This is a genomic window from Microbacterium sp. NPDC003461 (assembly GCF_053588335.1).
Genome location: NZ_JBSFPT010000004.1, coordinates 1 through 54,385, shown reverse-complemented (window position 1 = coordinate 54,385; position 54,385 = coordinate 1). Strand labels below are relative to the sequence as shown.

The window sequence follows — 54,385 nt, the reverse complement described above, 5'->3', positions numbered from 1 at the left end:
GCGCGAGGAGCGCCACGACCCGTCCGCGCACGCCGAGGTCGTCGCGCTGCGGCAGGCGGCCGAGCACGTCGGATCGTGGAACCTCGAGGGCCGCACGCTCGTCGTCACCCTCGAGCCGTGCCTCATGTGCGCCGGCGCGGTGCTGCAGGCGCGGATCGGCCGACTCGTGTTCGGCGCGTGGGACGACAAGGCGGGCGCGGCCGGATCGATGTACGACGTCGTGCGCGACCGCCGCCTGCCCTACCGCGCCGAGGTCGTCGGCGGCGTGCGCGAGGAGGAGTCGCAGAAGCTGCTGCGCGCCTTCTTCGAGGCCCGCCGCTGATCCGATCAGACCCGCTTCGCGCGGACGCTGGACCACTCGTCGTCGAGGGCGATGTTGCCGTTGAGCGTCCATCCGAACTCGCGCACGCGCGCCCAGATGCTGTCGCGGTTGATGTCGGTGCGATTGCCCTTCGGGTAGCCGATCCACACCGCCCGCGCCGACGCGAGCACCGGCATCACGTCGGCGAGCAGCCGGTCGAGCTCCGCGCGATCCGCCGCGAACAGGACGGCGACGCCGTCGGTGTCGCGCTCGATCCCGTCGACCACGGTGACGCCCTCGGGCAGGGGATCGAGCAGCGCGCGCTGCGCCGCGGTGGCGGGGCCGAACAGCAGCTCGGTGCCCGGCTTGATCTGCAGCTTCTCCGCGACGGTCCTCGACATGACGGGCCTCAGCGCGGCAGCAGCTCCTCGCCCAGGTAGGCGAGGTGGTCGAGGTCGGTCATGTCGATCATCTGGAGGTAGATGCGCTCGGCGCCCAGCTCCTGCAGGCGGCCGACGCGGTCGGCGATCTCGGCCGCCGAGCCGCACAGGTTGAAGCCGGCGCGGAACCGCTCGAGGTCCACGCCCGTGTTCGCCGCGCGCCGCGCGACGTCCGCCTCGGTGGCGCCGGCGAGGACCGTCAGCCCCACCGTGCGCTTGAGCGTGGCGGGGTCGCGGTCGATCCGCTCGCACGCCGCGGCGACCCGCGCGAACCGATCGGCGATCACGTCCTCCGGCTGGAACACGATGTTGAACTCCGTCGCGTACCGGGCGGCCAGCGCGGGCGTGCGCGTGGGGCCCGCGCCGCCCACGATGAGCGGCATCGGGCTCTGCACGGGCTTGGGCAGCGCGGGCGAGTCCTCGAGGCGGTAGTGCGCGCCCTCGAACGAGAAGGTCTCGCCGACCGGCGTCGCCCACAGGCCCGTGAGGATCTGCAGCTGCTCCTCGAGCAGGTCGAACCGCTTGGCGGGGAAGGGGATGCCGTACGCGCGGTGCTCGTCCTCGTACCAGCCCGTGCCCAGGCCCAGCTCGAAGCGGCCGCCCGACATCGCGTCGAGCTGAGCGGCCTGGATCGCCAGCAGGCCCGGGTGGCGGTACGTGACGGACGAGACGAGCGTGCCGAGGCGGATCCGCGACGTCTCGCGCGCGAGTCCCGCGATGGTCGTGAGGGCGTCGGTCGGGCCGGGCAGGCCGTCGAAGAAGTCGCCCATCTTCAGGAAGTGGTCCGAGCGGAAGAAGCCGTCGAAGCCGAGGCGCTCGGCCGCCTGCGCGAACGCGAGCTGGGTGTCGTAGTCGGCGCCCTGCTGGGGCTCGGTGAAGACGCAGTACTCCATGCGGCCAGTCTGCCGCACCCGCCACGGGTCGGGCTCGCGGCGTCAGACGCGGTCGGCGAGGATCGCGAGCCGGCGGCCGCCGACCCGGGTGAGGAGGAGCGTGGCCGACTCGTCGCCGCGCAGCGCCAGCTTGCGGCGCAGCGCGGCGGGATCCACGTCGACGCCGCGCTTCTTGATCTCCAGCGTGCCGATCCCGCGCGCCCGCAGCGCCTTGCCGAGGCCCTTCACGTCGGCCGGCAGCGTCTCGCGCACGCGGAAGCTCGACACGAACGGGCTCGTCACGGCCGCGTCGCCGGTGAGGTACGCGACCCCCGGGGCGATCGGCCCCGCGTCGAGCGCGCGGGCGACGTCGCCGACGAGGCGGGCGCGGATGACCGCGCCCTCCGGCTCGTGCACGAAGGCGCCGAGGGGCCGATCCGGCTCGTCCTCGGTGTCGCCGGGGGCGGTGAGCTCGTGCGCGGCGCCGTCGCGCAGCACGAGGGCCGCGCGCCGCACGCCGTCGCGCGCGAGCGCGCCCGACCACAGCACGAGCTCCACCGTGGAGCCGTCGGCGCTGACCCACTGCGCCTCGGCGTCGTCGGGCAGCGCGTCGCGGTCGTGCGCGGGGCCGAGCTTGATGCCCGTCGGCACGCGGTCGCCGAGCCCGAAGGCCCAGTCCAGCGGCGGCGAGTAGTCGGACGCCGCCACGCGCCTGGTCTCGGCGTGGCCCGCCGTGCGCCGCGCGGGATCGAGCCACGCGGCATCGACCGACGACAGGTCGGCGTCCTCGGCGCGCCCGTGCGTGACGGTGGTGCCCGGCCGGAAGGCCGCGAGGTTGTACGCGGCCAGCGCCGCCGTGACCTCGTCGGCGTCGACCGCGGCCACGTCGATCCCCAGCCCGGCGAACGCGAGCGCGTCGCCGCCGATCCCGCATCCGAGGTCCGCCACGCGGCCGATGCCCGCCCGGCGCATCCGCTCGGCGTGGTGGGTCGCGACCGTCAGGCGCGTGGCCTGCTCGAGCCCCGCGCGGGTGAAGAGCATGCGCTCGGCGAGCGCGCCGAACTTCACCGCGCCGCGCTGCCGCAGCCGCACCTGGCCCACCACGGCCGAGACGAGGTCGGGGGAGCGCCCCGCGGCGCGCAGGCGCGACACGGCGCGCGCCACGTCGGCGGCCGTCTCGACGGGATCGAGCGAGTCGAGCAGCGCGAGCCCCTCGCGCGTGAGCAGGGCGTCGAGCTCGGACCGATCCATCCCCTCAGGGTACGGCGACGGGGGTTGGCACTCGCGTTGCGAGAGTGCCAACGGGTCCCTACACTTGGCGTTAGCACTCTCCGCGCGAGAGTGCGAATTCAAGTCTTCTGACAGCACAGGGAAAGAAGAGGTACACCGTGTCGGTTTCCATCAAGCCGCTCGAGGACCGCATCGTCATCAAGCAGGTCGAGGCCGAGCAGACCACTGCCAGCGGTCTGGTCATCCCCGACACCGCCAAGGAGAAGCCCCAGGAGGGCGAGGTCGTGGCCGTGGGCCCCGGCCGCATCGACGACAACGGCAACCGCGTCCCGCTCGACGTCGCCGTCGGCGACCGCGTCCTGTACAGCAAGTACGGCGGCACCGAGGTGAAGTTCGGTGCCGACGAGTACCTCGTGCTCTCGGCCCGCGACGTCCTCGCGGTCGTCGTCCGCTGACACGCAGCTCGCGCGAAGGCCCGGCTCCCGCAAGGGGGTCGGGCCTTCGTCGTTCCCGATCCACGCGCGTCCCCGGATCGGACGTCGTCCCCGGATCGGTCGTGCCGGATCGGCGGGAATCGCGCGGCATCTGGCAGGCGTGCGCGCCGGGTGGCCGCCGCGGCGCGAGTAGCCTGATCCGGTGACCGTGCCCGTGCCGCCTCCCGCCCGCATCGTCGATCCGGATCGGGAGCGGGTGCTCGGCACCGGGTACGCCTTCGGGGCCTACCTGCTGTGGGGCTTCCTGCCCCTGTACTTCGTCGCGCTCGCGCCGACCGGCCCGTGGGAGGTCGTCGGCTGGCGGGTGCTGCTCTCGCTCGTCTTCTGCGCCGTGGTGCTGACGATCGCGGGCGGCTGGACGCGCATGCTCGCGGTGCTGCGCAATCGCCGCCTGGCGCTGTGGACCGCGGTGGCCGGCGTGCTCATCTACGTCAACTGGCAGGCGTTCCTCCTGGCCACCCAGACCGGCCATGTCGTCGAGGCCAGCCTGGGCTACTTCATCAACCCGATCGCCACGGTCCTGCTCGCCGTGCTCGTGCTGCACGAGCGGCTGCGCCCGCTGCAGTGGGCTGCCATCGGCATCGCGGTGGTCGCCGTGCTCGTCATCGTGGTGGCGTACGGATCGGTGCCGTGGATCGCCCTGACGCTGACGGCCAGCTTCGGACTGTACGGCCTCGTCAAGAACCGGATCGGCGGCGCCGTGGACGCCGTCAGCGGCCTGGCGCTCGAGACGTTCTGGCTCACGCCGATCGCCATCGTGCAGCTCGTGATCGTGGCGCTCACGACGGGCCTCACCTTCGGCACCGCGGGGCCGGTGCACGCCGTCCTGCTCGCGCTCGCGGGGGTGGCCACCGCCATCCCCCTGCTGCTTTTCGCCTCGGGCGCGCGCCGCGTCACCCTGACGACCGTCGGCCTGCTGCAGTTCATCGCGCCCATCCTGCAGTTCGTCACCGGCGCCTTCCTGCTCGGCGAGCCGATGCCGCCCGAGCGCTGGGCCGGGTTCGCGATCGTGTGGCTCGCGTGCGCGGTGCTCGTGGTCGACATGGTGCGGCAGGGCCGTCGCATCCGCAGGGCACGCGGAAGATAACGATCCGGTGTCGCTGGGCATACTGCTCAGTTATTAAACGTCGCGAAAACATACCGGAAACATCCTCCGGGGTAACGTGCGTGCAACCGTGGGCGATGTGTTCAACCCGAACCCGCGGAAGCCACTTCGAAAGGACATACCCCGATGGTTCGATCCAGGAAGGCGCTGCTCGGCTTCGCCGCGCTCGCGGGCGCGGCGTCGCTCGTGCTCGCAGGCTGCGCGGGCGGCACCGAGGCCGCGCCCGACGACAGCGCCGAGCCCGTGACCCCCGGCGAGGAGCTGACGCTCACGATCGGCACGGCCCTGCCCCAGACCGGCTCGCTCGCGTTCCTCGGCCCGCCCGAGATCGCCGGCGTCGACTACGCCGAGTCGCTCATCAACGAGTACGCCGAGACGACCGGCCTGTCGGTCGAGATCGTGCACGGCGACTCGGGCGACCTCGACAACAAGGCGTACGAGGCCGAGATCCCCCGCCTTCTGAGCGAGGACCCCGCCGCGATCATCGGCGCCGCCTCGTCGGGCGTCTCGCTGCAGTTCATCGACCAGGTCACGGGCGCCGGCGTCATCCAGTTCTCGCCGGCCAACACCTCCGACGCCTTCACGACGTACGACGACAACGGCCTCTACTTCCGCACGGCGCCGTCCGACGTGCTGCAGGGCGAGGTGCACGGCAACTTCGTCGCCGAGCTCGGGCACCAGACGCTCGGCCTCATCGTGCTGAACGACTCGTACGGCACGGGCCTGGCGAAGTACATCACGGAGGCGTTCGAGACCGCGGGCGGCGAGGTCGTCGCGGCCCCGACGTTCAACCCGGGCGACACGTCGTTCGACTCGCAGATCTCCGAGGTGCTGGCGGCCGACCCCGACGCCATCACGGTGATCTCGTTCGACGAGGCGAAGACGATCCTGCCGAGCCTCATCGAGCAGGGCTTCGCCGCGGAGGACGTCTTCCTCGTCGACGGCAACATGGCGTCGTACGAGGCGGACTTCCCCGCCGGCCTGCTCGAGGGCGCGAAGGGCACCTACCCCGGGCCGACCCCGGACCAGGTGCAGGACTTCATCGACGGCCTGGACGGCTTCCTGGAGGAGTCGGGCGGCGAGGCGCTGACCGACTACACGTACGCTCCGGAGTCGTACGACGCGACGATCCTGCTGGCGCTCGCGTCGCTCGCGGCGCAGTCGACCGACTCGGCGGCGATCGCCGAGAAGCTCATCGAGGTCTCGGGCGGATCGGGCGACGGCGAGAAGTGCGACTCGTTCGCGGCCTGCGCCGACATCATCCTCGGCGGCGGCGTGGCGGACTACGACGGCCCGTCGAGCCCGATCACGTTCGACGAGGTCGGAGACCCGACCGAGGGCTTCATCAACATCTACCAGTACGGCCCCGACAACACGTACACCCCGTACGAGGGCTGACGCCCGCACGCGACGAGCCCCGCTCCTCCTCCGGGAGGGGCGGGGCTGCGTCGTGCGGCGCCGTGCGCCGGCGGGATCGCGCGATCCCGACCCGCGTCAGCGGCCGGACTTGTAGTTGGGGGCCTCGACGACGATCTGCACGTCGTGCGGGTGCGACTCCTTCAGGCCCGCGGGGGTGATGCGCACGAACCTGCCGCGCGCCTTGAGCTCGTCGATCGTGCGCGCGCCGACGTAGAACATCGACTGCCGCAGGCCGCCCACGAGCTGGTAGGCGACGGCCGAGACGGGGCCGCGGTAGGGCACCTGGCCCTCGATGCCCTCGGGGATGAGCTTGTCGTCGCTGGGCACGTCGGCCTGGAAGTAGCGGTCCTTCGAGTACGACGTCTTCTTGCCGCGCGTCTGCATCGCGCCGAGCGATCCCATGCCGCGGTACTGCTTGAACTGCTTGCCGTTCTGGAACACGAGCTCGCCGGGCGACTCGTCGGTGCCGGCCAGCAGCGAGCCGAGCATCACGGTGTCGGCGCCGGCGACGAGGGCCTTGGCGATGTCGCCCGAGTACTGCAGACCGCCGTCCGCGATCACGGGCACGCCGGCGGGGCGCGCGGCGAGCGACGCCTCGTACACGGCGGTGATCTGCGGCACGCCCACGCCCGCGACGACGCGCGTCGTGCAGATCGAGCCGGGGCCCACGCCCACCTTGACGGCGTCCACGCCCGCATCCACGAGCGCCTGGGCGCCCTCGCGCGTGGCGACGTTGCCGCCGATCACGTCGATGTGCGCGAAGCTCGGGTCGGCCTTCAGGCGTGTGACGATGTCGATCACGCCCTGCGACTGGCCGTTGGCGGTGTCGACGACGATGACGTCGACACCCGCGTCGCGCAGCGCCTCGGCGCGCTCCCACGCGTCGCCGAAGAAGCCGATGCCCGCGCCCACGCGCAGGCGGCCCTGGTCGTCCTTGGTGGCCAGCGGGTACTTCTCGCTCTTGTCGAAGTCCTTGATGGTGATCAGGCCCGCGAGCGTGCCGTCCTCGGCGACGAGCGGCAGCTTCTCGACGCGGTGCTTGGCGAACAGCGCCACGACCTCCTCGGAGCTGATGCCGACGTGGCCGGTGACGAGGCCCTCGCTCGTCATGACGTCCTTCACGAGCGTGGTGGGGCGCTCGAAGTCCGAGACGAAGCGCATGTCGCGGTTGGTGACGATGCCGACGAGCTTGCCGGCCTCGTCCACGACGGGCAGGCCCGAGACGCGGTACTTCGCGCAGAGGGCGTTCACGTGCTCGATCGTCGCGTCGGGCGTGGTGGTGATCGGGTCGGTGATCATGCCCGACTCGCTGCGCTTGACGCGGTCGACGGCGGCCGCCTGGTCCTCGATCGACATGTTGCGGTGCAGGATGCCCATGCCGCCCTGGCGCGCGAGCGCGATGGCCATGCGCGACTCGGTGACCGTGTCCATGGCCGCCGACAGCAGCGGCAGATTCACCCGGATGCGCTTGGTGAGCTGCGACGAGGTGTCGGCCTCGCTCGGGATGACGTCGGTGTGCCCCGGCAGGAGCAGCACGTCGTCGTACGTCAGTCCGACGAAGCCGAAGGGGTCGTGGTCGGTCATGCGAAGCCTCTCCTGCGCGATGCGGGATCGGGGCCATCCCGCTGTAGAGAGTCTAAGGCGCGCGATGCTGCGGATATTCCGTCACCGTTCGTCATCGTGCCTGCGCTGGAAACACCGCCGTCATATTAGGGTTCTACCGTCGGACAGCGGCGTCCGGCAGACATCCCGAGCGGGCGCTGGTGCCGGACCCGGAGGATCCATGATTTCCACGACCGTCCCCGCGCGGGGCAGGCGCTTCGGTGCCCTCGTCGCGCTGGCCACGATGCTGGCCGCCTTCCTGGCGCTGCTGCTGGCTCCCGAGCCGGCGCACGCCGCCGAGGGCGACCCCTACACCGTGAGCGGCAACGTGCAGCTCGACGGCGAGCCGCTGGAGGGCGTCGCGCTGGTCGTCGACGGCCCCGGCGGCGAGCAGGAGGTCGAGACCGACGCGGACGGGCGCTGGTCGGTGAAGGTGCCGGAGCGCGGCGCCGAGTACACCGTGACCCTCGACGAGTCGACGCTCCCCGAGGGGATCGCGGTGCTCGAGGACGCGGACGGCGACGGCGAGAACAACGTCACGACCTCCGAGATGGGTCAGGGCGGCCGCCTCACGGTGAACTTCTTCATCGGAGAGGGCGAGCGCAACACGACGAGCTTCGTCGACCAGCTCGTGCAGCGGCTCTTCATCGGCCTCAACTTCGGTCTCATGCTGGGGCTCGCGGCGGTCGGGCTCTCGCTCGTGTTCGGCACGACGGGCATCTCGAACTTCGCGCACGCCGAGATGGTCACGTTCGGCGCGGTCGCCGCCCTCGCCCTCGTCGGGCCGGCCTCGCTCGCGCTGCCGGTCTGGGTGGGCATCCCCCTCGCGATCGTCCTCAGCGCGCTGCTCGGCCTCGTGCTGGACTGGGCTATCTGGCGCCCGCTGCGGCGCAGGGGCACGGGCGTCGTGCAGCTGATGATCCTTTCGATCGGCCTCTCGCTGGCGCTGCGCTACGTGTTCCAGTACTTCATCGGCGGCGGCACGCAGCAGCTGCCGCCCATGGTGCCGGCGGTGTCGATCCCGCTGTTCGGGGCGATCACGACGACGCTGAACGACCTCGTCTCGATGGCGATCTCGATCGTCGTGATCGTCGCGTTCGCGCTGTGGCTCACCCGCAGCCGGCTGGGCAAGGCGACGCGGGCGATCAGCGACAACCCGTCGCTCGCGGCCGCCTCGGGCATCGACGTCGACCACGTCGTGCGCGTGGTCTGGATCATCGCCGGTGCGCTGGCCGGCCTCGCCGGCATCCTGTACGCCTACTACCGGCCCGGCATCCGCTGGGACATGGGCGCGCAGGTGCTGCTGCTCGTGTTCGCGGCCGTCACCCTCGGCGGTCTCGGCACGGCCTTCGGCGCGCTCGTCGGCGCTCTCATCATCGGCATGCTCGTCGAGGTCTCGAGCCTGTTCATCCCGGCCGACCTGCGGTACGCGGGCGCGCTGGTGGTCCTCATCATCATCCTTCTGGTCCGGCCGCAGGGCATCCTCGGCCGCCGCGAGCGAATCGGATAGGCGCGGCTCATGAACTGGTTGCAGATCTTCGACAACACGCTCTCCTCGATCCTGAGCCCCGCGACGATGGGCTACGCCCTCGCCGCGCTGGGCCTGGCGATGCACTTCGGATACGGCGGGCTCCTCAACATGGGCGTGGCGGGCTTCATGGCCCTCGGCGCCTACGGGTACGCGATCTCGATCCTCACCTTCGGCTTCCCCTGGTGGCTCGCCGCGCTCGTGGGGCTCGCGGCGGCGGCCGTGTTCGCGCTCATCCTGGGCATCCCGACGCTGCGCCTGCGCGGCGACTACCTGGCCATCGCCACGATCGCGGCGGCCGAGGTGCTGCGCCTGCTGTTCCTCACCACGCAGTTCGAGGACGTCACGGGATCGGCCGACGGCCTGGCCGGCTACCACGGCAGCTTCCGCGAGTCGAACCCCATCCCCGAGGGCACGTACGGCTTCGGGCCGTGGACCTACAACGAGACCGGCTGGTGGGTGCGCATCATGGGCCTGCTCACGCTGGCGTTCGCGGTGCTCGTCGTGTGGATGCTCACCCGCAGTCCCTGGGGCCGGGTCATGAAGGGCATCCGCGAGGACGAGGAGGCGATCCGTTCCCTCGGCAAGAACGTGTTCTCGTACAAGATGCAGTCGCTCGTGCTCGGCGGCGTGATCATGGCGGCCGGCGGCGTCGTCTACGCGCTGCCGGCGGCGGTCGCCCCCGGCGTGTACGTGACGTCGCTGACGTTCTTCGTGTGGACCGCGCTGCTGCTCGGCGGCGCCGCCACCGTGTTCGGCCCCGTGCTTGGCTCGCTCATCTTCTGGGTCATCCAGACGTTCCTCGCCAACTTCCTGCCCGCCCTCGTCGACGCCGGCGTGCTGCCGTTCATGTCGTCCACCCAGGCGGGCACGCTGCGGTTCATCCTCGTGGGGGTGGCGCTCATGCTGCTGGTGATCTTCATGCCGCAGGGCATCCTCGGCGACAAGAAGGAGCTGACCTTTGTCCGTTGACAGCACGCCGGGCGAGAACAGCCCGCAGGAGCCGCGGCCGGCGACGGCCCCCGTGCAGCGGCCGAAGACGACGAACCTGCACATCGGCGAGGTCGCGCCCGGCGTGAGGAAGACCGATCCGATCATCGTCGCCGACGGCGTGACGCGCACCTTCGGCGGCCTCACCGCCGTCGACGTGGAGCACCTCGAGATCCCGCGCGGCGTCATCACGGCGCTGATCGGGCCCAACGGCGCCGGCAAGACGACGCTGTTCAACCTGCTCACGGGCTTCGACCGGCCGAACTCGGGCACGTGGTCGTTCGACGGGCGCAACCTCGCCAGGGTGCCGGCGCACAAGGTGGCGCGCATGGGCCTGGTGCGCACGTTCCAGCTCACGAAGGCACTCGGCCGCCTGAGCGTGATGGACAACATGAAGCTCGGCGCCACGGGTCAGGCGGGCGAGCGCTTCTGGCACAGCCTGATCCCGGCGCTGTGGCGCTCGCAGGACGCGGCGATCGAGCGGCGGGCCGAGGAGCTCCTCGTCAAGTTCAAGCTCGACGCGAAGCGCGACGACCTGGCCGCCGGCCTGTCGGGCGGGCAGAAGAAGCTGCTCGAGATGGCGCGCGCCCTCATGACCGACCCCACGCTCGTCATGCTCGACGAGCCCATGGCGGGCGTGAACCCGGCCCTCACCCAGTCGCTGCTCGACCACATCCTCGACCTCAAGGAGGAGGGGATGACGGTGCTGTTCGTCGAGCACGACATGCACATGGTCCGCCACATCGCCGACTGGGTGATCGTGATGGCCGAGGGCAAGGTCGTGGCCGAGGGCGCTCCCGACGAGGTCATGAAGAACCCCGCCGTGGTCGACGCCTACCTCGGCGCCCACCAGGAGCTGGACCTGGGGGTCGTCACCGGGCGCATCCCCGTCGTGGAGGCCGATCCGACGACGGATGCGGAGGCCTCCGCGCACGTCACGGTCGCGGAGATCGAGGCCGAGGCCGAGAAGGAGGACGAGAAGTGACCGCGGAGCAGACCCCCGTCGTGCTGGTCGACGACGTGCACGCGGGCTACCTGCCCGGCGTGAACATCCTCAACGGCGCGACGCTCACGGCCCACCAGGGCGAGCTGATCGGGATCATCGGACCGAACGGCGCCGGCAAGTCCACGTTGTTGAAGGCGATCTTCGGCCAGGTGAAGATCCGCGGCGGCCGCGTCATGCTCGCGGGAGAGGACATCACGGGGCTGAAGGCCGACAAGCTCGTCGCGAAGGGCGTGGGCTTCATCCCGCAGACGAACAACGTCTTCCCGTCGCTCAGCATCGCCGAGAACCTGCAGATGGGCGCCTACCAGAAGCCGAAGATGTTCGACGAGCGCGTCGACTTCGTCATGAGCATCTTCCCCGACCTCGCGAAGGGCGCCGGGCTGAAGAAGCGGGCCTCGGGCCTGTCCGGCGGCGAGCGGCAGATGGTGGCCATGGGCCGCGCGCTCATGATGGATCCGAAGGTGCTGCTGCTCGACGAGCCCTCCGCCGGCCTCTCGCCGGTCCGGCAGGACGAGGCGTTCATCCGCGTCTCGGAGATCAACAAGGCCGGCGTGACGTGCATCATGGTGGAGCAGAACGCGCGTCGCTGCCTGCAGATCTGCGACCGCGGCTACGTGCTCGACCAGGGCCGTGACGCCTACACCGGCACTGGCCGCGACCTGCTCAGCGACCCGAAGGTGACCGAGCTGTACCTCGGCACCCTCGGCGCCTGAGCCCGCGCTTCCGGGCGGGCGCGGAACGGCGGCGGGTAGGCTGAGCGGGTGAGCATGGAGATCGAGCTGGGCCGCGCCAAGCGCGCTCGTCGGGCGTACTCGTTCGACGACATCGCCGTGGTGCCGTCGCGGCGCACGCGCAACCCCGAGGACGTGTCGACCGCGTGGGCGATCGACGCCTTCCAGTTCGACATCCCGGTGCTCGGCGCCCCGATGGACTCCGTCGTGAGCCCGCGCACCGCGATCATGCTCGGCCAGCTCGGCGCGCTCGGCGTGCTCGACCTCGAGGGGCTGTGGACCCGGTACGAGGATCCGCAGCCGCTGCTCGACGAGATCGCCTCGCTGCCGGATCAGGTGGCCACCAGCCGCATGCAGCAGATGTACGCCGAGCCGATCAAGCCCGAGCTCGTGCGCGCCCGCCTCGAGGAGATCCGCGCGGCCGGCGTGACGGTGGCCGGCTCGCTCACGCCGCAGCGCACGCAGGAGCTGTACGAGACCGTCGTCGCCGCCGGCGTGGACCTCTTCGTCATCCGCGGCACGACCGTCTCGGCCGAGCACGTCTCGAGCGTGGCCGAGCCGCTGAACCTCAAGAAGTTCATCTACGACCTCGACGTGCCGGTCATCGTCGGCGGGGCGAGCACGTACACGGCGGCGCTGCACCTCATGCGCACGGGCGCGGCGGGCGTGCTCGTCGGCTTCGGCGGGGGAGCGGCGTCGACGACCCGCGCGACCCTCGGCATCCACGCGCCCATGGCGACGGCCGTCGCCGACGTCGCCGGCGCGCGCCGCGACTACCTCGACGAGTCGGGCGGGCGCTACGTGCACGTCATCGCCGACGGCGGCGTCGGCACCTCCGGCGACATCGTCAAGGCGCTCGCGATGGGCGCCGACGCGGTCATGCTCGGCGTGGCGCTGGCCCGCGCCACCGATGCGCCCGGCCAGGGCTACCACTGGGGCCCCGAGGCGCACCACCCGAAGCTGCCGCGCGGCCGCCGGGTGCGCGTGGAGCGCATCGCGGCCCTCGAGGAGATCCTGTACGGCCCCGCGCCCGTGGCCGACGGCACCACCAACCTGATCGGCGCGCTGCGCAAGTCCATGGCGACGACGGGGTACTCCGACCTCAAGGAGTTCCAGCGCGTCGACGTGGTCGTCGCGCCGTATTGATGCGGATGACAGACCCGTCGCTGGAGCCGTCGCCGGAGTCGCCGGAGGCTCTGGACTTCCCGCCGACGCTGCGTGAGGTCATGCTGGGGCCCCGCTGGCTCGCGATGCTCGCGCTGTGCCTGGTGGTCGCGGGCGTGTTCGCGTGGCTCGGCCAGTGGCAGCTCTCGAGCGCGATCGACACCGATCCGCCCGAGCCCGGCGCCACGGAGGAGGTCCTGCCGATCGACGAGGTCGTCCAGCCGGGCGCCTACCTCGAGGAGCCGCTCGTCGGTCAGCGCGTGGCGGTCGCCGGCACCTGGGATCCGGACGACTTCCTCCTCGTGTCGTCGCGCTTCAACGACGACGTCGAGGGGTACTGGGTCACCGGTCGCCTGCAGCTCGAGGACGAATCGTCGCTCGCGGTCGCGATCGGCTGGACCGCCTCGCGCGAGCGTGCCGAGGATGCGGCCGTCGAGCTGGCCGCCCTGGCCGACGCCGGCGAGACGGTCGAGCTCACGGGCCGCATCATCTCCGACGAGGGCCCCGCGGTCGCCACGGGCGACGATCCCTACGAGATGACGCGCATGTCGCCGGCCGCGCTGCTGGGGCAGTGGGGCGAGGTGACGGGCGATGTGTACCGCCCGTACCTGACCTCGGCGGATCCGACCGGTGGCATCGGCGACGCGGGGCTCGAGGCGATCTCGTCGCCGGCGCCGGAGCTGGGCAGCCCGATCAACTGGCTCAACATCTTCTACGCGATCGAGTGGGCCGTGTTCGCGGGCTTCGCGTTCTACCTCTGGTACCGCCTCGCGCGCGACGCGTGGGAGCGCGAGCTCGAGCAGATCGAGGGCGTCGACCCCGACGCGCTCGACGACGAGGACGATCTCTAGCGGCGCCGCTTGCGCCGCCGCTCCGGCGCCGATCGGCGCGCGGCGGAGGCCCAGGCTCGCCCGCCTAGAATGGGTGCATGGCGCAACCCCGGCTCGCTTCGTTCCCCAAAATCCGAGGCGCGCTGCGGTTCTATCAGATCTGCTCGGTGATCACCGGCGTCGGGCTGCTGCTGCTCGTCGCCGAGATGATCCTGAAGTACACGCCCCTGCACGTGGAGCTCTTCCTGGGCGGATCGGGCGGCTTCCTCTGGTTCGCCGAGGTGCTGCCGAGCGCCGACTGCCTGTGGTACTCGCAGTTCGCGATGGGCGCCGGCGGCTGCGACATCGTCTCCACGGGCGACGGCATCAATCTGTCGCTCGGGATCCTGATCGTGCACGGCTGGTTCTACGTCGTGTACCTGTTCGCCTGCTTCCGCCTGTGGAGCCTGATGCGCTGGGGCTTCGGCCGCTTCCTCATGCTCGCCGGCGGCGGCGTGGTGCCGTTCCTGTCGTTCGTGATGGAGGGCATCGTCGCCCGTGACGTGAAGCGCTACCTCGCCGAGCGCGAGCAGCGTGCTGCCGAGAAGCGCGCGGCCAAGGCCGCCGCGACCGAGGGCGCCGCGGCGTCCGCAACCCCCGAGGAGGCCGGCCGATGAGCGCCGACACCGCCCAGCGACCGGTCCTGGTCGTCGACTTCGGCGCGCAGTACGCGCAGCTGATCGCACGCCGCGTGCGCGAGGCCGGCGTGTTCAGCGAGCTCGTGCCGCACACGATCACGCGCGCCGAGGTGGAGGCGCGGGAGCCCGTCGCCCTGATCCTCTCCGGCGGGCCGTCGTCGGTCTACGCCGAGGGGGCGCCGACGTTCGACGCCTCGATCTTCGACCTCGGCATCCCCACCCTGGGCATCTGCTACGGCTTCCAGGTGATGGCGCAGGCGCTCGGCGGCGAGGTCGCCAACACCGGGCTGCGCGAGTACGGGGCCACCGATGCCACGCTCGTCGGCGACGGCGGCGTGCTGCTCGCCGGGCAGCCGGCCGCGCAGAACGTGTGGATGAGCCACGGCGACCAGGTGCGCCAGGCGCCGGAGGGCTTCGAGGTGCTCGCCTCCACTGCCGCGACCCCCGTCGCCGCCTTCGGCAACGCCGAGGCCTGCCTCTACGGCGTGCAGTGGCACCCCGAGGTGAAGCACTCGGACTTCGGGCAGAAGGTCATCGAGAACTTCCTGCACAAGGCCGCGGGCCTGGCCGCCGACTGGAACAGCGGCAACGTCATCGAGGAGCAGGTGGCGCGCATCCGCGAGCAGGTCGGATCGGCCCGCGTCATCTCCGCGCTCTCGGGCGGCGTGGACTCCGCGGTCTCGACCGCGCTCGTCCACCGCGCCGTCGGCGACCAGCTCACCGCCGTCTTCGTGGACCACGGCCTGCTGCGCAAGGGCGAGCGCGAGCAGGTGGAGAAGGACTACGTCGAGTCCACGGGCGTGCGGCTCATCACCGTCGACGCCGCCGACACGTTCCTCGGCCACCTGGCCGGTGTGACGGATCCCGAGGAGAAGCGCAAGATCATCGGGCGCGAGTTCATCCGCGCGTTCGAGCAGGTGCAGCGCGACCTCGTGGCCGAGGCGAAGGCCGAGGGCGAGCCGATCCGGTTCCTCGTGCAGGGCACGCTCTACCCGGACGTCGTCGAGTCGGGCGGCGGTGCCGGCACCGCCAACATCAAGAGCCACCACAACGTGGGCGGGCTGCCCGAGGACCTCGACTTCGAGCTCATCGAGCCGCTGCGCACGCTGTTCAAGGACGAGGTCCGCGCGATCGGGCGCGAGCTGGGCATCTCCGAGGCGATCGTCGGCCGCCAGCCGTTCCCCGGCCCGGGCCTGGGCATCCGGATCATCGGCGAGGTCACGCGCGAGCGCCTCGAGATCCTGCGCGAGGCCGACGCCATCGCCCGCGAGGAGCTGACGAAGGCGGGCCTCGACGGCGAGATCTGGCAGTGCCCGGTCGTGCTGCTCGCCGACGTGCGCAGCGTGGGCGTGCAGGGCGACGGCCGCACCTACGGCCACCCGATCGTGCTGCGTCCGGTGTCGAGCGAGGACGCCATGACGGCGGACTGGACGCGCCTGCCGTACGACGTGCTCTCGAAGATCTCCAACCGCATCACGAACGAGGTGAGCGAGGTCAACCGCGTCGTGCTCGACGTGACCTCCAAGCCCCCGGGGACCATCGAGTGGGAGTGACCCTCCCGCGTCGCTGACTCGGCGAGACGGCAACTGCGCGCCGAGACAGCGGCGTGACGACGCTGTCTCGGCGCGGGAAAGCTGTCTCGCGGGAGAGGATGGGGGCGTGAACGATCTCGTGCCGCCGGCCGTGTACCTGCTCGTGGCCGGGCGGGTGGATCCGCGGCTCGACGCCGGGTTCGCCGTCGCCGTGATGCGGCGCGCGCGCGACCTGCGGCGGGCCGGCGGGGAGTCGCTCGTGCTCACCGTCAACGTCGCGACGCGGGACGAGAACGACCGGATCCGGGACGAGTGGGCGCGGCGGGGCCTCATCGACGACGGCCGCGCGTTCCGCAATGTGTACGACGACCTGCGCGCCGACCGCTCCTGGCTGCTCGAGGCCGCGCGGCCGCTGCCGGCACCGGCATCCGGTTTCGCCGAGAATCTCGTGCGCGACGACGCGGGCGCGCCGCTGGTGGGGCTGCCGGTCGTGACGGGCGACCCCGCCTGGATGCACAGCGACGCGGCCGTCACCGTGTACGACGATGCGGGGGAGCCCGCCGGCTGGCTGCCGGGCTTCGGCGCGCTGTACCGGGTGTGGCTCAACCGGATGGCGCGCGAGGCGGCGACCGCGACCGGCCTCGTGCCCGTGGTCGTGTGCGAGGCGCGACAGATCGGCGAGGTGCTCGTCGCCGACGCCGCCCCGGCGCTCGACGCCGACCTGCGGATCGTGCACGAGACGCACGCCAACCACACCCTGCCCCCGCACACCTGGGATGCGCCGATGGCCGACGCCTGGGCGAGCTGGCTCGGCACCGCCCACCGATACGACGCCGTCACGTGGCTGACGCCCAGCCAGCGCGCCGACGTGGAGCGGCGCTTCGGGCCGGACGTCGCCCGCTCGTTCGTGGCGCCGCATCCCGCCCCGCCGGTCACGCGCTCGGACGAGCCGCGCGAGCCCGGCCGCGTGGCGATGCTCAACTCGCTGTCGCCGCGCAAGCGCGTCGACCACGCGCTGCGCGCGCTCGCCCTCGTCCGCGCGGACGTGCCGCACGCGCACCTGCACGTGCACGGCGACGGGCCCGAGCGCGAGATGCTGGAGGCGCTCGCGGCGGAGCTCGGCATCGCCGACGCCGTGACGTGGTACGGCTACGACCCCGACCCGCTGCCGGCGCTCGGCCGCGCGCAGGCGCTGCTGCTCACGAGCACGAACGAGGCGCAGGGGCTCGTGGTCGTCGAGGCGCTCGCGCACGGCGTGCCGGTGGTCGCCTACGACATCCCGTACGGCCCGCGCGACATGCTCGCCCACGGCGGCGGCACGGTCGTGCCGGACGGCGACATCCCCGCGCTCGCCGGTGCCCTCCGCGCGATCCTCACGGCTCCGGACCGCCCCGCACTCGAGGAGGAGGCCTACGCGTCGGCCGCGGCGCAGGGGTTCGCGCCGTCGCTGCGCGCCTTCGGCGACGCCGTTCGTGCCGCACTGTCGGGCCCGCCGCGGCGCTGAGCGGGATCCGCCGTTCTGCCGTGAGCGGAACGGGCTGTGCGGGCCGCGCGGCCCGCCTATCGTGTGGACATCGCCGAGCCGATCCCGTTCCCCGCTCCCGACGCCCGCCGCGCCCCGCGGATCGATCCGCTGTGGCGCCATCTGGTGGGGGAGCAGCTGCGCCGCCGACGCCATGAGCGCGGCGAGACGCTCGCCGATGTCGCCGCGCGGGCGGGCGTCTCGGTGCAGTACCTGTCGGAGGTCGAGCGCGGGCTCAAGGAGCCCTCGAGGTGCAGCAGCTGCGCGATGAGCGCGTTGGCCACGCCGGCGTCGATGCCCGTGCCGAGGTAGACGATCCGCTCGCTCAGCAGGTGCGAGTAGACGTCCATGATCCGCTCGCCGCGGGCGTCGCGCGTGATCACGTTGGGGATCGTGTAGCCGCTCATCGGGCGCCCTCCTCGTCGTTGGCGCCGAGATCCGCCCCGAGCCCGAGGGGCCGCCGCCGGCGCGGCATGATGTCGTCGAAGTCGCTCACGATCGCGTCGATGAAGCCGTACTCGAGCGCCTCCTGCGCCGAGTACCAGTGGTCGTGCAGCGAGTCCTCGAACACGCGCTCCACCGGCTGCCCCGTGTCCTCCGCGATCAGGCCCAGCACGGTGTCGCGCATCTGGCGCAGGTCCTCGGCCTGCACCTCCACGTCCACGGCCGTGCCGCCGATGCCCGCCGAGCCCTGGTGCAGCAGCACCTTGGCGTGCGGCAGCGCGCGCCGCTTGCCCCTCCCGCCCGCCGAGAGCAGGAACTGCCCCGCGCTGTAGGCCATGCCCAGGTCGAGCGTCGCCACGTCGCACGGCACGAGCCGCATGACGTCGCGGATCGCGAGCATCGACGGCACGGAGCCGCCGGGGGAGCGGATCCACAGGGCGATGTCGCCGGCCGGATCCTCGGCCGCCAGCGCCACCAGCTGCGTGGTGAGCAGGGTGCCGTTGTCGTCGTCGAGCGGACCGTCGAGCACGAGCACGCGGTGGTGATAGAGCTCGCGCCGGGCGTCTGCGGTGAACCGGGGGACGGTGCTGTCTTCTGCCATGTGCCCAGCGGGCGCCGCCCGCGCCGGCCGCGTGCGGGAATCCGCCCCGGGCGGATCAGCCCTCGGCGGATCCCGGAGACGACGCCCGGAGACGACGAAGGCCGCCCCCGAGGGGACGGCCTTCGCGGAGAGCGGCGACTCAGTCGTTGCCGCGCAGGATCGCGATGATGCGCAGGATCTCGATGTACAGCCACACGACGGTGACCATGATGCCGAAGGCGCCCATCCAGCCGTACTTGCGGGGGGCGCCGTTGCGCACGCCCTGCTGGATCATGTCGAAGTCCAGCACGAGCGAGTACGCCGCCATGAAGACGACGAGGATGCCGATGATGAGGCCGAGCGGGATGCCCATGAACTCAGCCGAGCGCAGGCCCCACGGGTCGGTGTTCACGCCGGTCCACATCAGGACGACGTTGAGCAGCGAGAAGACCAGGTAGCCGATCATCGCGATCATGAAGATCTTCGTCGCCTTCGCCGAGGCGCGGACCTTGCCGCTCGCGAAGAGAGCGAGCGTGACGCCGACGACGGAGACGGTCGCGAGCGTCGCCTGGAAGACGATGCCCGGCCAGATGGCCTCGAAGAACGCCGAGATGCCGCCGACGAAGAGGCCCTCGAACGCGGCGTACGCGAAGATGAGCGGGACGCTGGGCTGCTTCTTGAACGAGTTGACGAGTCCGAGCACGAAGCCGCCGAGCGCGCCCACGATCCACGGCACGAAGCTCACGGCGCCGACGGCCTGCGGGTTGAGGCTGCCGCCGAGCGTCCACACCCAGCCGATGGCGGCGAACACGAGCATCGCGCCGAAGAGCACGACCGTCTTGATGACGGTGTCCTCGACGGTCATGCGTCCGGTCTCGAGCGAGCCGGCGGTGGGGGAGGCGTACGCGCCCTCCATACGGGCCTGGGCGGCGGCGTCCACGCCCATGTGCGAGAACTGCCCGGCCTGCACGGCGCCGGCGTTCGGCTGCTGCTGCGCCACGGGCGGCTGCAGGGGCGTTCCGTAACCGCCCTGCCGCGACTGCGGCGCCTGGAAGACGGGGTTGTTGAATCCGGGGCTGGCCATGATCGGTCACACTCCAAGGTCTCGTTCGGCGCCGGCCGCGGCGCCTTCCTTCCACAGTAATGGCGATCCCTATGGCGCGCCTGGGGCTTCGGGGATTTCGCCCACGGCGCAACGGGCTTCGGGGGTTTTCCCCACCGCGCGCTTCTCCGCGGCGCCCGCGCGCGGAAGCGCCCGGATTAGCCTGGGGACCATGTCGCCTCGTCCGCCGCTCGTCGTCGCGCACCGCGGCGCGTCCGGCTACCGGCCCGAGCACTCGCCGTCGGCGTACGAGCTGGCGTTCGAGATGGGCTGCGACGCCGTCGAGCCCGACGTCGTCGCTACGCGCGACGGCGTGCTCGTGGTGCGGCACGAGAACGAGATCTCGGGCACCACCGACGTGGCGGACCGCCCCGAGTTCGCGGATCGCCGCACCACGAAGACGGTGGACGGCGCGCGGCTGACGGGCTGGTTCACCGAGGACTTCACGTGGGAGGAGCTGGCGGCGCTGCGGTGCCGGGAGCGCATCCCGCAGCTGCGCCCCGCGAGCGCGAGCTTCGACGACACGCAGCCGATGCTGCGCCTCACCGACCTGCTCGAGCTGACCGCCCGCGCCTCGCTCGCGCACGGCCGGGAGATCGCGGTCGTGCTCGAGGTGAAGCACGCCACGTACTTCACCTCCGTCGGGCTCGACCTCGTGCCGCTCATCCTCCGCGACCTGCGCGCCGCGGGCTGGGACGACGGGCGCCGGCCGCTCGTGGTGGAGTCGTTCGAATCCACGGTGCTCACGCGCCTGCGCGAGGCCGGGCTCACGGCGTCGTTCGTCTACCTGCTCGAGGCGAAGGGCAGCCCGGCCGACCTCGTCGCGGCGCACGGCGCGGACGCGCCGACGTACGCGGCGACGGCACGCCCGGAGGGACTGGACCGCCTGGTGGGGCGGGTGGACGGCATCAGCGTGGACAAGAGGATGATCCTCGCGCCGGACCGGCGCGGGCGCGCCACGGGGCCCTCGTCCGTCGTCGCCGACGCGCACGCGCGCGGTCTGCGCGTGTACACGTGGACCTGCCGACCGGAGAACGCGTTCCTCGTGGGCGAGTTCCGCTCCGGCGGGGGGAAGGCGGCGTTCGGCGACTACGAGGCCGAGTGGCGGATCATCCGCGACAGCAGTGTCGACGGCGTCTTCGTCGACCACACGGATCTCGGCGTCGCGTTCTTCCGCTGATCCGAGCGCTCAGCCGGCGGGCGTGGGAGCGTCGTCCAGGCGGAAGACGCTCCGGATGATCCCCTCCGAGCCGGACGCGTCGCGCCGCTCGAGCGCGTCCGCCAGACGGTCGAACGCCTCGGCGATCGCCGAGGGCGCCTGGATGAGGCGCGGCCTGCCGCGCTGGGCGCGCCGCAGGACGATCCACGCGTCGCGGTAGGCGCGCATGAACACGGGATTGCCGCAGCAGTCGGCCAGGCGGGAGTACAGGGCGCCGGCCGCGTCGTAGATCGCGAACACGGATTCGAGCGGCGGTTCGATGGAGTCGGCGGACGGCGTGGACCGGCACAGGGACGCGGTCTCGCGAGCGAGGTCGACCGTCTGCCGCAGCTCCTCATCGGGCATGCGCGCCGCCATCCGCACCGCGATGCCCACCTGATAGCCGAGGTACTCCATCGCCGCGTCGACGTCCTCTCCGGAGATCTCGGTGACGCGCGTGAACCGGCTGGCGGACATCTCCACGAGGCCGAGTCGCTCCAGCCGCTGCAGCGCCTCGCGCACCGGCATGCGCGAGACGCCGAGCTCCGCGGCGATGTCGACATCGCGGATCCGCTCGCCCGGCTGCAGACGCCCCTCGACGATCGCGTCGCCGATCCGCTCGAACACGGCGTCGCCCAGACGCTGGGTTTCGGGCTCCAGCGGACCCATCGCCGGCGGCATGCGCGTGCTCATCCCTCGACGGTATCGCCCCGCGATATGCCGCAACCCGTGAATCGGGTGGTATCCCGGCCGCGCGCGGCTTCCCCGGGGTCGCGAGGTGCCGGCCGTGCGCCGGATCCGGCGCCGCGGGCGGCGGCGTCGGTGCCCGAACCTAGACTTGAGGGGACATGTCAGACGCCTCCTCGCCCCTCATCGTGCACGGATCCGGCCCGGCCGGCGATCCGCTGCCGGACGGCCTCAACCCGCAGCAGCGCGAGGCGGTGGAGTACCGCGGGCCCGCGCTGCTCATCGTCGCGGGTGCGGGATCGGGCAAGACGCGGGTGCTCACGCACCGGATCGCGTCGCTGCTGCGCTCGCGCGAGGCGTGGCCGTCGCAGATCCTCGCCATCACGTTCACGAACAAGGCCGCGCAGGAGATGCGCGAGCGCGTCGAGCAGCTGGTGGGCGACAGCGCCCGCGGCATGTGGATCTCGACGTTCCACTCGGCGTGCGTGCGCATCCTGCGCCGCGAGGCCGAGCAGTTCGGCTTCACGAAGGCGTTCACGATCTACGACTCGGGCGACTCGCGCGCCCTCATCAAGCGGCTCGTCAAGGAGCACGAGGCCGACGCGCTCGGCCTGACGCCGGCGGCCGTGCAGTCGAAGATCTCGAAGCTCAAGAACGAGCTGTCCGACGCCGACGCGTACGCCCGCACGGTGAGCCACGACGATCCCGCCGAGCGCGTGTTCATCGACGTCTTCCGCGACTACGAGCGGCAGCTGCGCCGGGCCAACGCGTTCGACTTCGACGACCTCATCGCGCAGACGGTGTACCTGTTCCGCGCCTTCCCACAGGTGGCCGACGTCTACCGCAAGCGGTTCCGGCACATCCTCGTCGACGAGTACCAGGACACGAACCACGCGCAGTACGCGCTCATCCATGAGCTCACGCGCCCGATCCAGTCGTCGCAGGACGTGGGCGGCGGGATGCTGGCCCTCATGGACGAGGGAGAGGCGGCGTCGCTCACGGTGGTGGGCGACTCGGATCAGTCGATCTACGCGTTCCGCGGCGCCGACATCCGCAACATCAGCGAGTTCGAGCGCGACTTCCCCGGCGCCAAGGTGGTGCTGCTCGAGCAGAACTACCGCTCGACCCAGAACATCCTCGATGCGGCCAATGCGGTGATCGCGAACAACTTCGACCGCAAGGCGAAGAGCCTGTGGACCGACGCCGGCACGGGCGAGAAGGTCGTCGGCTTCACGGGGTACTCGCAGCACGACGAGGCGCAGTTCGTCGCCGACGAGATCGAGGCGCTGCACCGAGCCGGCGCCGCCTACGGCGACATCGCGGTGTTCTACCGCACCAACTCGCAGTCCCGCGCGCTCGAGGAGATCTTCATCCGCGCCGCCGTGCCCTACAAGATCATGGGCGGCACCAAGTTCTACGAGCGCGCCGAGATCAAGGACGCGCTGGCGTACCTCGTCGCCGTGGCGAACCCCGCCGACGAGATGGCCGTGCGGCGCATCCTGAACAAGCCCAAGCGCGGCATCGGCGCGGTCACCGAGACGGGGATCGCGCAGTTCGCCGCCGACCACGACATCACGTTCCGCGACGCCCTCTCGAACGCGGCGGAGCTGGGCGTGGGGCCCAAGCTGCAGGCCGCGATCGCCCACCTCGACGCCGTGCTGCGCGAGGCGACCGAGATCATGCTGCCCGCCTCGGGCGAGGCGGCACCGCCCACGGCGGTGACCGAGGGACTGCAGCTGCTGCTGAACAGATCGGGCTACTACGACGCGCTGCGCGCCTCGCGCGACCCGCAGGACGAGGCCCGCGTCGAGAACCTCGACGAGCTCGTGGCCGTCACGCGCGAGTTCGCGCGCAACAACCCCGAGGGCACGCTGCTCGACTTCCTCACCGAGGTCGCGCTCGTGGCCGACAGCGACGACCTCGACGACGAGTCCGGATCGGTGTCGCTCATGACGCTGCACACGGCCAAGGGCCTCGAGTTCGACCACGTCTTCCTCACGGGCGTGGAGGAGGACCTCATCCCGCACCGGATCTCGGCCGGCGAGCCGGGCGGGCCGCAGGAGGAGCGGCGCCTGTTCTACGTCGGCATCACGCGCGCCCGCAAGCGGCTGTACCTCTCGCTGGCGATGACGCGCGCGCAGTTCGGCGAGGTGTCGGTGGCGATGCCCAGCCGGTTCCTGCAGGAGATCCCGGCCCACCTCATCGACTGGCGCCAGTCGCCGGGCGACGTGAACGGGCGCGGCGGCACGCAGTCGCGCGCGCTGAACGCGCGCCGGCCCGCGTCCGGTGCGGACCGGTGGGGCGCGAAGCCGCTGCCGGCCGGCGGCGGGCTGAAGCCGAAGTCCACGGCGATGGATCGGTTCCCCGGGCTCGTCACGAACAAGGTGCGCGACAACGGCGACCTCGAGCTGGCGCCCGGCGACCGCATCCGGCACGACGACTTCGGCGAGGGGCGCGTCGACGCCGTCACGGGCGAGGGCGCCAAGCGCATCGCCCACGTGCGGTTCGACAGGGCCGGGGCGAAGAAGCTGCTCATCAAGGTCGCGCCCATCGCGAAGCTCTGAGGCGCCGGGGAGCGCGCCCCGCGCGTCACCCATGCCACGTACGCTGGGCGCATGGGCCTGTTCTCACGCAAGAAGAAGGACGACCGCGACCCGAGGAGGGACGAGGCGGTCGAGGCGAGCGAGACGGAACGCCCGGAGGGCGACGCCGCGCGGTCGGCCGCCGACGCGTCCCTGGCCCCCGCCGACGCCCCACCGGCCCCCGCGGACACCCCGAACGTGAGCATCTCGATGTCGTCGTTCACGGGACTCGGCGGCACCGGCGCCCCCGTCGAGCCGCCCGCGCCCCGCGACGGCAGCCCGCGCGCCGATCCGTTCGTCGCGCGCGCCGCAGCCGACCCGCGCATGCGCATGCAGGCCACGCCCCGCTCGAACGCGCGCCCCGGGTTGCCGTTCGCGCCCGCGGCGCCGCCGACGGAGCACGAGACCGTGCCCGGCCTGCGCGACAACGCGCTCGTGCGCGACGCGCTCGCGGCGCTGCCCGACAAGCCCTCGGGCGCCCAGGTGCTGGGCGTCGTCCGCCAGGCGATGCAGGGCAACCTCTACCTGCGCGTGCAGGGCGACGCGCGTCAGCAGCTCGCCGACGGTGGGCAGATCACCTTCGGTGTCGCGCACGCCGGCGACAAGGACTACATGCTCGCCTACAGCTCGGGCCGCGCGCTGCGCGAGGCCGTCACGGCCGACGGCGACACGCAGACCTCCGCGATCGGCCAGCCGGTCGCCGCGCTGGTGCGGCACCTGCTCGAGGGCACCTACGCGGGCCTCATCCTCGACAACCAGTCGCCGCGCCGCGCCGTGCTGCCCCGCCAGGTGCTCGAGAAGGCCTTCGCCGAGGCCGATCCGCAGGCGCGCGTCAAGTCGCTGCTCGCCGAGCCGCGGCAGGCCGACACGCCGCACCGTCTCGCCACCCTGCTGGCGGAGCGCCCGCCGCTGTGGGTGGCGGTCGGGCCCTCGCAGAACGACAGCGAGAAGCTCGGGATCGCGGAGGCGCGCCTGGCCGACGGCACCCGGCTGCTGCAGGTGTTCTCGCACCCGCTCGAGATCGCGGCGCTCGGCCGCGACGAGAAGGCGCTGCCCCTGGCCGTCGAGAAGATCGCGCGGGCCCTGCGCGACAACCCGCAGGTGGGCGGCATCATCATCGATCCCGCCGGTCCGCTCATGACCCTCACGCGCGAGGAGCTCGCCCCGGTTCTGGCCCTGGCCGACTGACCCCGGCGTCAAGCCCTTTCGCCGGCGCGGGCCCGACCCCTAGCCTCGGGGCATGGCGTCGGAGCGGATCACCCTGGAGGCCGGCGGGCGGGAGGTCTCGCTGTCGAGCCCCGGCCGCGTGCTGTGGCCCGAGGCGGGCATCACCAAGCGCGAGCTGGCGGAGTACCTCATCGCCGTGGCCGATCCGTTCCTCGCCCACAACGGCGGGCGGCCGGTGTCGCTGGAGCGCTTCCCCGAGTCGATCGAGGGCGAGAGCTTCTTCTCCAAGAACCCGCCCAAGGGCGCGCCCGACTACGTCGAGGCGGTCACCGTCACGTACAACAGCGGCCGCCGTCACCCGCAGCTGGTGCTCACCGAACCGGCCGCCGTCGTGTGGGCGGCGCAGATGAACACCGTCGTGTTCCATCCCTGGGCCTCGCGGACGAGCGACACGGACCGGCCGGTCGAGCTGCGCATCGACCTCGACCCGCAGCCGGGCACCGACTTCGCCGACGCCGTGCGGGCCGCCCACGGCCTGCGCGAGGTGCTGCACGAGGCGGGACTGGAGCCGTGGCTCAAGACGAGCGGCAATCGCGGCCTGCACGTGTTCTGCCCGATCGTGCCGGAGTGGGAGTTCCTCGACGTGCGGCACGCGGTCATCGCCGCGGGCCGCGAGCTCGAGCGCCGGATGCCGGATCGCGTCACGACGAGCTGGTGGAAGGAGGAGCGCGGAGAGCGCATCTTCGTGGACTTCAACCAGGCCAATCGCGACCGCACGATGGCCGGCGCCTACAGCCCGCGCCCCCTGCCGGCGGCCACCGTGTCGACGCCGGTGACGTGGGAGGAGCTGGACGGCCTCGAGCCGCACGAGTTCACGATCCGCACCGTGCCCCGCCGCCTCGAGGAGGTCGGCGATCCGTGGGCCGGGATCGACGAGAGCCCGGCCCGGATCGACACCCTGCTGGAGTGGTGGGAGCGGGACCTCGCCGACGGGCTCGGCGAGCTGCCCTTCCCTCCCGACTTCCCGAAGATGCCGGGCGAGCCGCCGCGGGTACAGCCGAGCCGGGCGAAGAAGGAGTGACGGGCGGGCCCGGGTCACTCGCTGGTGGTGACCACCACGAGCATGTAGTCCAGGCCGGGGAAGCGCGACTCGAGCTCCTTCAGCTCCTCATCGCTCATCTGCTCCTTGGCCGCCTCGAACTCCATGCCGATCGCCATCGTCATGGCCGTCGTCTCGCTCGTGATGAGCGAGGCCATGTCGCCCTCGATCCACATGCCCATGCCGCCGGTGTCCTCGCCACCGAGCGCCGCGAGCGCGCCGAGGTCGGACCATCCGGCCGCCTCGAACGTGTCGGCGACGGACGCGGGGTCGACGGCGCCGTCCGAGCTCAGCGCGATGGTCATCTCGCCCGTCGCGGGCGAGCCCAGCGCGCCTTCGATCTCGCCCGACGCGGTGTACACGCAGGCGTCGCCGAACAGGGACTGGATCTCGTCCGGCGAGAGCGCGGAGGCGTCGGCGAGCTCGGCCGCCGAGACGCCCTCCGCGCCGCCGGATTCGGTGAGCCCGTCGAAGAGGGCCGCGTCGGGGGTGGGGCAGCCGCCCGCGCCGCCCAGCCCGCCGAACAGCACGACGCCGCCCCAGACGGCGGCGCCGGCGACGACCACGGCGCCCGCGACGATGCCCGCGATCGCGCCCTTGCCGAGGCCCTTCTTCCGCCCGGGGGCCGGCGCGGTGCCCGCGAACGTCGGGGCGGCGGTGTCGTACGCCGATGCCTGGCCGTACGGTGCTCCGGCTGCGGCGGGCGCCTGCCCGTACCCGGGCGCGGCCGCGGGCACGTCGCCGGACGGGGCCTGGCCGTACGCGGCGGGCCGGCCGGTGGCGGCGAACTGCTGGGGGGACGGGATGCCGGGAACGCCCGCCTCGGGCGCCTGTGCCGCGGGCTGCTGCCACGCCGCGGGCTGCTGTGCCGCGGGCTGCTGCGGCGCGGCCGGCTGCGGCGGTGCGGGCTGTGCCGGCGCGGCGGGCTGGTAGTGCTCGGTCCACTGCGCGCCGTCCCAGTAGCGCAGCTGACCGGTGCGCTCGCTCGGGTACCAGCCGGCAGGCGTCGAAGGCGTGTTCGTGCTCATGAGAGTCCCCCCTGTGGTGATGTCGCTGCCACGCTATCGAGCGCGGGCCGGCTCACACCGCCTCACGAGGAGAACCGATACCGATCCGATGCGGAGATCGGTTGCGGAACGGCTCCGCGTTCAGAGTGCGTCCTGCTGCGGTTCCGCGTCATCGGTGCTGCGGTTGGCGCGGCGCACGGCCTTGGGCGGCCTGCCGCCCAGGTAGGACTGATGCGCGTCGACGAGGAAGCCCTTGCGCAGCAGCTCGCGCCCGATGAGCATGCGGAAGCCCATGGCGTCGCGGCGGCTGAGGGTCACCTCGGCGCGGATCACCTCATCGAGCAGGCGCACGTCCATGAGCACGACGTAGCGCTTCTGCGAGTGGCCCGACGAGCTGCGCACCCTGCGGCGGTCGTGCACGGGAAGCTCCAGCGTGACGGCGTCGGCCGAGCTGCGCTGCCAGGGGTGCACCTCGAAGCGCACCCACGGCTGGCCGTCGCGCGTGAACTCCTTGAGCCCGAAGGCGTGCAGCGACGAGGTCTGCGCGCCCGTGTCGACCTTGGCCTTGAGCCACTCCACGCCCGTTCCGGGCAGACTCACCCATTCGCGCCAGCCGACGAGGCGCGAGGGTGGATGATGGGAGCGGGGCACGGCAACCATCAAACCGCACCGTCCGTCCGAATCCTGGGAATCACCACGTGAGAATCGCCATCCTCTCCCGCGCGCCGCGCAGCTACAGCACCCAGCGACTGCGCGCCGCCGCGCTCGATCGCGGCCACGAGGTGAAGGTGCTCAACACCCTGCGCTTCGCGATCGACCTGTCGGGAGACGACCCCGATCTGCAGTACCGCGGCAAGCGGCTGCGCGACTACGACGCGATCGTGCCGCGCATCGGCAACTCCATCACGTACTACGGCACGGCCGTCGTGCGGCAGTTCGAGCAGATGGACGTGTACACGCCCAACACCGCCGGCGGCATCTCGAACTCGCGCGACAAGCTGCGCGCCAACCAGATCCTCTCCCGCCACGGCATCGCGATGCCCGCCACCGCGTTCGTGCGCGACCGCGCCGACGTGATCCCGGCGATCGAGCGCGTCGGCGGCGCCCCCGTCGTCATCAAGCTCATCGAGGGCACGCAGGGGATCGGCGTCATCCTGGCCCCCGACAACAAGGTGGCCGAGGCGATCATCGAGACGCTGCAGTCCGCGCGCCAGAACGTGCTCATCCAGCGCTTCGTGACGGAGTCGAGGGGCCGCGACATCCGCGCGCTCGTCGTGGGCGACCGGGTCGTTGCGGCGATGCGGCGCTCCGCGAGCGGCGACGAGTTCCGCTCCAACGTGCACCGCGGCGGCTCGGTCGAGCGCGTCGAGCTGGATGAGGAGTACGAGCGCACGGCCGTGCGGGCGGCGCAGATCATGGGGCTCAAGGTGGCGGGCGTCGACATGCTCGAGGGGGCGGAGGGCCCCCTCGTCATGGAGGTGAACTCCTCGCCGGGCCTGCAGGGCATCGAGACGGCCACGCGGCTCGACGTGGCGGGCGCGATCATCGACTACATCGCGGGCCAGGTGGCGTTCCCGCACATCGACGTGCGCGAGCGGCTCGCCGTCTCGACCGGCTACGGCGTGGCCGAGATCGTCGTGCACGGCGATGCGGAGTTCGTCGGCAAGACGCTGCGCGAGTCGGGGCTGTGGCAGCGCGACATCTCGGTGCTCACGCTGCACCGCGGCTCGTCGGTCATCCCGAATCCGCCCGGCCGCCTCGTGCTCGAGGCCGGAGACCGGCTGCTGTGCTGGGGCAAGGTCGACGAGATGCGCGCGCTCATCCCCGAGCGGCCCAAGCGCCGCCCGCGCGTGAAGCGCCTGCCCAAGATCGACCCGGAGTGGATGAGCACGCCCCCGTCCCGCTGATCCGCCCCCTCTCAGCGAGACAGCATCTGTGCGCCGAGACAGCGGCGTCTGCACACTGTGAAGTCTCAGGACTTAGTGGACGGTTGAGTCTCAGGACATAGTGGGCGCTTTGTGCGGGGGTGGGGTGCGGTCGATTTGGGTGGCGTGAACCGCCCTGGGTTCTGTTCCGATCGCTATGTGAGCGCCGGGGCGGCTTCTCGTGATTGATAGTAGGCGGCTTCGACCTCGGCTGGGGTGGCGTAGTCGAGGCCTTCATCGAACGGCGTCGGGGCGCGCGACCCGAGGGCGAGTTCCGACAGGCGACGGAGGCGGAGTGGGGCGACTTCGAGCAGCACTTCCTGCTGCGCAAGGTCGCGCTCGGCGACTGTCACCGGCCGTACGCGACGCCGTGCGTGCACGAAAGCGCGTGCGCGAAATGCCGCTTCCTGGACGTGGACCCGCGACAGAGCCCGCGCCTTGAAGAGATGGCGGTCAACGCCGAGGGACGTCTCGAGGAAGCCAGACGGCACGTCTGGCTCGGCGAGGTAGCCGCCCTCGAGGAGAGCTTGGTGCACATCCGTCGACGCCGAGACGAGGCTCTTGCCAAGCAGCGCGCCAGCGAAGCGGTTCCGGGCAGCTGAGTATCGCGACGAAAGCTGCAGATGCGGCCAGGATGTTTCCATGGACCTGCCACCTGGAGGCCGGCACGGACGACCATCCGTGGGTGCAGCCCGGCGCTGCTGGAACTGCGACGGAAGACCGGATGCCGGGCACTCAAAGCCGGTGGAGCCAGGGCAAAGACCTCTCCTTCGTCCCGCTTCGCCCCGAACTGGTCGTCGAAGTGGCGTACGACCACATGCAGGGAGACCGGTTCCGACACACGGCCAGGTTCCGGCGGTGGCGTCCGGACCGAGACCCGACGACATGCACGTACGAGCAGCTCGAGAAGCCGGTCGATTTTCGCCTCACGGAGGTGCTTAACACCACCTGGCTATGTCAACCGGATACGAGACCGTTGTGTCGGTCTGATTCGAGACCACCTCGGGCGCGGCGTTGACCATCATCCGAGTTCATCGAGGTCCCACCGCGGGAGTCAGGCGGCCGGTCGGGTTGCGTCGGGTAGCGCCGACCATGCGGCGTAGCTGCCCTCTAGTTCGGCGATGTCGTAGCCGGCCCGCCGCAGGGCACTCGCGGTGACGCTGTTGCGGACACCGCTCTGGCAGTAAGTCACGATGGTGCCGGTCTCAGGCAGTCCGTCGGTGTGCCACATGACGCGACCGCCGGACATCTGGTCGGCGCCGGGGATGTGGCCGGCGGCGAACTCCGTCCGGTTGCGCACATCCAGCAGAAGCGCGCGATCGATCTGACCGAGCCGATCCGGCGCGACAGTCTTGGGACGCACCAATGAAAGACCCTCGATGGTCGTGATGAAGCCTTGTACGTTGTCGATGCCGACCCGGATGAGGTGGTCGCGGATCCGCTCTGCGGCGGCCCGGGAGTCGGCCAGCAACACGAGGGGCCGGAACTCGGTTTCGGGGTCGTAGACCCACGATCCGTAGGTGGCCGCTTTGGCTTCGCCCGGCACGTTCAGCGAACGCGCGACCGTTCCTTCGTGCACCTGACTGTGATGACGGGTGTCGACGAAGATCACCCGATCCTCTGCCAGGGCGACGAGCAGCTCGGCTGTCGTGTACTCGCTCAGCGTCGGCAACTCTCCGATCACGGCCGGTCCCACACGATTCTGTGTCTTCATCCGCGCGAAGTAGGCGTGGGCATCGGGCTGGTCGCTCAGCAGCGCCTCGACGAAGCCCTGCTCGTCGTCGTTGGCGAGGTACGAACCCCACCAGGAGAAGCGACGCTCGTACCCGACCGTGGAGGCGGCGATCGCTCCCAGCGCCTTTCCGCAGGCGGATCCGGATCCGTGCGCGGGAAGCACCTGCACGTAGTCGGGAAGTGTGAGGAAGTGATCGCGCAGGCTCGCGAACAGTGCGTGGGCGCCTGCGAAGCGGGTGTCTACGCCTCCGGCTGCCTCGTCGAGCAGGTCGGGCCGGCCGACGTCTCCGACGAAGACGAAGTCGCCCGTGAGCATGTAGCCGGGTTCGTTGGTCTGAGCGCCGTCGGTGATGAGGAAGGACAGGTGCTCGGGAGTGTGTCCGGGGGTGTGAACGGCTTCCAGCGTGACGTTCCCCAGCGTGATCTGGTGACCGTGCTTCATGCGCACGGCGGTGTCGAAGCCTGCCCCATACGTCCAGTCCGGGCCGCCCTCGTCGGATACGTACGCGGTCGCGCCGGTGTGCGCAGCGAGCTCGCGCGTGCCGGACAGGTAGTCGGCATGGATGTGCGTCTCGGTCACTGCGACGATGCGCATGCCGTGCTTGCCGGCGAGATCCAGATAAGCGCCGATATCGCGTCGTGGGTCCACCACGACGGCCTCGCCGCTGCGCTGGCAGCCGATCAGGTAGCTGGCCTGTGCGAGGTCTTCGTCGTAGATGCGCTCAAGCAGCATCGCGATCGCTCCTTTCCTCGTGATCCGTGATCAGTTGCATGAGCAGCGCTCGTTCTCGGGGACTCCTGCGAGGGCCTGCTCGATGTGCTGGCCGCAGCCGTCCCACGTGGGCTTGCCGCACGCAGGGCAGATGATTCGTGCGCACATGGTGTTCCTTTCGGGGCTCTTAGTCTGTGTGAGTTGGTTAGGCGGTGCGCTGCGCGAGCTGCCGGTGAACCTCGTCCATGTCGAGTTCACGCGCCTTCTGGATCAGCAGCTCGAGTTGCGGTGTCGGGAGCGCGCCGGGCTGGGAGTACACGAGCACTCCGTCGCGGAACACCATGAGCGTCGGGATCGAGGTGATGCGGTTAGCCGCCGAGAGTTCAGGCTCAGCCTCGGTGTCGACCTTTGCGAACACCACGTCGCGGTGGCGGTTCGAGGCGGACTCGAACACGGGCGCGAAGGCGCGGCACGGGCCGCACCAGGCAGCCCAGAAGTCCACGAGCACGATGCCGGTGGCGGTGACGGTGCTCTCGAACGTCTCAGCAGTCAGGTTCTTTGTAGGCATGCGCGTCCTCCGACCTCAGCGTCCGAACAGGCGTGACCAGAACCCGCCGCGGTTCGCCTGTGCCGCCTCCAGCTCCGCGGCGGTGTGCTGACCACCGCACCAGTCGGAGCTCGCGACGCTGCTCTTCACCGCCGCGACATGCTGGCCGCAGCCGGCCCATGTCGTCTTGCCGCACGTGCGGCACATCACTGCTCGGCACATCTGCGCATCCCTTCGCTATACCCGGGGGAGTATTCGCCGCCGGTAGCCCGACTATACCCCCGGGGGTATGCTGGTTGTCAACTCGGGCTCACGAAAGGACCTCTCATGGCAAGCACACCCACACTCGCGGACGCGGCACCGGAGCACGACCAGGAGGCAAAGCGCAAGGTCGTCAACCGGCTCCGCCGAGCACACGGGCAGCTGGCAGCGGTCATCACCGCCGTCGAACAGGACGCCCACTGCCGCGACGTCGTGCAGCAGCTCGCCGCCGTCTCGAAGGCGCTCGACAGGGCCGGCTTCCTCGTCATCTCAAGCGCCCTCCGCGAGTGCCTCGCCGACCCAGACGCAGAAGATGCCACACGCCCCGAAGAACTCGAGAAACTCTTCCTCTCCCTCGCATAGCCCTAGCGGAAGGAAGGCGTGCTAACGCGCCTCGCGCGTCGCCCTGGTCAGTGGCTGGTTCGCCCCCTGGTGGAGACCAAGTGCGGTCGGATCATCCGGTCTGCGACGATTCCCGTGATGACGGCGAAGACAACCTTGTGAAGCACGTCGACCACCAGCTCGCGTCGGGGCCAGGTGTGCGGTGGGGCGCCGACGCCGGTCGCGTTCTCAATCGTTGAGCCGCTCGAGGATGTCCTTCATCTGGTCGATCTCCTCCTGCTGGGACTGAACGATCTGCTCACACAGCGTGACGATCTCGGAGTCGGTGATGTTGGACTGCTCGCAGACGAGGATCGCGCGGGAGTGATGCGGGATCATCGACCGCAGGAACTGGTCATCCCCGACGAATGCTTCTGCTCGGCCCATGAGGAACGCCACCACGAACAGCGCGGCGAAGCCGACGAGCAGTCCGATGTTGAGTGGCTTGTTGGGGAACATCTTCCACATCACGGCGATCATGATGATCCCCATCGGGAACACCATCATCAGCGCCATGTAGAGGTTGCTGATGTTGGGCAGGAAGTCGGCGAAGACGTTGATCATCGCGAAGGTGAGCAGGTACATCACGATGAAGCTGAGTGCGAGGGAGATGGCGAGCTTGCCGTAGCTCGCCATCCCCCCGTGCTGCATCCCGCCCTGCTTCGAGTGCGGCACGCCCTCGTGCTCGGAGTGGTGCCCGGCCTGGCTCACAGTGCCCCCAACAGCTCCGCGCACGCCTGCTCGCAGCGGCGGCAGGCCTCGGCGCACACCCGGCAGTGCTCGTGCATCTGGGCGTGCGTCTCGCACTCGGCCGCGCACGACGCACAGGCCGCGCGGCATGCCTCGAGCTGGGCGCGCAGGACGTCGGTGTTCGAGCCGGTCTGGCGCGACAGGACCGCGGCGGTCGTCGCGCAGACGTCGGCGCAGTCGAGGTTCTTGCGGATGCACGCGGTCAGGTCAGCCACCATCTCTTCGCTCAGGCAGGCATCTGCGCACGCGGTGCACGCCTGGGCGCACTCCACGCACGCCTCGATACAGCGCACCAAGGCCGCGGTGTCGGCGCCGGCGCCCGCCCGGGGGTGAGTGGTCAGCATCTGCTCTGCAACAGTCATATCGTCCTCCTTCTCCTCGATCGGGGCGCTTCCCCGACCCTCGGCACGGTAGGGCCTCGGCACAGATTCCCCCACCGGGTTGCATACCCCGTGGGGGTATGTATCATTGGCGCGTGCACGGGTACGCGGACAACAAGGAAGCGCTGCTGAAGAGGCTGCGCCGCGCGGAGGGACAGGTCGCGGGGATCGCGCGGATGGTCGAGAACGACGACTACTGCATCGACATCCTCACGCAGGTCTCCGCAGCGACGAAGGCCCTCGAAGCGGTGGCACTGTCGCTGCTCGGCGACCACCTCAGCCACTGCGTGGCCGAGGCGACCGCGCAGGGCGGGCCGGTCGCGGAGGAGAAGATCCGCGAAGCCAACGCCGCCATCGCGCGCCTGGTGCGCTCGTGAACCACGTCACCGGAAGGACATCATCATGACGATCGAACGAGTCGAGCTGGGTCTCAAGGACGCCGGCGTCGGATGCGCCTGCTGCGCCGCCCCGAGCGCCTCGACGACGCAACAGCTGCCCGTGGAAGCGGGACTGTCGGCCACGCTGCTGGTGGAGGGGATGACGTGCGCGCACTGCATTGCCAGCGTCACCGAAGAGCTGTCCGCGGTTCCCGGCGTGGACGACGTGTCGGTCGCGCTCACCGCGGGCGGCACCTCGACCGTCACGGTCCGAAGCTCCGCTCCCGTCGACGCCGATGCGCTGCGCGTCGCCGTCGCTGAGGCCGGCTACACCGTCAGCGACGCCTGACACGGCCGAGCATCCACCCACTCCTGCCCTCCCGCCCGTCCAGCGGCGGCAACTCGCAGAGGAGGCTCCGATGAGCCAGCACGATCACACCATGCACGGGCACGCCGGCCACAACCGCGCCGGACACGACAGCACCACGGAGCACACGGATCCCGAGGCAACCGCCGAGGGTATGCGCGAAGCCGTCGCGACCGAACCGGCAGCGCACGGCAGCCAGGACCACAGCGGTCACGATCAAGCGGAGCACAATCACGGCGCGCATCCCGGTCAAGCCGCGCACGCTGGTCATGGCGGGCACGTCGGCCATGGCGGGCATGCCGGTCACGGTGATCACGTGGGGCAGTTCCGCCGCCTGTTCTGGATCATGCTCGCCCTCGCCGTGCCGGTGGTGGCGTTCTCGAGCATGTTCGCCATGCTGCTGGGATACGCGCTGCCCGACGCCGCATGGGTGAGCTGGATCTCACCCGTGCTCGGCACGGTGATGTACGTGTGGGGCGGTGCGCCCTTCCTCACCGGCGCGGTCAGCGAGCTGCGCACCCGCAAGCCCGGGATGATGCTGCTGATCGGTCTGGCCATCACGGTCGCGTTCCTGGCTTCGTGGGGCGCGAGCCTGGGCGTCCTGCACCATGAGCTCGACTTCTGGTGGGAGCTCGCGCTGCTGATCGTCATCATGCTGCTCGGTCACTGGATCGAGATGCGCTCCCTTGCCCAGACGACGTCCGCGCTGGACTCCCTCGCCGCGCTGCTGCCGGACGAGGCCGAGCGCATCGAGGGCGACACCACCGTCACCGTCGCCCCCGCCGACCTGCGTGTCGGGGACGTCGTGGTGGTCCGCCCGGGCGGCCGCGTGCCCGCAGACGGGCGGGTCGTGCAGGGCTCCGCGAGCATGGACGAGGCCATGATCACCGGCGAATCCCGCCCGGTCCGCCGCTCCGAGGGCGACCAGGTCGTCGCCGGCACTGTCGCGACCGATTCGGGCCTGCGCGTGGAGATCACCGCGATCGGAGAGAACACCACCCTCGCCGGCATCCAGCGGCTGGTTGCCGAAGCGCAGAGCTCCTCGTCCCGCGCGCAGCGAATCGCTGACCGCGCCGCGGCGCTGCTGTTCTGGTTCGCCCTGATCGCAGGCGTCATCACCGCGCTGGTATGGACGCTGCTGGGCCTCCCAGATCAGGCCGTGGTCCGCACCATCACCGTCCTCGTGATCGCCTGTCCCCACGCTCTGGGCCTGGCGATCCCGCTGGTGGTGTCCATCGCCACCGAGCGGGCCGCGCGCGGCGGAGTGCTCATCAAGGACCGGTTGGCGCTGGAGAGTATGCGCACCATCGACACGGTCCTGTTCGACAAGACCGGCACCCTCACCAAGGGCGCCCCGGCGGTCACCGCGGTGCACCCCGCCGACGGGATCGACGCAGACCGGCTGCTCGCCCTCGCGGCCGCGGCCGAGACAGACTCCGAGCACCCCCTGGCACGCGCGATCGTGAACGGCGCGAGCGAGAAGCGACTGGCGGTGCCGGGATCCTCCGGGTTCGAGTCCTCACCGGCGGTCGGCGTGCGCGCCACCGTCGACGGGCACCTGGTACAGGTCGGCGGCCCCTACCTGCTCGAGCAGGAGGGATCCGCCGAGCTGCCCGTCGCGGACGAGTGGCGCCGCGAGGGGGCGATCATCCTGCACATCCTGATCGACGGTCAGGTCGCCGGGGCGCTTCGCTTGGCCGATGAGATCCGCAGCGAGTCCCGGGAGGCGATCGAGGCGCTCCACGTCCGCGGCGTCCAGGTCGTGATGATCACCGGCGATGCGGAAGCGGTCGCCGCCTCCGTGGCCGAGGAGCTTGGCATCGACCGGTTCTTCGCCGGCGTGCGTCCCGAGGACAAGGCCTCCAAGGTCAAGCAGCTGCAGGAGGAGGGCCGCAAGGTCGTGATGGTCGGCGACGGCGTCAACGACGCTCCCGCCCTCGCCCAGGCCGACGTGGGTATAGCGATCGGTGCGGGCACCGACGTCGCGATCGCCTCCGCCGGTGTCATCCTCGCCAGCGACGACCCGCGATCGGTGCTGTCGGTGATGGAGCTGTCTCGGGCCAGCTACCGGAAGATGAAGCAGAACCTGTGGTGGGCTGCCGGTTACAACGTGATCGCCGTCCCGCTCGCCGCCGGCGTGCTCGCCCCGTTCGGGTTCGTGCTGCCGATGTCGGTCGGGGCGATCCTGATGTCGCTGTCGACGATCGTCGTCGCGCTGAATGCGCAGCTGCTGCGCCGGCTCGACATGCGCCCCGAGGTCACCGCGGCAGCCGTCTTGCGCGGTGCCTGACAGGCGGGTTTCGTAGAGTGTGAGCGGGAAGGAAGGTGCGCTGATGAGCGTGATGACGCTGCGCCGGGCGATGCGCCCGAACGCCACACTGGCGCGCACCTTCCTGCTCACCGCCGCGGCCGTCATCGGCGTGCTGATTGGCCTCGTCGGCATGCACGTGCTCAGCAGCGGCAGCACCCACCACGCTCCCGTGGTGATCAGCGAGAGCACGCACCATGGCGGTGAGCCCGCGATGGTTGACGTCACGAGCCCGGACGCGGCCACAGCCGGTGATCATTCCGCGGCGGATCCCTGCGCTGAGGGCGACTGCGGGGGCGGCATGGACGCGATGGCGTTCATGGCGTGCGTGCTCGCCCTGCTCGCCGTCAGCATCGTCCTCGCCATTCGCCCCGGCCGGGTCGTCACCATTGCGCGCGCTCAGGCGCCGCCACGTGCCACGGCGACGCTCACGGAGGCGCCGCCGGTTCCTCCCGATCTGAACGTCCTCTCCATCAGTCGCACCTGAGGGTCATCTGCTGTCGCAGATCCCGTGCTTCGGCACGCCCCTCAACAACGACTTAGGAGACAGACCCTCATGAAGATCCGCACGATTGCATTCCACGCCGGCATCCTCGCGACCGCGCTCGTCCTGACCGGTTGCAGCGACACCGGTGGCTCCGATATGGAAGGCATGGACCACGGCAACGGCACCAGCAGCTCGCCCAGCGCCTCCGCTGAGGCCAGTGGCGCGGTGTTCAACGACGCGGACGTGACGTTCGCGATGGAGATGGTCATGCACCACCAGCAGGCCATAGAGATGTCCGACACTCTGCTGGCCAAGGACGGGGTTCACCCGGACGTCGTCGCGCTTGCCGAGCGCATCAAGGCCGCTCAGGGCCCGGAGATCGAGACCATGAACCAGTGGCTCGAAGACTGGGGCCAGGACACCGACATGGGCGGCATGGACCACGGCGGCGGCATGATGTCCGAAGAGGACATGGCCGCCCTCGAGGAAGCCGACGGCGAAACCGCATCGAGCCTGTTCCTGGAGCAGATGATCATGCACCACCAGGGTGCGATCGACATGGCCCAGGCCCAGATCGACAACGGCCAGAACCCCGACGCCGTCGCCCTCGCGCAGAAGATCGTCGAGGACCAGACCGCCGAGATCACCGAGATGCAGGAGCTGCTCGCCCAGCTGTGAGCACCCGCCGCGCCGGTGGCCACCCCGTCCGGGTGGTCACCGGCTCTGTCCTGCCCGAACCATCCCGGAGATCTCCCATGCCTTTCATCCCCGCCATTCCCTGACGGCGCCTGGCCGCCTTCGCCGCCCTTGCCCTGACTGCGCCCCTCTTCACCGGCTGCGCTCTGATCCGAGCCGAGGACCCCGACCACGACACCAAGGTGGCCCTCGAGCACGTCCACGGGCTCGCCTCCGACCCCGAGACGGGCGGTCTGCTCATCGCCAGCCACGGCGGCATCTACCAACTCGACGCCCTCACCCGCTCGGCGGAGCTCAGCGGACCGGTCGCCGGCAACGACTTCGACGCCATGGGGTTCACCGCCGTCGACGGTCAGCTCTATGCCTCCGGACACCCCGGGCCGAACAGCCCCGACCACTTCGCCGGCCCGAATCTCGGCCTCATCCGCTCCGACGACAACGCCCGCACCTGGACGAACGTTGCATTCACCGGTGAGACCGACTTCCACGACCTCGCCATCAGCGAATCCGATCCGAATCGCATCTACGCGAACAACTTCGGCATCGTCTACCGCTCCGACGACGGCGGGCGCACCTGGAACGACGGAGTCGGCGTCGACGCACGCGACATGCTCGCCGACCCCGACGATTCCGACACCGTCTACGCGACCACTCCCGAAGGGCTCTATGTCAGCCGTGACGCGGGTGCGACGTTCGAGCTCGACGAGACTGCGCCGCGGATGGTTCTGATCGCGACGAACAGCCTGGGGCTACTGGTCGGCACCAGCTTCGAGAACACACTCGTCTACCAGCTCCCCAGCGGCGAGTGGGCCACCGGAGGCGAGTACGAAGGTGCCGCCCAGGCCCTCACCGTCACGCCGGGCGACGAGATCGCCCTCGTCGACCAACGTGGCGTGGTCACGACACGTGACTTCGGTACCACCTGGGAAGAGATCTTCCGCCCGGAGCCGCACACTTGACGTCCAACCGGGCCTTCCCGGGTTCAGTGAAGGAAGCCGTCCCATTTGGGCTCGTACTGCAGTCCGCCGGCGTGCTTCGCCGGGTCCGGGATGCCCTGGACCGCCTTCGCGAGCATCGGCGCGGGGATGTCGTGGGGCATGCGCCCATCCTGCCGCCGGCGATGCCCCGTGACCAGGGGCGCCGGGTCGGTCAGGCGAAGGCGCCCATGCCCGTGAGGTCGCGGCCGATCAGCAGGGCCTGGACGCTCTCGGTGCCCTCGTAGGTGTGGATCGCCTCGATGTCGGCCATGTGCTGGATGACGCGGTTCTCGAGCAGGATGCCGTTGCCGCCCAGCACGTCGCGGGCGGTCTGCGCGATCCGGCGCGCAGCGCGGGTGTTGTGGTACTTCGCCAGCGACGCCTGGGTGGGCCGCAGGGCGCCGGACGCCTCGACGTCGGCCAGGCGGCGGCAGTACAGCTGCATGGCCGTGAGCTCGGCCAGCATCTGCGTGAGGCGCTCCTGCACCATCTGGAACCGCGCGAGCGGCTTGCCGAACTGCTCGCGCTGCGTCGAGTACGCCAGCGCGGCCTCGAAGCACGCCGTGGCGTGGCCGAGCGCCGACCAGGCCACGCCGGATCGGGTGGCGAACAGCACGCGCGAGGTGTCCTTGAACGAGTGCGCACCGGGCAGGCGGGCATCGCCCGGCACCCGCACGCCGTCGAGGCGGATGTGCGCCTGGTGGATCGCGCGCAGCGAGACCTTGCCCTCGATCACCGTGCCGGTGTAGCCGGGCGCGTCCTGCTCCACGAGGAAGCAGCCGACCTGGCCGTGGTCGGTATCGGTCTCGTCGTCGATCCGCGCCCACACGAACGTGATGCCGCCCGAGGCGCCGTTGCCGATCCACTTCTTCGCGCCCGAGATCACCCAGTCGCCGCCGTCGCGTCGCGCCACCGTCTCGAGCGACGTGGAGTCGGATCCGTGCACCGGCTCGGTGAGCGCGAAGGACCCGAGCACCCCTCCGGTGGCCAGCGGGCGCAGCCAGCGGTCCTTCTGCACGTCGCTGCCGTAGAAGACGAGGGTGCGCAGGGCCAGGCCGCCCTGCACCGCGAGGATCGTGCCGAGCGAGCCGTCGCCGCGCGAGAGCTCCATGTTCACCAGGCCGGCCGCGAGCGGCGACATCGGCGTGAGGTCGGGGTGCTCCACGCCGTCGCCGAGCAGGTGCAGCTCGCCCATCCGCGGCAGCACCTCCACGGGGTACTCGGCGCGGTCCCACGCCTGCGCCATCCGATCCGAGTACTCGCCGACGAGCGTGCGCGCGCGCTCCCACGCGTCGCGATCCGCGCCGGAGACGTCGGCGAAGACGGCGTAGTAGTCGGTGTCGAGGGGAGAGGTGACGTCGTACGGCTCGGTACGGTCGCCGGGAAGCTCGGTGGCCACGTTGCTCACTCCGTTCGGTCGGTGCAGGGCATTCCGCCCGTCGCAGGCATGCCCACACGGTAGGGCGCGGCGTGGGCGCGCGCACGCCGTTTGTGCGAATCCGACAGCCGGATGCCCCTGCGCGCGCACGGTAGGATCGTCGGAGACTTCCAGAAAGGCGCGCGATGTTCCTGATCAGCTGCATCCTCTTCCTCGCCGGCTTCGCGGCGTTCGCCGTCGCGTTCATGGTGCCCTCGTTCCAGGCCGTCGTCTTCGCGCTCGGCATCCTGCTCGTGTGCGCCGCCATGGCGCTGCCCATCCACGCGCGCTCCGGCGCCAAGGAACAGCGCTGACGCAGACCCTCCGAACGCACCCGCGCCCCACGGGGACGGGTGCGTTCGTCGTGTCGCCGCGGTGTCTGCGGCTGGTTCGCGGGTTCGGGCGCGTCGCGGCGGGATAGTACGCTGGGGTCTTGGTCGAGTTCGCTCGACGTCGAGACGTTTTCCACGCCTCTGGCCCTGTCGCCCACATAAGGATTGCAACGTGGATCTCTACGAGTACCAGGCTCGAGACCTTTTCGAGAAGTACGAGGTGCCGGTGCTCGCCGGCATCGTCGCCGACACCCCCGAGGAGGTGAAGGCAGCGGCGGAGAAGATCGGCGGAGTGGTCGTCGTCAAGGCCCAGGTGAAGACCGGCGGTCGCGGCAAGGCGGGCGGCGTCAAGGTCGCGAAGACCCCCGATGAGGCGTACGAGGCGGCCAAGGCGATCCTCGGCCTCGACATCAAGGGCCACGTCGTCAAGCGCGTCATGGTCGCCCAGGGCGCCGACATCGCCGAGGAGTTCTACTTCTCGGTGCTGCTGGACCGCGCGAACCGCTCGTACCTGTCGCTGTGCAGCGTCGAGGGCGGCATGGAGATCGAGCAGCTCGCCGTCGAGAAGCCCGAGGCGCTCGCGCGGGTCGAGGTCGACCCGCTGCAGGGCATCGACAAGGCCAAGGCCGTCGAGATCGCCCGCGCCGCGAACTTCCCTGAGGACCTCGTCGAGAAGGTCTCGGACGTCTTCGTCAAGCTCTACGACGTGTACAAGGGCGAGGACGCCACGCTCGTCGAGGTGAACCCGCTCGTCCGCACCGGCGCCGGCGACATCATCGCCCTCGACGGCAAGGTCACCCTCGACGACAACGGCACCGAGGTGCGCCACCCCGAGCACGAGGAGCTCGAGGACAAGGGCGCCGCCGATCCGCTCGAGGCCAAGGCCAAGGCGAACGGCCTCAACTACGTCAAGCTCGACGGCCAGGTGGGCATCATCGGCAACGGCGCGGGCCTGGTCATGTCGACCCTCGACGTCGTCGCCTACGCGGGCGAGAAGCACGGCGGCGTGAAGCCGGCCAACTTCCTCGACATCGGCGGCGGCGCGAACGCGCAGGTCATGGCCAACGGCCTCGACGTCATCCTCGGCGACGAGCAGGTCAAGAGCGTGTTCGTGAACGTCTTCGGCGGCATCACCTCGTGCGTGGCCGTCGCGGAGGGCATCGTGAAGGCCCTCGAGATCCTCGGCGACGCGGCCACCAAGCCGCTCGTCGTGCGCCTCGACGGCAACCAGGTCGAGGAGGGCCGCGCCATCCTCGCCGCCGCGAACCACCCGCTCGTCACCCTCGCCGCAGGCATGGACGAGGGCGCCGACAAGGCCGCCGAGCTGGCGAACGCCTGAGCCCCCGGATCGAAAAGGACTAGACAGATGTCGATCTACCTCAACAAGGACTCCAAGGTCATCGTCCAGGGCATCACCGGCGGCGAGGGCACCAAGCACACGGCGCTCATGCTCAAGGCGGGCACCAACATCGTCGGCGGCGTGAACGCGCGCAAGGCCGGCACCACCGTGACGCACGAGAAGCCGGGCGTCGGCGAGGTCGAGCTGCCGGTCTTCGGATCGGTCAAGGAGGCCATGGAGCAGACGGGCGCCGACGTGTCGGTCGCCTTCGTGCCGCCGGCCTTCACGAAGGCCGCGATGATCGAGGCCATCGACGCCGAGATCCCGCTGCTCGTCGTCATCACCGAGGGCGTGCCCGTCGGCGACACCGCCGAGGCCTGGGCGCACGCCAAGGCCAAGGGCAACAAGACGCGCATCATCGGGCCGAACTGCCCCGGCATCATCACGCCGGGCGAGGCGCTCGCGGGCATCACGCCGGCCAACATCACGGGCAAGGGCCCCATCGGCCTCGTGTCGAAGTCGGGCACGCTGACCTACCAGATGATGTTCGAGCTGAAGGACTTCGGCTTCTCGACCGCCATCGGCATCGGCGGCGACCCGGTCATCGGCACGACGCACATCGACGCGCTCGAGGCGTTCGAGAACGACCCCGAGACCAAGGCGATCGTCATGATCGGCGAGATCGGCGGCGACGCCGAGGAGCGCGCGGCCGAGTACATCAAGGCCAACGTCACCAAGCCGGTCGTCGGCTACGTCGCGGGCTTCACGGCCCCCGAGGGCAAGACGATGGGCCACGCCGGCGCGATCGTCTCGGGCTCGGCCGGTACCGCCGCCGCGAAGAAGGAGGCCCTCGAGGCCGCCGGCGTCAAGGTCGGCAAGACCCCCAGCGAGACCGCCGCGCTCATGCGCGAGATCATGCAGTCGCTGTAAGTCTCACTCGCACGAAGGCCTCGCCCGATCCGGGCGGGGCCTTCGTCGCGTCCGGGGGCGGTGCCCGCGCTCGCGCCGGATCAGCCGACGGGCGTGATCGCGAACACCGGGTGAGCCGGCGCGATCGCCTCGAACGCCGCGAGGTCGGCGTCCGGGCCCGCCGCCACGTGCGGGCGGACGATCGGCACCTGGCGCACGTACGCCTTCAGCACGGGGGCCGCGGCGCGGGTGTCGAGCTCCTCGGCGCGGACGCGCTCGACGCGCGAGCCGCGGTGCAGCGTCGCCTCCCCGGCCGCGCGCAGGTTGTGCACCCACCCGACCGGTCCGTACGGCGCGACGAGGTACCGGCGCCCGCCGACGAGGATCGGCGTCACGGGCACGGTGCGCGGCTCGCCCGTGGCGCGGCCGGCGACGGTGAGCGATGCCACGCCACCGGGCGCGAGCCCGCGCCGTCCGAGCGCGGCCATGATCCGGTCGATCCGTCGCCGCAGGGGAGTGAGCCGATAGGTGCCCGTCATGAGGTCAGGCTGGGGCCTCCGCCCGGCGGGGAGGAATCGGGTGCCTCGCATTCGTCCTACGCTGAAGTCATGCCGCTGAAGGGTGAGTACCTGCCGAGCACCGCCGAATGGGCTCGCACGCAGGCCGAGACATACGAAGCGACGAACGGCGCCGAGGCGAACACGCTGCGCGGGGTGCCGGTCATCGTGCTGACGACCGTGGGTGCCAAGAGCGGCGGCCTGCGCAAGACCGCGCTCATGCGGGTCGAGCACGAGGGCCGCTACGCCGTCGTGGCGTCGAAGGGCGGGGCCCCGGAGCCGCCGCAGTGGTACTTCAACCTGCGCGCGAACCCGCACGTCGAGCTGCAGGACGGCGCGGTCAAGCGCGACTACCTCGCGCGCGAGCTCGACGGCGCCGAGTACGACGAGTGGTGGGAGCGCGCGGTCGCCGTGTGGCCCGACTGCGCCGAGTACCAGAAGAAGACGGATCGCAGGATCGCCGTCTTCGTGCTCGAGCCCACCGAGGACTGACACCGGCCCGGACCGTTCCCGGCATGGGCGCAGGGGATCGGAGGCCGGGCGACCTAGGCTCGGTAGCGCCCATGCATCGCCTCCTCGTCGCCCTGCTCGCCGCGATCGACGCCGCCGTCGCGGCGGCCGTCGCCGTCGGCGTCGTGCTCGCGCCCCTCACGCTCCTGTGGATCTTCTCGTTCGGCGGCGGCGCCGACTGGCAGGCGCTGTGGCCGGCGACCGCGCGCATCTGGCAGCTGGGCATGCTCGTGCCCGTCGAGCTGACCCTCGGCGACGAGTTCCTCGCCGCCGCGTCGCTGCCGCAGGAGGCCGCGTCGTTCGCGGTCTCGCTCGCGCCCCTCGCCTTCGCCGGGTTCGTCGTGCTCTTCGCCGCCCGCTCGGGGGGCCGCGCGGTGGCGGCGGGCGCCTGGATCACCGGCACGGTCGCGGGGGCGGCGACCACGGCGCTCATCGCGGCGATCGTGCTGCTCACCTCCGACAACCCCGTGGCGGTCGTGCACCCGGCCCCCGCGGTGCTCTGGCCCACGCTGCTCTACGCCGCCGGCGCGCTCGGCGGCGTCATCGCCGAGGCCTGGCGGGAGGGCGACGGCGGACCGATCGATCGCGTGCACGACGTGCTGGACGGGCTCGCCGTGGCGTGGCGCGAGGTGCCCGCGCTCGCGGTCCGCGGGGCGGCGATCGTCGTCGTGGGGCTCCTCGGTGCCGCCGGTGTCGCGCTGGCACTGTCGGTCGTTCTCCGTGGCGGCGAGGTGGTCTCGCTCTTCGAGGCGGCGCACGTCGACGCGCTCGGTGCCACGGGCCTCACCCTCGCCCACCTCGCCTACCTGCCGACGGCGCTCGTCTGGGCGGCGTCCTGGATCGCCGGGCCCGGCTTCGCGGTCGGCGCCGGCACGACCGTCTCTCCCGTGAGCACGGATCTCGGTGTCGTCCCCGCGCTGCCGATCTTCGGGCTGCTGCCCGAGCACGGCGCGGCGCCGCTGCTGCTCGCCGCCCTCATCCCCGTGGCGCTCGGCGCGATCGCGGGATGGGCGGCTCGCGCACGCTTCGTCGTCGAGCTCGACGCCGCCGCGGCCGAGGAGGGCGGCGCCGGAGCGCGCGCCCCCGAGCCCGTGCTGCCGCGCCTGGTCGTGGCGCTCGGGATCGCGGTGCTGTCGGGGGCGGCCGCCGCGGCGCTGGCCGCGGCCGCGTCCGGCGCCATGGGCCCGGGGCGCCTGGCGGAGGCGGGACCGGAGCCGGGTGCCCTCGCGCTCGCCGTGGGCCTCGAGGCCGCGGTGGGCGCCGGGATCCTGCTGCTCGGCCCCCGACCCGAGCGGTGGCACGGCGACTACGACGAGGTCGCCGGCGCCGAGGCCGACGCCCTCGACACCGCCTGAGCGACCGCCTCGACGTCGGTCGTGATCATCCCCACGGTGACGCGGATGCGGTCACGGCCGTCGGTCGTCGTCGTGATCTGGTCGCGGAAGAACGCGCTTCCCGCCGCGACGCGAATGCCCTGCGCGGCGAGGCCGACGATCGCGGCCCTCTCGTCGTCGACGGGCACCCACGCATTGATGCCGTCGGCGATGGTCGTCCGCCCGACATCGCCCAGCGCGTCCGCGAAGCGCCGCTGCCGTGAGGCGTACGCGGACCGTGCCCGCGCGACCTCCGCGATCGACTCGCCATCCGTGAGCAGCTCGGCGAGCGCATGCTGGATGAGGCGCGGCACCCACCAGGGGCCGAGCGTGCGACGGCCCTCGATGCGGGCGATCAGCGCGGCCGGCCCGCTCAGCGCCGCGATGCGCAGATCGGGCCCGTGCGACTTCGAGAACGATCGCACGAGCACGGTCTGATCGGGCAGATGCCGGCCGAGCGTCACGGACTCCGCCTGCGCGATCGAGCCCGAATGATCGTCCTCGATCACCGTGATGTTCCGTCCCCGCGGGGAACGACGGATGACCTCCGCGAGCTCCTGGGCGCGATCGGCGGTCATGGACACGCCGGTGGGGTTGTGCGCACGGGGCTGCAGCAGGAGCACGCGGGGCCCGACCGACATCGCGTCGGCGAGCGCCGCCGGCACCACACCCTGCTCGTCGACCGCGACCGGCACGATCCCCAGATCGTGTGCGTCGAGCAGGTCGTAGAACGGCGGGAACGTCGGCTGCTCGACGACCACCCGGTCGCCGAAGCGCGTCAGCTGCTGCAGCGAGCGGTCGATGCCGTCGAGAGCGCCGCTGACGACGGTCAGCGCGTGCCCCTCGATCGGCCACCGCTCGCGCAGCAGGCGCTCGAGCCGTGGCAGCAGCGGGACGTCGTGGTAGCTGGCGGTCACCGCCTGCGGTGCGGCACGCGTGAAGGCGCGAGCGAGCTGCGGCAGCAGCAGCGGGTCGGGCGTGCCCCGCGAGAGATCGACCCGCGTGGCGTGGACGTGTCCGGCGAGGCGGCGCGTGTGCGGGGCGACCTCGCGCGCGGTCGTGGCGCGGATGAAGGTCCCCGCGCGCCCGCGGGAGACGATCGTCCCCGCCCCCGAGAGGGCGCGCCACGCGGTCGACACGGTCGCCGGGCTCACTCCCAGCGACCTCGCGACCTCGCGCACCGTCGGCAGGCGGTCGCCGGGGGCGAGCGTGCCGTCCGCGACGAGCCGCGCGAGCGAGGCGGCGATCCCGGACGGCGTGGGGCTCTCGATGCGCTGCGCGAGCGTTCCTGCCGTGGCGACGGGTGTCATGTGTCGATCCTGCAGCGGCACGCGGCCGCGCTGCACGGGCAGGACCGCGAATTTACGGGGGAGGTGGAAAGCGAAATCTCAGAGAAATGTCCAAGCGCGACAGTGACGCAATCACGAGCCGACAGACGGCGTCACACCGCGGAGGAGCCGAGATGACCACAGTTCGCGTCGCGATCAGCCAGACCACCTGGACGGGCGACAAGGCGTCCATGCTCGACAAGCACGAGCAGTTCGCTCGCGACGCCGCCGCCCAGGGCGCGCAGGCGATCGGCTTCCAGGAGCTGTTCTACGGTCCGTACTTCGGCATCACGCAGGATCAGAAGTACTACCGCTACGCCGAGCCCGCCGACGGGCCGATCGTGCAGCGCTTCGCGGATCTGGCCAAGGAGCTCGGCATCGTGACGGTCCTGCCGATCTACGAAGAGGCCATGGCCGGCGTGTACTACAACACGAGCGTTCTGGTCGACGCCGACGGGACGGTGCTCGGCAAATACCGCAAGCACCACATCCCGCACGTCGAGAAGTTCTGGGAGAAGTTCTACTTCCGTCCCGGCAACCTCGGCTACCCGGTCTTCGAGACGGCCATCGGCAAGGTCGGCATGTACATCTGCTACGACCGCCACTTCCCCGAGGGATGGCGGGAGCTGGGCCTGAACGGCGCCGACATCGTGTTCAACCCCAACGCGACCAAGCCGGGCCTGTCGAACCGGCTGTGGGAGATCGAGCAGCCGGCCGCCGCGGCCGCGAACGGCTACTTCGTGGCGGCGCCGAACCGCGTCGGTCGCGAGGACAACGAGTACGGCGACCTCGCCGTCGACTTCTACGGCAGGAGCCAGTTCGTCGACCCGCGCGGCAACCTCGTGGGCGACTACGGGTCGTCCGAGCACGAGGAGCTGCTCGTGCGCGACCTGGACTTCGGGCTCATCCGCGAGGCGCGCGACAGCTGGCAGTTCTACCGCGACCGCCGCCCCGACTCGTACACCGCGATCCCCGCTCCCTGAGAGCCGCGGGGCCAGGCAGCCGACACCTGACAGGAGCAACGCATGAGCACGACACTCATCACCGGTGGAACGGTGGTCAGCGCCACCGGCCGCGGCCTCGCCGACGTGCTGGTCGACGGCGAGCGGATCGTCGCGGTGCTGGAGCCCGGGTCTCAGATCGTCGGGGCGGATCTGACGCGCACGGTCGACAGGGTCATCGACGCGACGGGCAAGTACGTCATCCCCGGCGGGATCGACGCACACACGCACATGGAGATGCCCTTCGGCGGCACCTTCGCGAGCGACACGTTCGAGACCGGCACGCGTGCGGCGGCATGGGGAGGGACGACGAGCATCGTCGACTTCGTCGTGCAGTACCCCGACCAGAACATCCTCGATCAGTACCAGGCGTGGCAGGAGAAGGCCGCGGGGGAGTGCGCGATCGACTACGGCTTCCATCAGATCCTCTCCGACGTGCAGACGTCCTCGCTGCACGCCATGGACGAGCTGGTGGCCGAGGGCGTGACGAGCTTCAAGCTGTTCACGGCCTACAAGGGCGTGTTCCTCTCGGACGACGGCCAGATCCTCCGCGCGTTCCAGAAGGGCGCCGAGAACGGCGCCATGATGATGATGCACGCGGAGAACGGCTCGATCATCGACGTGCTGCAGCAGCAGGCGCTCGAGGCCGGGCACACCGGACCCGAGTGGCACGGCCTCACTCGTCCCTGGGAGACGGAGGAGGAGGCGACGCACCGCGTGATCATGATCTCGCGGCTCACCGGCGCGCCACTGTACGTCGTCCACGTGAGCGCGAAGCAGGCCGTGGAGCAGATCGCCGCGGCGCGGGACGCGGGCTACAACGTGTTCGGCGAGACCTGCCCTCAGTACCTCTACCTGTCGCTCGAGGAGCAGCTGGCCGCGAAGAGCGCGGAGTGGGGGGAGCTGGAGGGCGCCAAGTGGGTGTGCTCCACCCCGTTGCGGTCGCACCACGACGGCCACCAGGACGCCATGTGGCGCAGCCTGCGCACGAACGACATCCAGATGGTCTCGACCGACCACTGCCCGTTCTGCATGAAGGAGCAGAAGGAGATGGGGATCGGGAACTTCGCGAAGATCCCGAACGGCATCGGAAGCGTCGAGCACCGCATGGACCTGATGTACCAGGGCGTCGTGGAGGGGCGGATCACGCTGGAGCGCTGGGTCGAGATCACCTCGACCACGCCGGCGCGGATGTTCGGGATGTACGGGCGCAAGGGCGTCATCCAGCCCGGCGCCGACGCCGACATCGTCCTCTACGACCCCGATGGCCACACCTCGATCGGCGTGGGCAAGACGCACCACATGAACATGGACTACTCGGCCTGGGAGGGCTTCGAGATCGACGGCCATGTGGACCTCGTCATGTCGCGCGGCCAGGTGATCGTCGATGACAGGGGCTACATCGGCCGCAAGGGTCACGGCCGGTACATCAAGCGCGGCCTGAGCCAGTACCTGAGCTGAGCGGAGGCGACACACATGGATTTCGGAATCGTCCTGCAGAACGACCCGCCCGCGTCGCGCGTGGTCGACCTCGCCGTCCAGGCGGAGAACCACGGCTTCAGCCACGTCTGGACCTTCGACTCCCACCTGCTGTGGCAGGAGCCCTACGTCGTGTTCAGCCAGATCCTGGCCGCCACGCGCAAGGTGAAGGTGGGGCCCTTCGTCACCAACCCCGCCACCCGCGACTGGACGGTGACGGCCTCCCTCTACGCGACCCTCAACGAGATGTTCGGCAACCGCACGGTGTGCGGCATCGGGCGGGGCGACAGTGCGGTGCGCGTGCTGAACGGGCGGCCCTCCTCGCTGCAGGAGCTGCGCGAGGCGATCCACGTCATCCGCGAGCTCGCGAGCTCCCGCGCGGTGCAGCACAACGGCGCGACGCTGCGCTTCCCATGGTCCGTCGGCAGCGAGCTCGAGATGTGGGTCGCCGCGTACGGGCCCAAGGCGCTGCAGCTGACCGGCGAGGTGGGAGACGGGTACATCCTGCAGCTGGCCGACGTCGACATCGCGAAGTGGATGATCACGGCGGTGCGCGAGGCGGCCGAGCGGGCGGGCCGCGATCCCGACGCGATCACCTTCTGCGTCGCCGCGCCGTTCTACATCGGCGACGACATCGAGCACATGCGCAACCAGACCCGCTGGTTCGGCGGGATGGTCGGCAATCATGTGGCCGAGGTGGTGCGCCGCTACGGCGCCGACGGGGCCGTGCCGCAGGCGCTGACCGACTACATCGACAAGCGCGAGGGATACGACTACAACTCGCACGGCAGGGCCGGCAACGACCACGTCGACTTCGTGCCCGACGAGATCGTCGACCGATTCTGCGTGCTGGGCACGCCGGAGCAGCACATCGAGAAGCTCGAGCAGCTCCGCGAGGTCGGCGTGCACCAGTTCGCCGGATACCTCCAGCACGACAACAAGGAGGAGACGATCCGGGCCTACGGCGCGACGGTGATCCCGGCCATGCGGGAGAGGGTGCTGGCCAAGGTATGAGCGCCGTGTCGACGAGTTCTGCGCGTGTCCACCGCGGGCGCGGCGCCCGCGCGTGGGCGTGGGGCGCGGGCGGGATCATCCTGCTTGCCGCGCTGTGGGAGCTCTACCGGCTGACCGGGCCGGAAGACGGCGTCGTGATCGGCGGCGTGCGGGTGCTGCCGCGGGCGATCGACCTCGCGATGCCCCACGTGTGGGACATGGTGGCGCGACTGTTCGCCGGCGAGACGCGGGCCGCCACGGCCGACGCGCTGTGGTGGGCGGTCGCGCAGGCGTCGTTCGTGACGCTCGGCACCGCGGCCGCTGGTCTTGCCGTCGGCGTCGTGGTCGGCATGGGCTTCGCGCTGCTGATGCTCGCCTTCCGCGTGGCGCGCTGGGCGCTGCTGCCGTGGATCGTGCTCAGCCAGACGGTTCCCCTCATCGCCTTCGCGCCGCTCGTGCGTGCGTGGGGCTCGCGCATCGAGATCGGCGCGTTCGAGTGGCAGGACTGGATGAGCGTCGCCCTCATCGCGAGCTATCTGGCGTTCTTCCCGGTGGCCGTGGGGGCGCTGAGCGGGCTCGACGCCCCCGACCGGATCCATCTCGAGCTGATGCGGACATACGGCGTCGGGTGGTGGCGCACGCTGCTCGCGCTGCGCCTGCCCGCCGCCGTCCCGCACCTGCTCACGGCGCTGCGCCTCGCGGCGGCGAACGCCATCGTGGGGGCCGTCGTCGCCGAGGTCTCGACCGGCGCGCGCGACGGCATCGGCCGCATGGTGGTCCAGTTCGCGGGTCAGGCCTCGTCCGATCCGCCCAAGGCCTGGGCACCCATCTTCGGTGCCGTGGCACTGGGCCTCCTCGCCGCCGGCTCGGTCGCGCTCGCCGGCTGGCTCCTCAAGGACTATCGACGCGTGGAGGTGTCGTCCCGATGACGACCGAACAGCACCCTGGGACGTCGGCGGTCGCGATCGCCGGCGTCGACAAGATCTTCGCCACCCGCTCGGGCACGGTGCACGCACTCAGCGGGGTGGACCTCGCCATCGCGCCGGGCGAGTTCGTCTCGCTGATCGGGCCATCGGGATGCGGCAAGTCCACGCTGCTGCGGCTGATCGCCGATCTCGATCAGCCCACGAACGGATCCGTGGAGCTGTTCGGCAAGCCGGCGGCGAGGGCTCGCATCGATCAGGACTACGGCATCGCGTTCCAGCAGGCGGGCCTGCTGCCGTGGCGCACCGTCGCCGACAACATCGGACTGCCGCTGCAGCTGCACGGCTGGAGCGCATCGGACCGCCGCGAGCGTGTCGCGGAACTGCTCGAGATGGTCGGCCTGGCGGACTTCGCCGACCGCCACCCCGACCAGCTCTCCGGCGGCATGCAGCAGCGCGTGGCGATCGCCCGCGCGCTCGCCGAGAAGCCGCGGCTGCTGCTCATGGACGAGCCCTTCGGGGCGCTCGACGAGATGACCCGCGAGCGCATGCAGTCGGAGCTGCTGCGCATCTGCGCCGAGACGGGCGCGGCCGTGGTGTTCGTGACGCACTCGATCCCCGAGGCGGTGTACCTTTCCGACCGCGTCGTGGTGATGTCGCCTCGCCCCGGCCGCATCAGCGACGTCGTCTCGATGCGGCTGGTCGGCACGTCTGACCGCACCGAAGAGCTGCGCGAGGACGAGGGCTACTTCGAGATGATCACCGCCGTGCGCGAGGCGCTGCACGCGGGTGAGGGGCGCCCGGGGGCCCTGGCGCGCGGAGTGGAGACGCGATGACCGCATCCGTGACCGACGCGCCCCGGATCCGGGCGGCGGGCGGCGCCGCGCGGTGGGGTGTGGTCGCCGCTCCCGTGGCGCTGGGGCTGGTCGTGCTCGGCGTGTGGCAGCTGCTCGTCAGCGTCGTGGGCGTCGACGACTACCTGCTGCCCAGCCCCGGAGCCATCGCGGGCGAGTTCGTCGCGTTCCTGCCCTCGGTGCTCGAGGGCGCGCGCGTCACGGGGCTGAACGCGCTGCTCGGCCTCGTCGCCGGCTCGCTCGTGGCCGTGCTGCTGGCCGCCCTGGCCGCGGCCAGCCGCGCGATAGACGGCATGACGGCGCCCCTCGTCGCCGCGCTCGCGGTCGTGCCGATCGTCGCGCTGGCGCCGGTCCTGAACACCATGTTCGGCGCCGACAGTCAGCTGGGGCGCCAGGTGATCGCGGGCATCGCCGCGTTCACACCCGTGTTCCTGGGGACCCTGCGCGGGCTGCGGCAGGCGCTTCCGGTGCACCGCGACCTGATGCACGTCTTCGCCGCCACACCCGTGCAGGCCTTCCGCACGGTGACGCTGCCGACCGCGACCCCGCACATCCTCACCGGACTGCGCGTCGCGAGCTCGCTGTCCGTGATCTCGGCGCTCGTCGCCGAGTACTTCGGAGGCCCGCGCGGCGGCCTCGGCGGCCTCATCTCGACCTACGCCGCGCAGAGCGCGTACGCGCGGAGCTGGGCATTCGTCGTCGGCGCCATCCTGCTGGGCGTGCTGTTCTATCTCGTCACGAGCGGCCTCGAACGGCTCGCGCGCCGTCACCGGCACTGAATCTTCGCCACCGGCGAAAGCACCACCGCACCAACCGAGCATCACCCGCCTCTCTCGCAGAGAACCATCTCGGAAGGAACACCATGAACCACAGCACACCCGCTTCCCACAGAGCCTCGACCCGACGTCGTCTGCTCGCCTTCGCCTCGATCGGTGCGGCCGCATCGCTCATCCTCTCCGGCTGCGCGTCGGGGCCGGATGAGGCCGCCGGCGGGGGCGACGGCGAGGAGCTGACGCCCGTGACCCTGCAGCTGCAGTGGCTCGCGCAGGCGCAGTTCGCCGGCTACTACGCCGCGCTCGAGCAGGGCTTCTTCGAAGAGGAGGGCCTCGACGTCGAGATCGTCGAGTCGGGCGGCGACATCGTTCCGCAGGACGCGCTCGTCGCCGGCGACGTCGACTACGCGATCGCGTGGGTGCCGAAGGTGCTCGGATCCATCGAGCAGGCCGCGAACGTCACCAACGTCGCGCAGATCTTCCAGCGCTCGGGCACCCTCCAGATCGCGTGGGCGGACTCCGGCATCGACTCCGTCGCCGACTTCGAGGGCCGTCGCATCGGCTCCTGGGGCTTCGGCAACGAATGGGAGATCTTCGCGGCGATGGCGGCCGAGGGCCTCGACGCGTCGAGCGTCGAGATCATCACCCAGTCCTTCGACATGAACGCGTTCCTGCAGGGCGACATCGACGCCGCGCAGGCGATGACGTACAACGAGTACGCGCTGCTCCTCGAGACGGTGAACCCGGACACGGGGGAGCTCTACCAGCCCGAGGACTTCAACGTCATCGCGTACGAGGACACCGAGGGAGCGATGCTGCAGGACGCGATCTGGGCAGACACCGAGCGGCTCGAGAACGACGAGGAGTACGCCGAGACGACGGTCGCCTTCCTGCGCGCCGTGATCAAGGGCTGGGCCTACGCCCGCGACAACGCCGAGGAGGCGGCGCAGCTCACCGTGGACGCCGGCTCCGCCTGGCCGATCGGGCACGAGACGTGGATGGCGAACGAGACGAACAAGCTGATCTGGCCCGCCGAGAACGGCATCGGATACATCGATCCGGCCGCGTGGGACGCGACGGTGGAGGGAGCCCTCCGTGCCGTCAATGAGCAGGGTGCCCGCCTCATCACGGAGGAGCCGCCCGCGACGGCCTATGACAACACCTACATCGAGCAGGCGATCGCCGAGCTCGAGGAGGAGGGGATCGACGTGCGCGGCGAGTCGTACACGCCGCTCGAGGTGACCCCGACCGAGGGCGGCGAATGAGCAACGGCATCACCGAGGTCGCGGGCTCGCTCACGCATAGTAGCCGGCGCGTGAGACGCTGAGCAGGCGCGCCATCAGCTCGATCGTGAAGGTGGCCTTCTCCGCGTGCATCAGCGTGAAC

56 protein-coding genes and 3 pseudogenes (1 of these 59 cut by a window edge) are annotated in these 54,385 nt (G+C 71.0%); 39 read left to right on the top strand and 20 right to left on the bottom strand.

Annotation, left to right across the window (positions count from 1 at the left end; translation table 11 throughout):
* A protein-coding gene (gene tadA, locus ACWDR7_RS03290) for a tRNA adenosine(34) deaminase TadA (protein ID WP_449853502.1) crosses the window boundary here: on the top strand, positions 1-322 show its 3' portion. The gene continues 140 nt to the left of window position 1, outside the view; only the last 322 of its 462 coding nucleotides appear in the window; the start codon falls outside the window, past its left edge; its stop codon occupies positions 320-322.
* 5 nt (positions 323-327) lie between these two features.
* Here the strand turns inward: tadA and ACWDR7_RS03285 are convergent, their stop codons facing one another.
* Genes ACWDR7_RS03285 through ACWDR7_RS03275 form a run of 3 tightly spaced genes read right to left on the bottom strand, consistent with a single transcriptional unit; the run spans position 328 to position 2,864 of the window.
* On the bottom strand, positions 328-702 hold the full coding sequence (locus ACWDR7_RS03285) for a DUF3052 family protein (RefSeq protein ID WP_449853501.1): 375 nt from the start codon (positions 700-702) through the stop codon (positions 328-330).
* Between the two features lie 8 nt (positions 703-710).
* A complete protein-coding gene (locus ACWDR7_RS03280) occupies positions 711-1,634 on the bottom strand; it encodes an LLM class F420-dependent oxidoreductase (RefSeq protein ID WP_449853500.1) in 924 nt (307 codons plus the stop codon).
* A gap of 42 nt (positions 1,635-1,676) precedes the next feature.
* The gene (locus ACWDR7_RS03275) at positions 1,677-2,864 is read right to left on the bottom strand and encodes a THUMP-like domain-containing protein (protein WP_449853499.1); all 1,188 of its coding nucleotides are present in this window, start codon (positions 2,862-2,864) and stop codon (positions 1,677-1,679) included.
* 137 nt (positions 2,865-3,001) lie between these two features.
* Between ACWDR7_RS03275 and groES the strand changes: the two genes are divergently transcribed.
* From groES to ACWDR7_RS03260, 3 genes are all read left to right on the top strand, one after another.
* The gene (gene groES / locus ACWDR7_RS03270) at positions 3,002-3,298 is read left to right on the top strand and encodes a co-chaperone GroES (RefSeq protein WP_039394204.1); all 297 of its coding nucleotides are present in this window, start codon (positions 3,002-3,004) and stop codon (positions 3,296-3,298) included.
* Between the two features lie 181 nt (positions 3,299-3,479).
* Positions 3,480-4,424, top strand: coding sequence for an EamA family transporter RarD (gene rarD, locus ACWDR7_RS03265; protein WP_449853498.1), 945 nt, complete (start codon positions 3,480-3,482; stop codon positions 4,422-4,424).
* A gap of 144 nt (positions 4,425-4,568) precedes the next feature.
* Complete coding sequence (locus ACWDR7_RS03260) at positions 4,569-5,840, top strand: ABC transporter substrate-binding protein (protein WP_449853497.1); 1,272 nt, start codon at positions 4,569-4,571, stop codon at positions 5,838-5,840.
* A gap of 96 nt (positions 5,841-5,936) precedes the next feature.
* Here ACWDR7_RS03260 and guaB read toward each other — a convergent pair whose 3' ends face one another.
* A complete protein-coding gene (guaB, locus tag ACWDR7_RS03255) occupies positions 5,937-7,445 on the bottom strand; it encodes an IMP dehydrogenase (RefSeq protein WP_449853496.1) in 1,509 nt (502 codons plus the stop codon).
* Between the two features lie 199 nt (positions 7,446-7,644).
* Between guaB and ACWDR7_RS03250 the strand changes: the two genes are divergently transcribed.
* The 10 genes from ACWDR7_RS03250 (at position 7,645) to ACWDR7_RS03205 (ending at position 17,755) form a co-directional block, all read left to right on the top strand.
* On the top strand, positions 7,645-8,973 hold the full coding sequence (locus ACWDR7_RS03250; protein WP_449853495.1) for an ABC transporter permease subunit: 1,329 nt from the start codon (positions 7,645-7,647) through the stop codon (positions 8,971-8,973).
* 9 nt (positions 8,974-8,982) lie between these two features.
* The gene (locus ACWDR7_RS03245) at positions 8,983-9,963 is read left to right on the top strand and encodes a branched-chain amino acid ABC transporter permease (RefSeq protein ID WP_449853494.1); all 981 of its coding nucleotides are present in this window, start codon (positions 8,983-8,985) and stop codon (positions 9,961-9,963) included.
* Positions 9,964-10,015: 52 nt separating this feature from the next.
* Positions 10,016-10,966 (top strand): ABC transporter ATP-binding protein, encoded by a 951-nt coding sequence (locus tag ACWDR7_RS03240; RefSeq protein WP_449853572.1) that lies wholly within the window; start codon positions 10,016-10,018, stop codon positions 10,964-10,966.
* Positions 10,963-11,700 (top strand): ABC transporter ATP-binding protein, encoded by a 738-nt coding sequence (locus ACWDR7_RS03235; RefSeq protein WP_449853493.1) that lies wholly within the window; start codon positions 10,963-10,965, stop codon positions 11,698-11,700. The genes ACWDR7_RS03240 and ACWDR7_RS03235 overlap by 4 nt, the downstream gene beginning before the upstream one ends.
* Positions 11,701-11,754: 54 nt before the next feature.
* Positions 11,755-12,864 (top strand): GuaB3 family IMP dehydrogenase-related protein, encoded by a 1,110-nt coding sequence (locus ACWDR7_RS03230; protein ID WP_449853571.1) that lies wholly within the window; start codon positions 11,755-11,757, stop codon positions 12,862-12,864.
* Positions 12,865-12,869: 5 nt separating this feature from the next.
* Positions 12,870-13,733, top strand: a complete 864-nt coding sequence (locus ACWDR7_RS03225) for an SURF1 family protein (protein WP_449853492.1) — start codon at positions 12,870-12,872, stop codon at positions 13,731-13,733.
* Positions 13,734-13,810: 77 nt separating this feature from the next.
* Positions 13,811-14,368 carry a DUF3817 domain-containing protein gene (locus ACWDR7_RS03220; RefSeq protein ID WP_449853491.1) on the top strand — a complete coding sequence of 186 codons (558 nt, stop codon included), beginning with the start codon at positions 13,811-13,813 and terminating at the stop codon, positions 14,366-14,368.
* Positions 14,365-15,942, top strand: coding sequence for a glutamine-hydrolyzing GMP synthase (guaA, locus tag ACWDR7_RS03215; protein WP_449853490.1), 1,578 nt, complete (start codon positions 14,365-14,367; stop codon positions 15,940-15,942). Before ACWDR7_RS03220 ends, guaA begins: the two co-directional genes overlap by 4 nt.
* A 106-nt stretch (positions 15,943-16,048) precedes the next feature.
* Positions 16,049-17,425, top strand: coding sequence for a glycosyltransferase (locus ACWDR7_RS03210; protein ID WP_449853489.1), 1,377 nt, complete (start codon positions 16,049-16,051; stop codon positions 17,423-17,425).
* 36 nt (positions 17,426-17,461) lie between these two features.
* The gene (locus tag ACWDR7_RS03205) at positions 17,462-17,755 is read left to right on the top strand and encodes a helix-turn-helix domain-containing protein (protein WP_449853570.1); all 294 of its coding nucleotides are present in this window, start codon (positions 17,462-17,464) and stop codon (positions 17,753-17,755) included.
* Here ACWDR7_RS03205 and ACWDR7_RS03200 read toward each other — a convergent pair.
* The 3 genes and pseudogenes from ACWDR7_RS03200 to ACWDR7_RS03190 all read right to left on the bottom strand — a co-directional run.
* Positions 17,677-17,850 (bottom strand): annotated as a pseudogene (locus tag ACWDR7_RS03200) (ClpP family protease); the annotation flags it as partial. The gene ACWDR7_RS03205 and the pseudogene ACWDR7_RS03200 overlap by 79 nt on opposite strands.
* Positions 17,847-18,488, bottom strand: coding sequence for a ClpP family protease (locus ACWDR7_RS03195; RefSeq protein ID WP_449853488.1), 642 nt, complete (start codon positions 18,486-18,488; stop codon positions 17,847-17,849). The gene ACWDR7_RS03195 and the pseudogene ACWDR7_RS03200, both read right to left, overlap by 4 nt.
* A 139-nt stretch (positions 18,489-18,627) precedes the next feature.
* Positions 18,628-19,551, bottom strand: a complete 924-nt coding sequence (locus ACWDR7_RS03190) for a Bax inhibitor-1/YccA family protein (protein WP_449853487.1) — start codon at positions 19,549-19,551, stop codon at positions 18,628-18,630.
* Between the two features lie 190 nt (positions 19,552-19,741).
* Here ACWDR7_RS03190 and ACWDR7_RS03185 point away from each other — a divergent pair, with 190 nt between their 5' ends.
* Positions 19,742-20,749: a glycerophosphodiester phosphodiesterase family protein gene (locus tag ACWDR7_RS03185; RefSeq protein ID WP_449853486.1), complete on the top strand. Its 1,008-nt coding sequence runs from the start codon at positions 19,742-19,744 to the stop codon at positions 20,747-20,749.
* Between the two features lie 9 nt (positions 20,750-20,758).
* Here ACWDR7_RS03185 and ACWDR7_RS03180 read toward each other — a convergent pair whose 3' ends face one another.
* Entirely contained in the window at positions 20,759-21,460 is a 702-nt protein-coding gene (locus ACWDR7_RS03180) for a GntR family transcriptional regulator (protein WP_449853485.1), read from the bottom strand.
* A gap of 155 nt (positions 21,461-21,615) precedes the next feature.
* Here ACWDR7_RS03180 and ACWDR7_RS03175 point away from each other — a divergent pair, with 155 nt between their 5' ends.
* From ACWDR7_RS03175 to ligD, 3 genes are read left to right on the top strand one after another with little or no spacing between them, the layout of a single operon-like run.
* Positions 21,616-24,018 (top strand): ATP-dependent helicase, encoded by a 2,403-nt coding sequence (locus ACWDR7_RS03175; RefSeq protein WP_449853484.1) that lies wholly within the window; start codon positions 21,616-21,618, stop codon positions 24,016-24,018.
* Positions 24,019-24,069: 51 nt separating this feature from the next.
* A complete protein-coding gene (locus tag ACWDR7_RS03170; RefSeq protein WP_449853483.1) occupies positions 24,070-25,224 on the top strand; it encodes an SseB family protein in 1,155 nt (384 codons plus the stop codon).
* A gap of 52 nt (positions 25,225-25,276) precedes the next feature.
* Positions 25,277-26,284 carry a non-homologous end-joining DNA ligase gene (ligD, locus tag ACWDR7_RS03165; protein ID WP_449853482.1) on the top strand — a complete coding sequence of 336 codons (1,008 nt, stop codon included), beginning with the start codon at positions 25,277-25,279 and terminating at the stop codon, positions 26,282-26,284.
* A 14-nt stretch (positions 26,285-26,298) separates the two neighbouring features.
* On the opposite strand, the gene ACWDR7_RS03160 is transcribed toward ligD, so the two are convergent.
* Together ACWDR7_RS03160 and ACWDR7_RS03155 are read right to left on the bottom strand one after the other, a co-directional pair.
* Positions 26,299-27,330, bottom strand: coding sequence for a DUF2510 domain-containing protein (locus tag ACWDR7_RS03160; RefSeq protein WP_449853481.1), 1,032 nt, complete (start codon positions 27,328-27,330; stop codon positions 26,299-26,301).
* A gap of 120 nt (positions 27,331-27,450) precedes the next feature.
* Positions 27,451-27,969: an ATP-dependent zinc protease family protein gene (locus ACWDR7_RS03155; protein WP_449853480.1), complete on the bottom strand. Its 519-nt coding sequence runs from the start codon at positions 27,967-27,969 to the stop codon at positions 27,451-27,453.
* A gap of 38 nt (positions 27,970-28,007) precedes the next feature.
* Here ACWDR7_RS03155 and ACWDR7_RS03150 point away from each other — a divergent pair, with 38 nt between their 5' ends.
* Positions 28,008-29,216: a RimK family alpha-L-glutamate ligase gene (locus ACWDR7_RS03150; RefSeq protein WP_449853479.1), complete on the top strand. Its 1,209-nt coding sequence runs from the start codon at positions 28,008-28,010 to the stop codon at positions 29,214-29,216.
* Positions 29,217-29,389: 173 nt separating this feature from the next.
* Here ACWDR7_RS03150 and ACWDR7_RS03145 read toward each other — a convergent pair whose 3' ends face one another.
* Entirely contained in the window at positions 29,390-29,878 is a 489-nt protein-coding gene (locus ACWDR7_RS03145) for a hypothetical protein (RefSeq protein ID WP_449853478.1), read from the bottom strand.
* 26 nt (positions 29,879-29,904) lie between these two features.
* Here ACWDR7_RS03145 and ACWDR7_RS03140 point away from each other — a divergent pair.
* Positions 29,905-30,252: pseudogene (locus ACWDR7_RS03140) on the top strand (hypothetical protein); the annotation flags it as partial.
* Positions 30,253-30,288: 36 nt separating this feature from the next.
* Here ACWDR7_RS03140 and ACWDR7_RS03135 read toward each other — a convergent pair.
* Positions 30,289-31,701 carry an MBL fold metallo-hydrolase gene (locus ACWDR7_RS03135; RefSeq protein WP_055988452.1) on the bottom strand — a complete coding sequence of 471 codons (1,413 nt, stop codon included), beginning with the start codon at positions 31,699-31,701 and terminating at the stop codon, positions 30,289-30,291.
* 184 nt (positions 31,702-31,885) lie between these two features.
* Entirely contained in the window at positions 31,886-32,248 is a 363-nt protein-coding gene (gene trxA / locus ACWDR7_RS03130; RefSeq protein WP_055988450.1) for a thioredoxin, read from the bottom strand.
* Positions 32,249-32,554: 306 nt separating this feature from the next.
* Between trxA and ACWDR7_RS03125 the strand changes: the two genes are divergently transcribed.
* A complete protein-coding gene (locus tag ACWDR7_RS03125; RefSeq protein WP_055988447.1) occupies positions 32,555-32,851 on the top strand; it encodes a metal-sensitive transcriptional regulator in 297 nt (98 codons plus the stop codon).
* A 207-nt stretch (positions 32,852-33,058) separates the two neighbouring features.
* Here the strand turns inward: ACWDR7_RS03125 and ACWDR7_RS03120 are convergent, their stop codons facing one another.
* Both ACWDR7_RS03120 and ACWDR7_RS03115 read right to left on the bottom strand, forming a co-directional pair.
* Positions 33,059-33,580, bottom strand: a complete 522-nt coding sequence (locus tag ACWDR7_RS03120; protein ID WP_449853477.1) for a DUF305 domain-containing protein — start codon at positions 33,578-33,580, stop codon at positions 33,059-33,061.
* Positions 33,577-33,981 (bottom strand): four-helix bundle copper-binding protein, encoded by a 405-nt coding sequence (locus tag ACWDR7_RS03115; protein ID WP_067027657.1) that lies wholly within the window; start codon positions 33,979-33,981, stop codon positions 33,577-33,579. Before ACWDR7_RS03115 ends, ACWDR7_RS03120 begins: the two co-directional genes overlap by 4 nt.
* 113 nt (positions 33,982-34,094) lie before the next feature.
* On the opposite strand from ACWDR7_RS03115, the gene ACWDR7_RS03110 reads away from it, so the two are divergent.
* The gene (locus ACWDR7_RS03110) at positions 34,095-34,376 is read left to right on the top strand and encodes a metal-sensitive transcriptional regulator (protein ID WP_067027616.1); all 282 of its coding nucleotides are present in this window, start codon (positions 34,095-34,097) and stop codon (positions 34,374-34,376) included.
* Positions 34,377-34,401: 25 nt separating this feature from the next.
* A complete protein-coding gene (locus ACWDR7_RS03105; RefSeq protein ID WP_067027614.1) occupies positions 34,402-34,725 on the top strand; it encodes a heavy-metal-associated domain-containing protein in 324 nt (107 codons plus the stop codon).
* Here the strand turns inward: ACWDR7_RS03105 and ACWDR7_RS03100 are convergent.
* Positions 34,712-35,059: a hypothetical protein gene (locus ACWDR7_RS03100; RefSeq protein ID WP_067027611.1), complete on the bottom strand. Its 348-nt coding sequence runs from the start codon at positions 35,057-35,059 to the stop codon at positions 34,712-34,714. The genes ACWDR7_RS03105 and ACWDR7_RS03100 overlap by 14 nt on opposite strands.
* A gap of 30 nt (positions 35,060-35,089) precedes the next feature.
* Between ACWDR7_RS03100 and ACWDR7_RS03095 the strand changes: the two genes are divergently transcribed.
* The 4 genes from ACWDR7_RS03095 to ACWDR7_RS03080 all read left to right on the top strand — a co-directional run bounded on the left by ACWDR7_RS03095 (position 35,090) and on the right by ACWDR7_RS03080 (position 39,193).
* Entirely contained in the window at positions 35,090-37,033 is a 1,944-nt protein-coding gene (locus ACWDR7_RS03095) for a heavy metal translocating P-type ATPase (protein ID WP_449853569.1), read from the top strand.
* Positions 37,034-37,076: 43 nt separating this feature from the next.
* Positions 37,077-37,538, top strand: a complete 462-nt coding sequence (locus ACWDR7_RS03090) for a DUF6153 family protein (RefSeq protein ID WP_449853476.1) — start codon at positions 37,077-37,079, stop codon at positions 37,536-37,538.
* Between the two features lie 69 nt (positions 37,539-37,607).
* Complete coding sequence (locus tag ACWDR7_RS03085) at positions 37,608-38,216, top strand: DUF305 domain-containing protein (RefSeq protein ID WP_449853475.1); 609 nt, start codon at positions 37,608-37,610, stop codon at positions 38,214-38,216.
* 200 nt (positions 38,217-38,416) lie between these two features.
* Complete coding sequence (locus ACWDR7_RS03080; protein WP_449853474.1) at positions 38,417-39,193, top strand: F510_1955 family glycosylhydrolase; 777 nt, start codon at positions 38,417-38,419, stop codon at positions 39,191-39,193.
* A 32-nt stretch (positions 39,194-39,225) separates the two neighbouring features.
* Here ACWDR7_RS03080 and ACWDR7_RS03075 read toward each other — a convergent pair.
* Both ACWDR7_RS03075 and ACWDR7_RS03070 read right to left on the bottom strand, forming a co-directional pair.
* A pseudogene (locus tag ACWDR7_RS03075) lies at positions 39,226-39,333 on the bottom strand (ATP-dependent DNA ligase); the annotation flags it as partial.
* A 50-nt stretch (positions 39,334-39,383) separates the two neighbouring features.
* Complete coding sequence (locus ACWDR7_RS03070) at positions 39,384-40,610, bottom strand: acyl-CoA dehydrogenase family protein (RefSeq protein WP_449853473.1); 1,227 nt, start codon at positions 40,608-40,610, stop codon at positions 39,384-39,386.
* A 164-nt stretch (positions 40,611-40,774) separates the two neighbouring features.
* Here ACWDR7_RS03070 and ACWDR7_RS03065 point away from each other — a divergent pair, with 164 nt between their 5' ends.
* The 3 genes from ACWDR7_RS03065 to sucD all read left to right on the top strand — a co-directional run bounded on the left by ACWDR7_RS03065 (position 40,775) and on the right by sucD (position 43,229).
* Complete coding sequence (locus tag ACWDR7_RS03065) at positions 40,775-40,942, top strand: hypothetical protein (protein WP_449853472.1); 168 nt, start codon at positions 40,775-40,777, stop codon at positions 40,940-40,942.
* 190 nt (positions 40,943-41,132) lie between these two features.
* Complete coding sequence (gene sucC / locus ACWDR7_RS03060) at positions 41,133-42,299, top strand: ADP-forming succinate--CoA ligase subunit beta (protein ID WP_449853471.1); 1,167 nt, start codon at positions 41,133-41,135, stop codon at positions 42,297-42,299.
* 27 nt (positions 42,300-42,326) lie between these two features.
* Entirely contained in the window at positions 42,327-43,229 is a 903-nt protein-coding gene (gene sucD, locus ACWDR7_RS03055; RefSeq protein ID WP_449853470.1) for a succinate--CoA ligase subunit alpha, read from the top strand.
* Positions 43,230-43,309: 80 nt separating this feature from the next.
* On the opposite strand, the gene ACWDR7_RS03050 is transcribed toward sucD, so the two are convergent.
* The gene (locus ACWDR7_RS03050; protein WP_449853469.1) at positions 43,310-43,747 is read right to left on the bottom strand and encodes a nitroreductase family deazaflavin-dependent oxidoreductase; all 438 of its coding nucleotides are present in this window, start codon (positions 43,745-43,747) and stop codon (positions 43,310-43,312) included.
* A gap of 69 nt (positions 43,748-43,816) precedes the next feature.
* On the opposite strand from ACWDR7_RS03050, the gene ACWDR7_RS03045 reads away from it, so the two are divergent.
* Together ACWDR7_RS03045 and ACWDR7_RS03040 are read left to right on the top strand one after the other, a co-directional pair.
* A complete protein-coding gene (locus ACWDR7_RS03045) occupies positions 43,817-44,257 on the top strand; it encodes a nitroreductase family deazaflavin-dependent oxidoreductase (RefSeq protein WP_449853468.1) in 441 nt (146 codons plus the stop codon).
* Positions 44,258-44,328: 71 nt separating this feature from the next.
* Positions 44,329-45,630: a cell division protein PerM gene (locus tag ACWDR7_RS03040; RefSeq protein ID WP_449853467.1), complete on the top strand. Its 1,302-nt coding sequence runs from the start codon at positions 44,329-44,331 to the stop codon at positions 45,628-45,630.
* On the opposite strand, the gene ACWDR7_RS03035 is transcribed toward ACWDR7_RS03040, so the two are convergent.
* Complete coding sequence (locus ACWDR7_RS03035) at positions 45,582-46,958, bottom strand: aminotransferase-like domain-containing protein (protein ID WP_449853466.1); 1,377 nt, start codon at positions 46,956-46,958, stop codon at positions 45,582-45,584. The two genes, ACWDR7_RS03040 and ACWDR7_RS03035, sit on opposite strands and share 49 nt — an antisense overlap.
* Positions 46,959-47,110: 152 nt before the next feature.
* Between ACWDR7_RS03035 and ACWDR7_RS03030 the strand changes: the two genes are divergently transcribed.
* The 7 genes from ACWDR7_RS03030 to ACWDR7_RS03000 all read left to right on the top strand — a co-directional run bounded on the left by ACWDR7_RS03030 (position 47,111) and on the right by ACWDR7_RS03000 (position 54,264).
* A complete protein-coding gene (locus tag ACWDR7_RS03030; protein ID WP_449853465.1) occupies positions 47,111-47,959 on the top strand; it encodes a nitrilase-related carbon-nitrogen hydrolase in 849 nt (282 codons plus the stop codon).
* A 42-nt stretch (positions 47,960-48,001) separates the two neighbouring features.
* A complete protein-coding gene (gene hydA / locus ACWDR7_RS03025; protein ID WP_449853464.1) occupies positions 48,002-49,438 on the top strand; it encodes a dihydropyrimidinase in 1,437 nt (478 codons plus the stop codon).
* 15 nt (positions 49,439-49,453) lie between these two features.
* Entirely contained in the window at positions 49,454-50,470 is a 1,017-nt protein-coding gene (locus tag ACWDR7_RS03020) for a TIGR03842 family LLM class F420-dependent oxidoreductase (RefSeq protein ID WP_449853463.1), read from the top strand.
* Positions 50,467-51,378: an ABC transporter permease gene (locus tag ACWDR7_RS03015; RefSeq protein WP_449853462.1), complete on the top strand. Its 912-nt coding sequence runs from the start codon at positions 50,467-50,469 to the stop codon at positions 51,376-51,378. Before ACWDR7_RS03020 ends, ACWDR7_RS03015 begins: the two co-directional genes overlap by 4 nt.
* A complete protein-coding gene (locus tag ACWDR7_RS03010; protein WP_449853461.1) occupies positions 51,375-52,208 on the top strand; it encodes an ABC transporter ATP-binding protein in 834 nt (277 codons plus the stop codon). The genes ACWDR7_RS03015 and ACWDR7_RS03010 overlap by 4 nt, the downstream gene beginning before the upstream one ends.
* On the top strand, positions 52,205-53,005 hold the full coding sequence (locus tag ACWDR7_RS03005) for an ABC transporter permease (RefSeq protein WP_449853460.1): 801 nt from the start codon (positions 52,205-52,207) through the stop codon (positions 53,003-53,005). The genes ACWDR7_RS03010 and ACWDR7_RS03005 overlap by 4 nt, the downstream gene beginning before the upstream one ends.
* 83 nt (positions 53,006-53,088) lie before the next feature.
* Positions 53,089-54,264, top strand: coding sequence for an ABC transporter substrate-binding protein (locus ACWDR7_RS03000; RefSeq protein ID WP_449853459.1), 1,176 nt, complete (start codon positions 53,089-53,091; stop codon positions 54,262-54,264).
* Positions 54,265-54,385: the final 121 nt, after the last annotated feature.

Excerpts from the sequence above, each read along its gene's own strand:
- ACWDR7_RS03225 (WP_449853492.1), top strand. The coding sequence starts at position 12,870 with ATGACAGACCCGTCGCTGGAGCCGTCGCCGGAGTCGCCGGAGGCTCTG.
- ACWDR7_RS03085 (WP_449853475.1), top strand. The coding sequence starts at position 37,608 with ATGAAGATCCGCACGATTGCATTCCACGCCGGCATCCTCGCGACCGCG.
- ACWDR7_RS03005 (WP_449853460.1), top strand. The coding sequence starts at position 52,205 with ATGACCGCATCCGTGACCGACGCGCCCCGGATCCGGGCGGCGGGCGGC.
- ACWDR7_RS03135 (WP_055988452.1), bottom strand. The coding sequence starts at position 31,701 with ATGCTGCTTGAGCGCATCTACGACGAAGACCTCGCACAGGCCAGCTAC.
- ACWDR7_RS03280 (WP_449853500.1), bottom strand. The coding sequence starts at position 1,634 with ATGGAGTACTGCGTCTTCACCGAGCCCCAGCAGGGCGCCGACTACGAC.
- ACWDR7_RS03145 (WP_449853478.1), bottom strand. The coding sequence starts at position 29,878 with ATGGAAACATCCTGGCCGCATCTGCAGCTTTCGTCGCGATACTCAGCT.
- ACWDR7_RS03050 (WP_449853469.1), bottom strand. The coding sequence starts at position 43,747 with ATGACGGGCACCTATCGGCTCACTCCCCTGCGGCGACGGATCGACCGG.
- ACWDR7_RS03155 (WP_449853480.1), bottom strand. The coding sequence starts at position 27,969 with ATGGTTGCCGTGCCCCGCTCCCATCATCCACCCTCGCGCCTCGTCGGC.
- ACWDR7_RS03115 (WP_067027657.1), bottom strand. The coding sequence starts at position 33,981 with ATGACTGTTGCAGAGCAGATGCTGACCACTCACCCCCGGGCGGGCGCC.
- guaA (WP_449853490.1), top strand. The coding sequence starts at position 14,365 with ATGAGCGCCGACACCGCCCAGCGACCGGTCCTGGTCGTCGACTTCGGC.
- ACWDR7_RS03030 (WP_449853465.1), top strand. The coding sequence starts at position 47,111 with ATGACCACAGTTCGCGTCGCGATCAGCCAGACCACCTGGACGGGCGAC.
- ACWDR7_RS03125 (WP_055988447.1), top strand. The coding sequence starts at position 32,555 with ATGGCAAGCACACCCACACTCGCGGACGCGGCACCGGAGCACGACCAG.
- ACWDR7_RS03170 (WP_449853483.1), top strand. The coding sequence starts at position 24,070 with ATGGGCCTGTTCTCACGCAAGAAGAAGGACGACCGCGACCCGAGGAGG.
- ACWDR7_RS03175 (WP_449853484.1), top strand. The coding sequence starts at position 21,616 with ATGTCAGACGCCTCCTCGCCCCTCATCGTGCACGGATCCGGCCCGGCC.
- ACWDR7_RS03245 (WP_449853494.1), top strand. The coding sequence starts at position 8,983 with ATGAACTGGTTGCAGATCTTCGACAACACGCTCTCCTCGATCCTGAGC.
- ACWDR7_RS03180 (WP_449853485.1), bottom strand. The coding sequence starts at position 21,460 with ATGAGCACGCGCATGCCGCCGGCGATGGGTCCGCTGGAGCCCGAAACC.
- ACWDR7_RS03040 (WP_449853467.1), top strand. The coding sequence starts at position 44,329 with ATGCATCGCCTCCTCGTCGCCCTGCTCGCCGCGATCGACGCCGCCGTC.
- hydA (WP_449853464.1), top strand. The coding sequence starts at position 48,002 with ATGAGCACGACACTCATCACCGGTGGAACGGTGGTCAGCGCCACCGGC.
- ACWDR7_RS03190 (WP_449853487.1), bottom strand. The coding sequence starts at position 19,551 with ATGGCCAGCCCCGGATTCAACAACCCCGTCTTCCAGGCGCCGCAGTCG.
- ACWDR7_RS03285 (WP_449853501.1), bottom strand. The coding sequence starts at position 702 with ATGTCGAGGACCGTCGCGGAGAAGCTGCAGATCAAGCCGGGCACCGAG.
- ACWDR7_RS03095 (WP_449853569.1), top strand. The coding sequence starts at position 35,090 with ATGCTCGCCCTCGCCGTGCCGGTGGTGGCGTTCTCGAGCATGTTCGCC.
- ligD (WP_449853482.1), top strand. The coding sequence starts at position 25,277 with ATGGCGTCGGAGCGGATCACCCTGGAGGCCGGCGGGCGGGAGGTCTCG.
- ACWDR7_RS03230 (WP_449853571.1), top strand. The coding sequence starts at position 11,755 with ATGGAGATCGAGCTGGGCCGCGCCAAGCGCGCTCGTCGGGCGTACTCG.
- ACWDR7_RS03020 (WP_449853463.1), top strand. The coding sequence starts at position 49,454 with ATGGATTTCGGAATCGTCCTGCAGAACGACCCGCCCGCGTCGCGCGTG.
- ACWDR7_RS03090 (WP_449853476.1), top strand. The coding sequence starts at position 37,077 with ATGAGCGTGATGACGCTGCGCCGGGCGATGCGCCCGAACGCCACACTG.
- guaB (WP_449853496.1), bottom strand. The coding sequence starts at position 7,445 with ATGACCGACCACGACCCCTTCGGCTTCGTCGGACTGACGTACGACGAC.
- ACWDR7_RS03195 (WP_449853488.1), bottom strand. The coding sequence starts at position 18,488 with ATGGCAGAAGACAGCACCGTCCCCCGGTTCACCGCAGACGCCCGGCGC.
- ACWDR7_RS03105 (WP_067027614.1), top strand. The coding sequence starts at position 34,402 with ATGACGATCGAACGAGTCGAGCTGGGTCTCAAGGACGCCGGCGTCGGA.
- ACWDR7_RS03260 (WP_449853497.1), top strand. The coding sequence starts at position 4,569 with ATGGTTCGATCCAGGAAGGCGCTGCTCGGCTTCGCCGCGCTCGCGGGC.
- ACWDR7_RS03220 (WP_449853491.1), top strand. The coding sequence starts at position 13,811 with ATGGCGCAACCCCGGCTCGCTTCGTTCCCCAAAATCCGAGGCGCGCTG.
- ACWDR7_RS03035 (WP_449853466.1), bottom strand. The coding sequence starts at position 46,958 with ATGACACCCGTCGCCACGGCAGGAACGCTCGCGCAGCGCATCGAGAGC.
- ACWDR7_RS03045 (WP_449853468.1), top strand. The coding sequence starts at position 43,817 with ATGCCGCTGAAGGGTGAGTACCTGCCGAGCACCGCCGAATGGGCTCGC.
- ACWDR7_RS03015 (WP_449853462.1), top strand. The coding sequence starts at position 50,467 with ATGAGCGCCGTGTCGACGAGTTCTGCGCGTGTCCACCGCGGGCGCGGC.
- trxA (WP_055988450.1), bottom strand. The coding sequence starts at position 32,248 with ATGCCTACAAAGAACCTGACTGCTGAGACGTTCGAGAGCACCGTCACC.
- ACWDR7_RS03000 (WP_449853459.1), top strand. The coding sequence starts at position 53,089 with ATGAACCACAGCACACCCGCTTCCCACAGAGCCTCGACCCGACGTCGT.
- ACWDR7_RS03250 (WP_449853495.1), top strand. The coding sequence starts at position 7,645 with ATGATTTCCACGACCGTCCCCGCGCGGGGCAGGCGCTTCGGTGCCCTC.
- ACWDR7_RS03275 (WP_449853499.1), bottom strand. The coding sequence starts at position 2,864 with ATGGATCGGTCCGAGCTCGACGCCCTGCTCACGCGCGAGGGGCTCGCG.
- ACWDR7_RS03010 (WP_449853461.1), top strand. The coding sequence starts at position 51,375 with ATGACGACCGAACAGCACCCTGGGACGTCGGCGGTCGCGATCGCCGGC.
- ACWDR7_RS03065 (WP_449853472.1), top strand. The coding sequence starts at position 40,775 with ATGTTCCTGATCAGCTGCATCCTCTTCCTCGCCGGCTTCGCGGCGTTC.
- ACWDR7_RS03160 (WP_449853481.1), bottom strand. The coding sequence starts at position 27,330 with ATGAGCACGAACACGCCTTCGACGCCTGCCGGCTGGTACCCGAGCGAG.
- ACWDR7_RS03185 (WP_449853486.1), top strand. The coding sequence starts at position 19,742 with ATGTCGCCTCGTCCGCCGCTCGTCGTCGCGCACCGCGGCGCGTCCGGC.
- sucD (WP_449853470.1), top strand. The coding sequence starts at position 42,327 with ATGTCGATCTACCTCAACAAGGACTCCAAGGTCATCGTCCAGGGCATC.